This window comes from Mycolicibacterium vaccae NBRC 14118 = CIP 105934 (genome assembly GCF_001552715.1).
Classification (GTDB): Bacteria; Actinomycetota; Actinomycetes; order Mycobacteriales; family Mycobacteriaceae; genus Mycobacterium; species Mycobacterium vaccae.
Genome location: NZ_BCRS01000004.1, coordinates 1 through 57,671 on the forward strand (window position 1 = coordinate 1; position 57,671 = coordinate 57,671).

General features: G+C 65.9%; 50 protein-coding genes. 29 read left to right on the forward strand and 21 right to left on the reverse strand.

Features of this window, described 5'->3' with window-relative positions; all coding sequences use genetic code 11:
- The first annotated feature begins 598 nt into the window (after positions 1–598).
- The 4 genes from MVA01S_RS01420 to MVA01S_RS01430 all read left to right on the forward strand — a co-directional run bounded on the left by MVA01S_RS01420 (position 599) and on the right by MVA01S_RS01430 (position 4,132).
- Positions 599–1,879 (forward strand): MFS transporter, encoded by a 1,281-nt coding sequence (locus MVA01S_RS01420; RefSeq protein ID WP_218006056.1) that lies wholly within the window; start codon positions 599–601, stop codon positions 1,877–1,879.
- 56 nt (positions 1,880–1,935) lie between these two features.
- Positions 1,936–2,118 (forward strand): hypothetical protein, encoded by a 183-nt coding sequence (locus MVA01S_RS31190; RefSeq protein ID WP_144033064.1) that lies wholly within the window; start codon positions 1,936–1,938, stop codon positions 2,116–2,118.
- Positions 2,119–2,130: 12 nt separating this feature from the next.
- Entirely contained in the window at positions 2,131–3,555 is a 1,425-nt protein-coding gene (locus MVA01S_RS01425) for an amidase (protein ID WP_040541796.1), read from the forward strand.
- A 232-nt stretch (positions 3,556–3,787) separates the two neighbouring features.
- Positions 3,788–4,132 (forward strand): cupin domain-containing protein, encoded by a 345-nt coding sequence (locus MVA01S_RS01430; protein ID WP_003931640.1) that lies wholly within the window; start codon positions 3,788–3,790, stop codon positions 4,130–4,132.
- A 187-nt stretch (positions 4,133–4,319) separates the two neighbouring features.
- Here MVA01S_RS01430 and acs read toward each other — a convergent pair whose 3' ends face one another.
- The gene (gene acs / locus MVA01S_RS01435; protein ID WP_040541978.1) at positions 4,320–6,278 is read right to left on the reverse strand and encodes an acetate--CoA ligase; all 1,959 of its coding nucleotides are present in this window, start codon (positions 6,276–6,278) and stop codon (positions 4,320–4,322) included.
- Between the two features lie 263 nt (positions 6,279–6,541).
- Between acs and MVA01S_RS01440 the strand changes: the two genes are divergently transcribed.
- The 4 genes from MVA01S_RS01440 to MVA01S_RS01455 all read left to right on the forward strand — a co-directional run bounded on the left by MVA01S_RS01440 (position 6,542) and on the right by MVA01S_RS01455 (position 13,736).
- Positions 6,542–8,830, forward strand: coding sequence for an oxidoreductase (locus MVA01S_RS01440; RefSeq protein ID WP_218006057.1), 2,289 nt, complete (start codon positions 6,542–6,544; stop codon positions 8,828–8,830).
- Positions 8,831–8,972: 142 nt separating this feature from the next.
- A complete protein-coding gene (locus MVA01S_RS01445) occupies positions 8,973–10,649 on the forward strand; it encodes a flavin-containing monooxygenase (RefSeq protein ID WP_064635265.1) in 1,677 nt (558 codons plus the stop codon).
- Between the two features lie 182 nt (positions 10,650–10,831).
- Positions 10,832–12,175, forward strand: a complete 1,344-nt coding sequence (locus tag MVA01S_RS01450; protein ID WP_060941529.1) for an aminotransferase family protein — start codon at positions 10,832–10,834, stop codon at positions 12,173–12,175.
- Positions 12,176–12,239: 64 nt separating this feature from the next.
- Positions 12,240–13,736, forward strand: a complete 1,497-nt coding sequence (locus tag MVA01S_RS01455) for an aldehyde dehydrogenase family protein (RefSeq protein WP_082762367.1) — start codon at positions 12,240–12,242, stop codon at positions 13,734–13,736.
- 65 nt (positions 13,737–13,801) lie between these two features.
- Here the strand turns inward: MVA01S_RS01455 and MVA01S_RS31195 are convergent, their stop codons facing one another.
- Positions 13,802–15,613 carry a PucR family transcriptional regulator gene (locus MVA01S_RS31195; protein ID WP_081529092.1) on the reverse strand — a complete coding sequence of 604 codons (1,812 nt, stop codon included), beginning with the start codon at positions 15,611–15,613 and terminating at the stop codon, positions 13,802–13,804.
- Between MVA01S_RS31195 and MVA01S_RS01465 the strand changes: the two genes are divergently transcribed.
- Complete coding sequence (locus MVA01S_RS01465) at positions 15,606–17,795, forward strand: N,N-dimethylformamidase beta subunit family domain-containing protein (protein WP_003931631.1); 2,190 nt, start codon at positions 15,606–15,608, stop codon at positions 17,793–17,795. The genes MVA01S_RS31195 and MVA01S_RS01465 overlap by 8 nt on opposite strands.
- Before the next feature lie 96 nt (positions 17,796–17,891).
- A complete protein-coding gene (locus MVA01S_RS01470) occupies positions 17,892–19,301 on the forward strand; it encodes an NAD-dependent succinate-semialdehyde dehydrogenase (protein ID WP_003931630.1) in 1,410 nt (469 codons plus the stop codon).
- 170 nt (positions 19,302–19,471) lie between these two features.
- Here MVA01S_RS01470 and MVA01S_RS01475 read toward each other — a convergent pair whose 3' ends face one another.
- Entirely contained in the window at positions 19,472–19,897 is a 426-nt protein-coding gene (locus MVA01S_RS01475) for a pyridoxamine 5'-phosphate oxidase family protein (RefSeq protein WP_003931629.1), read from the reverse strand.
- A gap of 444 nt (positions 19,898–20,341) precedes the next feature.
- Positions 20,342–21,850: a PucR family transcriptional regulator gene (locus MVA01S_RS30160; RefSeq protein WP_157895644.1), complete on the reverse strand. Its 1,509-nt coding sequence runs from the start codon at positions 21,848–21,850 to the stop codon at positions 20,342–20,344.
- Between the two features lie 91 nt (positions 21,851–21,941).
- Between MVA01S_RS30160 and MVA01S_RS01480 the strand changes: the two genes are divergently transcribed.
- The gene (locus MVA01S_RS01480; protein WP_060941530.1) at positions 21,942–23,183 is read left to right on the forward strand and encodes an NAD(P)/FAD-dependent oxidoreductase; all 1,242 of its coding nucleotides are present in this window, start codon (positions 21,942–21,944) and stop codon (positions 23,181–23,183) included.
- Positions 23,184–23,197: 14 nt separating this feature from the next.
- Entirely contained in the window at positions 23,198–23,584 is a 387-nt protein-coding gene (locus MVA01S_RS01485; RefSeq protein WP_003931625.1) for a RidA family protein, read from the forward strand.
- Positions 23,585–23,912: 328 nt separating this feature from the next.
- On the opposite strand, the gene pdxS is transcribed toward MVA01S_RS01485, so the two are convergent.
- The 3 genes from pdxS to MVA01S_RS31825 all read right to left on the reverse strand — a co-directional run bounded on the left by pdxS (position 23,913) and on the right by MVA01S_RS31825 (position 25,540).
- Positions 23,913–24,815 (reverse strand): pyridoxal 5'-phosphate synthase lyase subunit PdxS, encoded by a 903-nt coding sequence (gene pdxS, locus MVA01S_RS01490; protein WP_003931624.1) that lies wholly within the window; start codon positions 24,813–24,815, stop codon positions 23,913–23,915.
- Between the two features lie 266 nt (positions 24,816–25,081).
- On the reverse strand, positions 25,082–25,222 hold the full coding sequence (locus tag MVA01S_RS31200; protein ID WP_159426295.1) for a hypothetical protein: 141 nt from the start codon (positions 25,220–25,222) through the stop codon (positions 25,082–25,084).
- A gap of 195 nt (positions 25,223–25,417) precedes the next feature.
- The gene (locus tag MVA01S_RS31825) at positions 25,418–25,540 is read right to left on the reverse strand and encodes a hypothetical protein (protein ID WP_255251666.1); all 123 of its coding nucleotides are present in this window, start codon (positions 25,538–25,540) and stop codon (positions 25,418–25,420) included.
- 243 nt (positions 25,541–25,783) lie between these two features.
- On the opposite strand from MVA01S_RS31825, the gene MVA01S_RS01495 reads away from it, so the two are divergent.
- Positions 25,784–26,701 carry an ATP-grasp fold amidoligase family protein gene (locus tag MVA01S_RS01495; protein WP_237024283.1) on the forward strand — a complete coding sequence of 306 codons (918 nt, stop codon included), beginning with the start codon at positions 25,784–25,786 and terminating at the stop codon, positions 26,699–26,701.
- Positions 26,702–26,747: 46 nt separating this feature from the next.
- Entirely contained in the window at positions 26,748–27,578 is an 831-nt protein-coding gene (locus tag MVA01S_RS01500) for an adenylate/guanylate cyclase domain-containing protein (RefSeq protein WP_003931622.1), read from the forward strand.
- Here the strand turns inward: MVA01S_RS01500 and MVA01S_RS01505 are convergent.
- On the reverse strand, positions 27,560–28,753 hold the full coding sequence (locus tag MVA01S_RS01505; protein ID WP_003931621.1) for an FAD binding domain-containing protein: 1,194 nt from the start codon (positions 28,751–28,753) through the stop codon (positions 27,560–27,562). The two genes, MVA01S_RS01500 and MVA01S_RS01505, sit on opposite strands and share 19 nt — an antisense overlap.
- A 179-nt stretch (positions 28,754–28,932) precedes the next feature.
- The gene (locus MVA01S_RS01510; RefSeq protein ID WP_040541787.1) at positions 28,933–29,703 is read right to left on the reverse strand and encodes a DeoR/GlpR family DNA-binding transcription regulator; all 771 of its coding nucleotides are present in this window, start codon (positions 29,701–29,703) and stop codon (positions 28,933–28,935) included.
- Between the two features lie 365 nt (positions 29,704–30,068).
- Here MVA01S_RS01510 and MVA01S_RS01515 point away from each other — a divergent pair, with 365 nt between their 5' ends.
- The 7 genes from MVA01S_RS01515 (at position 30,069) to MVA01S_RS01545 (ending at position 39,259) form a co-directional block, all read left to right on the forward strand.
- Positions 30,069–31,016 (forward strand): sugar ABC transporter substrate-binding protein, encoded by a 948-nt coding sequence (locus tag MVA01S_RS01515; RefSeq protein WP_003931619.1) that lies wholly within the window; start codon positions 30,069–30,071, stop codon positions 31,014–31,016.
- Between the two features lie 13 nt (positions 31,017–31,029).
- Positions 31,030–32,559 carry a sugar ABC transporter ATP-binding protein gene (locus MVA01S_RS01520; protein ID WP_003931618.1) on the forward strand — a complete coding sequence of 510 codons (1,530 nt, stop codon included), beginning with the start codon at positions 31,030–31,032 and terminating at the stop codon, positions 32,557–32,559.
- Entirely contained in the window at positions 32,552–33,568 is a 1,017-nt protein-coding gene (locus tag MVA01S_RS01525; RefSeq protein ID WP_003931617.1) for an ABC transporter permease, read from the forward strand. Before MVA01S_RS01520 ends, MVA01S_RS01525 begins: the two co-directional genes overlap by 8 nt.
- 30 nt (positions 33,569–33,598) lie before the next feature.
- Positions 33,599–35,089, forward strand: a complete 1,491-nt coding sequence (locus MVA01S_RS01530) for a xylulokinase (protein WP_040541785.1) — start codon at positions 33,599–33,601, stop codon at positions 35,087–35,089.
- Between the two features lie 4 nt (positions 35,090–35,093).
- Positions 35,094–36,608, forward strand: a complete 1,515-nt coding sequence (locus MVA01S_RS01535; protein ID WP_003931615.1) for a M81 family metallopeptidase — start codon at positions 35,094–35,096, stop codon at positions 36,606–36,608.
- Between the two features lie 307 nt (positions 36,609–36,915).
- A complete protein-coding gene (locus MVA01S_RS01540; protein ID WP_003931614.1) occupies positions 36,916–37,944 on the forward strand; it encodes a methyltransferase in 1,029 nt (342 codons plus the stop codon).
- Between the two features lie 91 nt (positions 37,945–38,035).
- Entirely contained in the window at positions 38,036–39,259 is a 1,224-nt protein-coding gene (locus MVA01S_RS01545) for an oxygenase MpaB family protein (RefSeq protein WP_003931613.1), read from the forward strand.
- A 38-nt stretch (positions 39,260–39,297) separates the two neighbouring features.
- Here the strand turns inward: MVA01S_RS01545 and MVA01S_RS01550 are convergent, their stop codons facing one another.
- Entirely contained in the window at positions 39,298–40,251 is a 954-nt protein-coding gene (locus MVA01S_RS01550; protein ID WP_003931612.1) for an aldo/keto reductase, read from the reverse strand.
- 42 nt (positions 40,252–40,293) lie between these two features.
- Here MVA01S_RS01550 and MVA01S_RS01555 point away from each other — a divergent pair, with 42 nt between their 5' ends.
- Entirely contained in the window at positions 40,294–40,764 is a 471-nt protein-coding gene (locus MVA01S_RS01555) for a hypothetical protein (protein WP_003931611.1), read from the forward strand.
- Between the two features lie 18 nt (positions 40,765–40,782).
- Here MVA01S_RS01555 and MVA01S_RS01560 read toward each other — a convergent pair whose 3' ends face one another.
- The gene (locus tag MVA01S_RS01560) at positions 40,783–41,679 is read right to left on the reverse strand and encodes an SDR family NAD(P)-dependent oxidoreductase (protein ID WP_040541780.1); all 897 of its coding nucleotides are present in this window, start codon (positions 41,677–41,679) and stop codon (positions 40,783–40,785) included.
- A gap of 3 nt (positions 41,680–41,682) precedes the next feature.
- On the opposite strand from MVA01S_RS01560, the gene MVA01S_RS01565 reads away from it, so the two are divergent.
- The gene (locus MVA01S_RS01565; protein ID WP_237024278.1) at positions 41,683–42,321 is read left to right on the forward strand and encodes a TetR/AcrR family transcriptional regulator; all 639 of its coding nucleotides are present in this window, start codon (positions 41,683–41,685) and stop codon (positions 42,319–42,321) included.
- Between the two features lie 64 nt (positions 42,322–42,385).
- Here MVA01S_RS01565 and surE read toward each other — a convergent pair whose 3' ends face one another.
- The 3 genes from surE to MVA01S_RS01580 all read right to left on the reverse strand — a co-directional run bounded on the left by surE (position 42,386) and on the right by MVA01S_RS01580 (position 44,949).
- The gene (gene surE / locus MVA01S_RS01570) at positions 42,386–43,165 is read right to left on the reverse strand and encodes a 5'/3'-nucleotidase SurE (protein ID WP_003931608.1); all 780 of its coding nucleotides are present in this window, start codon (positions 43,163–43,165) and stop codon (positions 42,386–42,388) included.
- Between the two features lie 25 nt (positions 43,166–43,190).
- A complete protein-coding gene (locus MVA01S_RS01575; RefSeq protein WP_003931607.1) occupies positions 43,191–44,156 on the reverse strand; it encodes a 1-phosphofructokinase family hexose kinase in 966 nt (321 codons plus the stop codon).
- A 124-nt stretch (positions 44,157–44,280) separates the two neighbouring features.
- Positions 44,281–44,949 carry a response regulator transcription factor gene (locus tag MVA01S_RS01580; RefSeq protein WP_003931606.1) on the reverse strand — a complete coding sequence of 223 codons (669 nt, stop codon included), beginning with the start codon at positions 44,947–44,949 and terminating at the stop codon, positions 44,281–44,283.
- 133 nt (positions 44,950–45,082) lie between these two features.
- Between MVA01S_RS01580 and MVA01S_RS01585 the strand changes: the two genes are divergently transcribed.
- From MVA01S_RS01585 to MVA01S_RS01600, 4 genes are all read left to right on the forward strand, one after another.
- Entirely contained in the window at positions 45,083–45,364 is a 282-nt protein-coding gene (locus MVA01S_RS01585) for a GlsB/YeaQ/YmgE family stress response membrane protein (protein ID WP_003931605.1), read from the forward strand.
- 154 nt (positions 45,365–45,518) lie between these two features.
- On the forward strand, positions 45,519–46,043 hold the full coding sequence (locus MVA01S_RS01590; RefSeq protein ID WP_003931604.1) for a hemerythrin domain-containing protein: 525 nt from the start codon (positions 45,519–45,521) through the stop codon (positions 46,041–46,043).
- Positions 46,044–46,145: 102 nt separating this feature from the next.
- On the forward strand, positions 46,146–47,876 hold the full coding sequence (locus MVA01S_RS01595) for an L-lactate permease (RefSeq protein WP_003931603.1): 1,731 nt from the start codon (positions 46,146–46,148) through the stop codon (positions 47,874–47,876).
- Positions 47,873–49,258, forward strand: a complete 1,386-nt coding sequence (locus MVA01S_RS01600) for an FAD-binding oxidoreductase (RefSeq protein ID WP_003931602.1) — start codon at positions 47,873–47,875, stop codon at positions 49,256–49,258. The genes MVA01S_RS01595 and MVA01S_RS01600 overlap by 4 nt, the downstream gene beginning before the upstream one ends.
- 21 nt (positions 49,259–49,279) lie before the next feature.
- Here MVA01S_RS01600 and MVA01S_RS01605 read toward each other — a convergent pair whose 3' ends face one another.
- Together MVA01S_RS01605 and MVA01S_RS01610 are read right to left on the reverse strand one after the other, a co-directional pair.
- Positions 49,280–49,498, reverse strand: a complete 219-nt coding sequence (locus tag MVA01S_RS01605) for a PLD nuclease N-terminal domain-containing protein (protein ID WP_003931601.1) — start codon at positions 49,496–49,498, stop codon at positions 49,280–49,282.
- 33 nt (positions 49,499–49,531) lie between these two features.
- The gene (locus MVA01S_RS01610; protein ID WP_003931600.1) at positions 49,532–50,758 is read right to left on the reverse strand and encodes an FAD-dependent monooxygenase; all 1,227 of its coding nucleotides are present in this window, start codon (positions 50,756–50,758) and stop codon (positions 49,532–49,534) included.
- Positions 50,759–50,902: 144 nt separating this feature from the next.
- Here MVA01S_RS01610 and MVA01S_RS01615 point away from each other — a divergent pair, with 144 nt between their 5' ends.
- On the forward strand, positions 50,903–51,517 hold the full coding sequence (locus MVA01S_RS01615; RefSeq protein WP_003931599.1) for a TetR/AcrR family transcriptional regulator: 615 nt from the start codon (positions 50,903–50,905) through the stop codon (positions 51,515–51,517).
- Between the two features lie 20 nt (positions 51,518–51,537).
- On the opposite strand, the gene MVA01S_RS01620 is transcribed toward MVA01S_RS01615, so the two are convergent.
- Positions 51,538–51,954: a type II toxin-antitoxin system VapC family toxin gene (locus MVA01S_RS01620; RefSeq protein ID WP_003931598.1), complete on the reverse strand. Its 417-nt coding sequence runs from the start codon at positions 51,952–51,954 to the stop codon at positions 51,538–51,540.
- 60 nt (positions 51,955–52,014) lie between these two features.
- Positions 52,015–52,809: an SDR family oxidoreductase gene (locus MVA01S_RS01625; RefSeq protein WP_003931597.1), complete on the reverse strand. Its 795-nt coding sequence runs from the start codon at positions 52,807–52,809 to the stop codon at positions 52,015–52,017.
- Positions 52,810–52,947: 138 nt separating this feature from the next.
- On the opposite strand from MVA01S_RS01625, the gene MVA01S_RS01630 reads away from it, so the two are divergent.
- Complete coding sequence (locus MVA01S_RS01630; RefSeq protein ID WP_003931596.1) at positions 52,948–53,550, forward strand: TetR/AcrR family transcriptional regulator; 603 nt, start codon at positions 52,948–52,950, stop codon at positions 53,548–53,550.
- 4 nt (positions 53,551–53,554) lie between these two features.
- Here the strand turns inward: MVA01S_RS01630 and MVA01S_RS01635 are convergent, their stop codons facing one another.
- Genes MVA01S_RS01635 through MVA01S_RS01645 form a run of 3 tightly spaced genes read right to left on the reverse strand, consistent with a single transcriptional unit; the run spans position 53,555 to position 57,394 of the window.
- Positions 53,555–55,474 (reverse strand): hypothetical protein, encoded by a 1,920-nt coding sequence (locus MVA01S_RS01635; RefSeq protein ID WP_040541776.1) that lies wholly within the window; start codon positions 55,472–55,474, stop codon positions 53,555–53,557.
- Positions 55,474–57,078, reverse strand: coding sequence for a S53 family peptidase (locus tag MVA01S_RS01640; protein ID WP_003931594.1), 1,605 nt, complete (start codon positions 57,076–57,078; stop codon positions 55,474–55,476). Before MVA01S_RS01640 ends, MVA01S_RS01635 begins: the two co-directional genes overlap by 1 nt.
- A gap of 52 nt (positions 57,079–57,130) precedes the next feature.
- Positions 57,131–57,394, reverse strand: coding sequence for a hypothetical protein (locus MVA01S_RS01645; RefSeq protein ID WP_040541954.1), 264 nt, complete (start codon positions 57,392–57,394; stop codon positions 57,131–57,133).
- Between the last annotated feature and the right edge of the window lie 277 nt (positions 57,395–57,671).

A 57,671-nucleotide genomic window follows, 5' to 3' on the forward strand; every position in this document is an offset into this window, starting at 1 on the left:
GGTGTTGATATCGGCCACCGGACCCGCCGGCAATGTCCTAAAGATTCGGCCGCCGCTGGTGTTCAACGGCGACGACGCTGCGCGCTTCCTGGAGACCCTCGACGACACCCTGTCCGCCGTCACTGCGGTCGCGAGCGCCGGCATCGGGTCGGGATCCCGATAACCGCCGCCGCCCCCGCGGATTGCGACCACCGTGGCGACAAGACGACAGAATCGGGGATCAATGGCGTCCACCGAAGGGAGCTGGGGCATACCCGCGGCTGCCTCATGTCCCAACTGCAGCCAGCATCGGGCGGCAGGACCCCTCGCAACCCGGTGTTCATCATCCGCGAATTCGGAAGTGCTTCTGGCGCAGAAGGATCCTGACGCGGTGACTCACCTCCTCGAGGAAGGCGTGGGTGGTCCAGTCGATGGCAGCCGTCTAGCCGAAGGGTTGACAGATCGTAAGGCGCCCCGGGTGAACTGCTGACGGATTGTCATCTCGCGTTGGGTTCGTCACAGGCCCACACTTCAGTGACGTGATCTGCGGTCGAATGTCGGCCGCTCAGACACCTGGTGCGCGTGTATGTAGTTTCTTCGAACCCTTCAAGGAGTGAATGTGCCGCGATCGTCACCGAGCAAATGGGCAATACTCGGGATTGCCTACCTAGTCCTGCTGGCAGCGTATGTTCCATTCCTCGGATGGACGCCGAAGCTCACCAGTGTCATGGAAGACCTGTCCTTGAATTACACGCAGGCAGGTGCGCTTTCGTCAGTGGCAGGGCTTGCAGCTGGTATCGCCCTGCTGTCCGGTGGCGTGATCACATCGAAGTGGGGAGCCAAGAACGTCCTCCTGTGGGGTCTGGCTGGTGGAGTGATCGGTCTACTGTTGTTCGCATACGCGGACAGCTACACGGTGGCGATGATTGCTCGTGTCATCAGCGGCGCCGCAGCCGGATTCCTCTTCGTCGGAACGTATACCGTCGCGGTCAACTGGTTTCAGCAGTCGAAAGAGACCGGTAGGGCACTCGGCATCATGGCGACTGGTGATGGAACAGGGTTGTTGTTCGCGCTGTACATCTTCGCGTCGGTGCTGACACTGTTCGGTTGGCGTAGCGGACTTGTGGCCGGCGCAATCGGCCTGGTCGTGGTGTTTGTAGTCGTTCTCTTTGCCGTCCCAGGGGGCGTGCGGCCGGAAGCCGGCGTGCAGGCCGAAGAGGCCGTGTCGACCGGGACGTCCCCGCGTCCGGGGCTGTTTGCCTCGGTTCTGCGCCGTGGCGTGATCGTCGCAGCAATCTTCGCTATCGGAACGACGGGCCTGTTCACTCTCCTCGCTGCCTGGATGCCTGCCGTACTGGTGGAGGGCGCCGGATGGTCGGAGTCAACCGCGGGTCTGGTTGCATCCTCGTTCGCCGTAGTCGGTATCACCACCGCGCTACTGGGAGGCTTTCTCTCCGACCGTATCGGCCGCAAACCGGTACTGGTCGCGGGCGGGTTCGCAGGAAGTCTGGGAGTGGCAGGTACTGCCGTAGCTCTGGTCGCCGGGAACTACTCGATGGTCGCAGTCTGCATTCCGATCATCGGCCTGGGTATCTATCTCGCTTTCCCGGTGGCCGTGGCGCTCGCTGTCGAGTCTACTGAGCCGGAATACGTCGGCGCCGCCAACGGCCTGGTGCTGGGTTCCGGATACATCGTGGGCGGCTTCATCTACCCGCTGGCGCTGGGCAGTATCAAGGACGCGACCGGTGACTACGCCATCGGGTTCTACACGCTCACTGTCGCGACATTCATCCTTTGTGCAGTAGTTCCCTTGTTCAGCACGAAGAAGGAACAGGCAGAGCAGCCCGGAGCGGGTGACCTGCGCAGTACGGATCGACACGATCTCGAACCGCAGTCGTAATACTCGTGCGTCACGGGGTAGCGCCGGGCGCTACCCCGTGCGCTGGGATCGATCCGGTGGCTTCTGATCCAGAACTGAGCCGGGTCAGAACATCGCATCTGGATCTGGCTACACACCACAGTTTTGATGATGTCGCCGCCGAGACGCATCCTGTGCCGGAGCGGATGATCAACGCGGAGCTATTGTCCGCGTCCGGACGGCTCATCGGGGTCCGCAAGATCCAGCTTTCGATCGAATGACCAGGGAGCAGCATGAGCACCGAACTTCACTACATGTCGGCCGTGGACCTATTGAAGGCGTTCGGAGAGAAGTCGATTTCTCCGCTTGAGGCATTGGAAGCGGTGCAAGTTCGCGCCGCCGAAGTGGAGCCCGGGATCAACGCACTGATCGAACGTGACTGGGAAGATCACACGATTCGTGCGCGCGCGTCGACCGAACGGTATGCGGCGGGTGCGCCGTTGGGGCCGCTCGATGGCTTACCGGTGGTGGTGAAGGAAGAGCATCCCATGGCAGGCCGCGAGCAGTCGTCGGGCTCCATGGTTGTCCGCGACACTGCTGCAGAGACGCATCCTGTGCCGGAGCGGATGATCAACGCTGGAGCTATTGTGCACGCCCGGACAACAACTCCTGAATTTGCGTGTGCAACGACATGTTTCAGCGACAAGTGGGGAGTGACACGCAATCCCTGGAACAGGGACTACACGCCCGGCGGCTCGTCGGGGGGTTCCGCGGCTGCGTTGGCCAGCGGCACTGCTTACCTGGCGAGTGCATCCGACATGGGTGGCTCCATCCGGGTCCCCGCAAGTTTCTCGGGTGTCATCGGGTTCAAAGCCCCTTACGGACGCGTGCCGTCCATGCCGCCCTACGGACTGAGTACGTACTGCCACGAAGGTCCGATGGCGCGGACCGTCGAAGACGTCGTTCTCTTCCAGAACGTCATCCAAGGTCAGCATCACAAGGACCCGATTTCCCTTCCATCGACTGCCGTCCCCGCCGATCTCGGGGACGTTCGCGGTCTCAAAGTGGCCTACGCGCTGACGCTCGGCGATTACGTCGTCGAACCCGAAATAGCCGCGAACACCCAGAGATTCGCTGATGTGCTCGCTGATGCCGGCGCGGATGTCACCGAAGTCACGGTGCCCGTGGTGGCCAAGATGGTCTTCGAAACGTTGCTTGCCCACTTCGATCGCAACCTCACCGAGTACGTCGACACCGCCTGTCGTGACGACGGCGACTACGAGCGTCTCATGCCCTATACCCGGCATATCGTTGAACTCTGCCGAGAGGCCGGTAGTCGAATCTCGCCGTTGCAAGGAATAACCCGAGAGGCTGAGATTCAAGCCGCGGTACTCCAGGTCTTCGAAAGCCACGACGCTCTGATCTGTCCCACCGTGGGAGCCTACGGATACCTGGCCGACGACAGTTATCTCGATGGTATCGAGACCAACGGGCACCGCTTCCACCACTACCTCGAAACCGCGCTCACGCCTGTGTTCAATATCGCCAGCCGCCACCCCGTTCTGAATGTCCCTTCTGGTTTGGCCCCCAACGGTGTCCCGACGGGAGTGCAGGTTGTTGCTCGGCCTTACGACGACGTCACCGCGTTCCGCGTCGGTGCAGCCGCCGAGAGGGCTCTCGGCATCTGGATGAATCCCGAGTGGCGACCCAACATCTAGGGGATTACTTGGATGAGTCGGCGGGGGGCGTTCGGCGTTGCCTCAGCACGCGGGGTAACGACTGTCCGAGCTGTGGGCCGGCACCTGCGCGGCTGTTTGGCCGTGGGTTGCCATCGGTCACACATCGGGAAGTAACGCAATCTCAAAGCCATTCGACCCGGCACGTTCTGAGAAGTGCTGAACCCCTGCAATTTTCATGCAATCTGACCCGAATCTGAAATACAGGTGCAACATGCAGAAGTTCGAACTCAACTGGACGCCCTTCGAGGCCGTGGCGCCCGAACGTGTGACAGAGGGGCAGCCCACTACACGACTGGCTGAAGGTGTTGTCGGGGACGCCCTGAAATCTGGGCTGTGGGAGGTGACGCCGGGCCGATTCACCACGGCTCCCAAGGGATTCGACGAGGTCATTCACATCGTCAGCGGCAAAGGGGTCTTGCGGTCCGTTGATGGCAATTCGATCGATCTGGCGCCGGGAGTTTCGTTCCTGATGGAGGACGGCTTCGTCGGCGAGTGGGAGATCGTTGAGCCGCTTCGGAAGTTCTACGCGAAGGTACCGACGACCACGGTCGCCTAGCTAGGGCTAGGCCACGGGTAGACCGTTGCGCACGAAGTCAGACGTCGGGCGTAAAGAATGGTACGAGCGCTAGCCTGAGTAAGGACCTCCTACGGGTGGATGCCAGACACATCCATTCCGTCAGGAGGTCCTCTCTATAGGCACCGCCGGAGCCAAACGCAGCCAGTGCAGAAGGTCGCGGTTGGTCCTACTTGCTGGCGCGGATCGCTTCGAACACGCTGGGGTCCACCAGCGTCGAGGTGTCACCGAGCTCGCGGCCCTCGGCCACGTCGCGCAGCAACCGTCGCATGATCTTGCCGCTGCGGGTCTTCGGCAGTTCCGGAACCACATGGATCTCACGGGGTTTCGCGATCGGGGAGATTTCCTTGGACACCTCGGCGCGCAACTCGTCGACCATCTGCTCATAGCTCAACTCGGCGGCATGGCTCTTGAGGATGACGAACGCGCAGATGCCTTGGCCGGTGTGCTCGTCGGTGGCGCCCACCACCGCGGCCTCGGCCACCCCGGCATGCCCGACGAGAGCGGATTCGACCTCGGCGGTGGAGATCCGGTGCCCGGACACGTTCATCACGTCGTCGATGCGCCCGAGTACCCAGATCTCGCCGTCGCTGCCGTAGCGGGCGCCGTCACCGGCGAAGTACCACCCCTGTTCGGCGAAGCGCGTCCAGTAGGTCTCCTTGAACCGCTCCTCGTCACCCCAGATGCCGCGCAGCATCGCCGGCCAGGGCTGGTCCAGCACCAGGTAGCCGGTGGTCGGCTCGCTGCCCTCGGTGGCACGGGGGAGTTCGTTGCCGTCGTCGTCGACGATCTTGGCTGAGATGCCGGGAAGCGGTGTCATGGCCGAACCGGGCTTGCAGTGGGTCACCCCGGGCAGCGGGCTGATCATGATGGCGCCGGTTTCGGTCTGCCACCAGGTGTCGACGATCGGGGTCTTGTCGGCGCCGAAGACGGTGCGGTACCAGCGCCACGCCTCGGGGTTGATCGGCTCGCCGACCGAACCGAGCAGGCGGATGCTGGACAGGTCGTGCTCGAAGGACAGCTCGCGGCCCCACTTCATGAAGGTCCGGACCACCGTGGGCGCGGTGTAATAGATGGTGACGCCGTACTTTTCGATGGTCTGGTAGTGGCGGTGTTCGTCGGGTGAGGCCGGGGTGCCCTCGTAGACCACCTGGGTGGCGCCGTTGGCCAGCGGCCCGTACACGATGTAGGTGTGGCCGGTCACCCAGCCGATGTCGGCTGTGCACCAATACACGTCGGTGTCGGGTTTGAGATCGAAAACGTTGTAGTGGGTGTAGGCGGCCTGGGTCAGGTAACCGCCGCTGGTGTGCACGATGCCCTTGGGTTTACCGGTGGTGCCCGAGGTGTACAGCAGGAACAGCGGCTGCTCGGAATCGAACACCTCACAAGCGTGCTCGGTGGAGGCCTTGGGCACAGCCTCGTCCCACCACAGATCGCGGCCGTCCGTCCACGGCACGTCGATTCCGGTGCGGCGCACCACCAGAACATGCTGCACCGGGCTGGCATCGCCCAGTCCGTAGAGGGCCTCGTCGACACCAGCCTTGAGCGGGGCAGCCTTACCGCGTCGGAACTGACCGTCGGAGGTGATCACGATCTTGGCCGAGGCATCCTCGATACGCGCCTTGAGGGCACTGGCCGAGAAGCCGGCGAAGACCACGCTGTGCATGGCGCCCAGCCGCGCGCAGGCAAGCATGGCGACGATCGCCTCGGGCACCATCGGCATGTAGATGGCGACCCGGTCACCGGCCTGAAGCCCGAGTTCGGTGAGTGTGTTGGCGGCCTGGTTCACCTCGTCCTGCAGTTGGGCGTAGGTGATGCTGCGGGCATCCCCGTCCGGTTCGCCCTCCCAGTGGATGGCGACCCGGTCGCCGTTGCCGGCCTCCACGTGCCGGTCCACGCAGTTGTACGCGACATTGAGCTTGCCGCCGGCGAACCACTTCGCGAACGGCGCGTTCGACCAGTCGAGGACCTCGCTGAACGGGGTCTGCCAGGAGAGCCGGGCGGCCTGCTCGGCCCAGAATGCCAACCGGTCGCGCTCGGCCTTGTCGTAGAGGGTGCCGGTGGCGTTGGCCTTGGCCGCGAAGTCGGCCGGAGGGGGATAGCCGTGCTGGGCCTCTGCCGTTGTCACGGGGCTGTCGTCGGGCACCGTTCTACCTCGCTCTGACTGGTCGTGGAATTGGCAGGCATGTGTCACATAGGGGCCGCCGATCGGGCCGAGTATGCCGCATCGACGCCTGGTTCAGGCGGGTGGGACCAGGTACTTTACGTACTGTCGACGGCGACGTCTGCGTACTTGACACTTCGCGTGTGTGGCTGTGAGCGAATGTCTAGCACTGTCTATCAATACGGCAGGTTTGCGTGTGTTTGTCGGCCCACGGTCGCACGCTCGGGGTGCGATCGGACACACCGCCCGGCCCGGCGGAGGTGGCGCCACCGAGTAATCGAGCTCGACGCGTTCGCCCTCAGGATCCTGCCCGATGGACCGGATGGAACGAGGGACAAAATGACGCGTCGCGCCGACACAACAGAAGTTTCCAGAGGAAGGTGATCACGGTGATGGATCCGCGGCACGCGATCTTGTTCGAACCCATCGCAATCGGACCGAAGGTTCTGCCCAACCGCTTCTATCAGGTCCCGCACTGCACGAGTTTCGGCGTCGTCCGGCCGCGTGCACAGGCCGCCTTCCGCGGAATGAAGGCCGAGGGTGGATGGGGCGCCGTATGCACCGAAGAATGCTCGATTCACCCAGAGGCCGACCAGATGCCGATGGTGCTGGCTCGTCTCTGGGACGACGATGATGCGGCCAGCCTGTCGCTCATGTCGGACAGCGTCCATGAGAACGGTGCCTTGGCCGGAATCGAGCTGTGGTACGGCGGCGTCCACGGGCTGAGCATGGAGTCCAGGGCCGTGCAGCGGGCGCCGTCGCAGATCGCCAGCGACATGCTGCCGATGTCGCCGTGCAGGGAGATGGACCTCGACGACATCAAGACGGTGCAGGGGTTCTACGTGGATGCGGCGTTGCGTTCGCGTGATGCCGGCTTCGACATCATTTGCATCTACGGCGGTCACGAGGGCCTGCTGGAGCAGTTCCTGTCGCCCTATTACAACAAGCGCACCGACGGGTACGGCGGTTCGCTGGCCAATCGGACCCGGATGTGGCGTGAGGTAGTCGAGGGTATCTCCGCCGCAGTGGGATCGGATTGCGCGGTATCCGTGCGGTTGTCGGCCGATAGCATGCGCGGTGAAGAGGGTGTGCTCCTCGAACGCGACGTCTTGCCCTTCGTCGAGATGTGCGACGGCGTGGTCGACCTGTGGGACGTGCACATCGGTGGCGTCGACTGGGGAGATGACGCGACGCCGTCGCGATTCTTCAAGAGCGGGCGCGCGATGGACTGGGTGAAATCGGTCAAGGAAGCGACGCGCAAACCGGTTGTGGCCGTGGGGCGTTTCACCGATCCCAACGAGATGGCCCGAGTCATCAATGACGGTGTGCTCGACATCATCGGTGCCGCCCGGCCGTCGATCGCAGATCCGTTCCTGCCCGCGAAGATCAAAGCCGGCCGGCTTGAAGACATCCGTGAGTGCATCGGCTGCAACATCTGTGTCTCACGTTTCGAGCACGGTGGGCCGCCGATCGTGTGCACCCAGAATGCGACGTCCGGCGAAGAGTACCGACGCGGCTGGCATCCCGAACGCTTCTCCAAGGCCGCCAACGCCGAGAACGATGTGTTGATCGTCGGCGCCGGTCCCGCGGGCATGGAATGTGCGCGCGTGCTCGGTGAGCGCGGCATGCGCAACGTGCATCTGGTCGACGCAGACGCCGAACTCGGTGGGCATCTCAAGTGGATGGCCAACCTGCCCGGGCTTCGCGAATGGAGCCGCGTGATCGACTATCGGCTGACCCAGTTCGACAAGCTCGACAACGTCACCGTCATTCCGAACACCCGGATGAGTCCCCAGGACATCGTCGACTACGGCGCCAGTCTGGTCGTTGTCGCCTCCGGATCACATTGGTCCGGCCACGGACTGGGTCCTGTTACCCGCAACGGCATTCCGGGCGCGGACGCCCAGTTGCCTTACGTTCTCACCCCCGAGCAGATCATGGTGGAGAACAAGCCGGTGCCCGGTGAGCGCGTGGTGATCATCGAAGCAGAGGGATACCACGTGGGCGCGGCACTGGCCGACCGGCTTTCGGCTGCGGGCAAGGCGGTGACGGTGCTGACGCACCTCGGCGAGCTTGCCCCCTATACCAACTACACGCTGGAAGCGACCCACCTCCGCAGAAAGCTGTACGCGCAGGGAGTCACCGTGGCGGCATCCATGGTTCCCACCCGCGTCGCCCCGGAGGGTGTGTGGGCGCACTATGCCTACGCCGGCGCGGACGACGCAAAGCTCATCGAGGCGGACGCCGTGGTTCTGGTGACTCAACGGGTCTCGGACACCACGTTGTACCGCGGTATCGTCGACGGCTTCGGCACGGACAAGCTGGCCGCAGAGGGCATTACAGGTGTGTACCGGATCGGGGACTGCGTGGCGCCGCGGATTGTCGCGGAGTCGGTCTTCGACGGCCACCGGCTGGCACGAGAAATCGATTCCGCCGACCCGTCGATGCCGCTGCCGTACTTGCGCGAGCGCCCCATCGCCAGGGAACTGCCGATCCTGAGCGTGCAGCGAGCTTGACGAAACGCCTCGGTCGACGCCGGAAAGGCTGACACGCGGGGGCTGTCGAAATTCGTTCACACGGACTGAGATTGGTGGCGCAAGCAATACAGCGGAGCCGGCCACGATGCGTCCGGTGATCATCATCGAGAGGGTATGCCACATGGATCCGAAGCCTCTGGGGCAGCAATATGGCGACACGGGTGACGTCGACGCAGTCGTCATCGGCGCCGGTATCGGCGGTCTGTACGCGGTGCGCCGGCTGGCCGCCGACGGGCTGAGCGTCATGGGTTTCGACAGCGCCACCGACGTCGGGGGCGTGTGGTTGCACAACGGCTATCCGGGCGCGCGGGTCGACATCGAGGCGTACTACTACTGCTTCTTCGATCCCGAGATCTACGGGGAGTGGCAGTGGTCGCAGCGGTTCCCACCGCAGTCGGAGCTGTTGGCGTACCTGCGGCACTATGCAGAGCACTACGGATTGCGGCGGTACTTCCAGTTTTCCACCCGGGTCGACGAATTGCACTGGCAGCCCGACACCAAGCGCTGGCGGGTGCGCACCGATACCGGCGCGACCGTGTACGCCCGACACGTCGTGCTGGCCACCGGGCAGCTTTCGAAGGGGCGTCAGCTGCCCTTCGAAGGTGTCGAGGACTTCGCCGGTCAGTGGCTGGAGACATCGCAGTGGCCTACCGAACCGGTCGACCTGGCGGGTAAACGGGTCGCAGTGATCGGAACGGGATCCTCAGGTGCACAAGTGATTGCGGCCATCGCCGAACAGGTCGAGAGCCTGCACGTGTTCCAGCGCACCCCCAACTATGTGGTTCCGTCCCAGAACGCTCCGATGGATCAGGACCGTTACCGGCAGTACAGCCAGAATCTCGACGAGCTGTGGCATCAGGTGATGGGAACGGGGGTGGCCTACCTCGCCCCTACCAGCGATGTGCCGGCCTCGTCGATGGATCCCGAACAGCAGCGTCAGCGGATGGAAGATCAGTGGCAGTTCGGCGGCCTAGGGATGACGTTCACGTTTCCCGATCAGCGGACTGACTGGAAGACCGCAGAGCTGGTGTCCGACTTCGTCCGCGCAAAGATTCGGGAATCCATCAAAAACCCAGCGTTGGCTGATGTCCTGGAACCGCGCGACTACCCGATCGGCACCAGGCGTCTGGTGGTGTGCAACGGCTACTACGAAGCGTTCAACCGGGACAACGTCAACCTCGTCGACCTGCGCAAAGAGTCGATCACGCGGATTACACCGCAGGGGATACAGACCGATGAGGGGCTTTACGAAGTAGATGTGATCATCTCGGCGCTGGGGTTCGACGCCTTCAGCGGGGCGATGGACGCGATCGACATCCGTAATGCCGATGGTCGAGGGCCGACCGAGGACTGGGATCGGGGCCCGCACGCGCACCTCGGTCTGATGGTGCACGGATTCCCGAACATGTACGTCCTCACCGGCCCGGGTTCACCGTCGGTGCTGGTGAACTTCAACGTGCACAATGTGTTTCACGTTGACTACGTGGCCGATCTGATCGCCTACATGAGCCGGCACGGCTACGACGCGGTGCAACCGACCGCCGAAGCCCAGCAAAGCTGGCATATCGAGACCCAGCGTGTCGCTGACGGGCTGCTGCGCAAAAAGGTGAAGAACTACATGGTTCATGTCAACGACGACGGGTCCCGTGTCTTCATCCCCTATGCCGGCGGGTGGTCGACCTACGTCGATACGGTTAATCGGGTCGCCAGCGAGGGCTACCCGGGCTTCGCGTTCTCGGAGGTCGGAAAGTCGACGTATCGTGCCGTGGACCATGAGGACACCGTCGTCCCCCTCTGAACGGCATCCGTCGACCACAATGCCCGCCGGCGTCCAGACGCCGGCGGGCATTCCGCTGTCCAGGAGAATCCGCCCGCGTCGATGTGGACATTTGGATGTGGACATTGTGTCGACCCCGGCGTCGGCAATGCCGACGTTTCGCCCTTCGACTCGGCTACCTCGGGTTGACCAGACTGGGGTCTATGAGTTCGTCACTGACAGATGCCACTCTCGCCTCCTCCCGCACACCGGACGCTGCGGACATCATGGCCGCGGATTCGCGGCACGTCATCCACGGCTTCAGTCCGTTCGGTGACCGGACGCCCGGCCCCGTTTTCGCGTCCGGACGCGGGATCACACTGACCGATGTGGACGGTCAGGACTGGATCGACGCCTGCGCCGGCCAGGCCAACGTCAGCCTGGGATACGGCCGCACCGATCTGGCCGATGTGGTTGCCGACGCACTGCGCGAGTTGACCTTCGGCACGCACTTCTACCAGCGGCGCAGCCATGTCGGCGCAGCCCGGCTGGCCGAGCGGCTGGCCGAGGTGACACCGGCCGGACTCGACCAGTTCGTGTTCATGTTGGGCGGGTCCGACGCAGTGGACACCGCGATCAAGATCGCGCGGTTCGCCAACATCGCCGCGGGCCGGCCCGAGAAGATCCACATCATCGGCCGGTGGAACAGCTACCACGGCGTCACCTATGGCGGGGCGAGCCTCACCGGAGATCCGGCCATGTGGCGCAATATCGGCCCCCGCCTGGAAGGGTTCTCCCACATCGATCAGCCGGAGGCCGACTCCGTGGGCGCCGCGCGCCTGCTGGAGGACGAGATTCTGCGCATCGGTGCGGACAAGGTCGCCGCGTTCATGGCCGAGCCGATCTCGACTCCGAACGGTATCGTCGTGCCGCCGGACGACTACTGGCCTCAGATCCGCGAGATCTGTGATCGCTATGACATTCTGCTGATCAGCGACGAGGTGCTGACCGGCTTCGGTCGCACCGGAAAAATGTTCGCGGTGGAGAACTGGGATCTGCGCCCCGACATCCTGACCATGTCCAAGGCGATCACCGCAGGGTTCTTCCCGCTGGCGGTCGTGGCGATCAGCGGAGAACTGCGGGACCGGTTGTCGGCCAGCGACGACGCCTTCGTCCACGGCGTGACCGCCGGTGGGCACCCCGCGGCCTGCGCCGCCGCGCTGGCCACCTTGGACATCTACGAACGCGAGAATGTCCTGGCCCACTGCATCACGGCCGGGCAGTACCTCTCGACGCGGCTGCACGCCCTCGCCGATGCTTACCCGGTACTCGACAAGAGCAGCGTCCGCGGTATCGGGATGATGCACGCAGTCGACCTCGACGCCGGCACCGTCGATCCGGGCTATGGCGCGGCCTTGCACGCCGAGTTCATCAGGCAGCGGGTCTTCGTGCGGACCTACCGCAACAACCAGACCATCGGGCTGCTGCCGTCGTTGACGCTGAGCAACGAGGATGTCGACGCCATCACCGGGCGCATGGCGGCCGCGCTGGACGTCACCAGACCATAGGCCGGCAACGCCAACCGACCACCCCGACTGAGCACGTTTTGCACGGCAAACGGAAAGAAAGAACATGACGGAAACCACCAAAAGCTCACTCATCGAACGCGTTCCGAGCCTGGAACGCCTGACGCGGCCGTTCATCGACGGCGGCTTCGTCGACGCCCGCTCGTCCGGCACGTTCGAGAACATCAGCCCCGTCAACGGCGACCGACTGCCCGATGTGGCCTCGGGTGACACCGCTGATATCGATGCTGCGGTGGCTTCGGCCCGCAAGAGCTTCGAACTGGGTGACTGGCGGCGGCGCACGCCGCGCGAGCGCAAGGTCGTCCTGCAGCAGTTCGGCCGCACCCTCCGGGACAACTCCGAGGAACTCGCCGCCCTGCTGGCTGTCGAGATGGGCAAGCCGATCAAGGACGGCCGGTGGGAGGTCGACTTCAGCGCCACGGTGCTGGAGTGGTTCGGTGAGGCTGTCGACCATCTGTACGACGAGGTCGCGCCCATCGGTGAGGTCGGTCATGCCACGATCACCCGGGTCCCCGTGGGTGTCGCCGGCGCCATCATTCCGTGGAACTACCCGTTGCTGATGGCGGCGGTGAAGCTCGCACCGGCCCTGGCGTCGGGCAACTCCATGGTCCTCAAGCCGGCCGAGCAGACGCCGGCGATCGCGTTGCGGGTGGCAGAACTGGCGTTGGAGGCGGGCGTGCCCGCCGGTGTGCTCAACGTCGTCCCCGGACTGGGCCACACGGCAGGAAAGGCCCTCGCCGAACATCTGGATGTCGATGCGATCGGCTTCACCGGATCGACCAGCGTGGGCCGCCTGGTCATGAAAGCGGCCGCCGAATCCAATCTGAAGAAGGTCTCGCTTGAGCTCGGCGGCAAGTCGCCGGCGCTGGTGCTCGCCGACGCCGCCGACATGCTCGACCTGGTTGCCGCGAAAACCGCGGAGTCCGTCTTCGGAAACGCGGGGCAGATGTGTGACTCCAGTACACGCCTGATCGTCCACGAATCCCTCGCGGACGAGGTCGTCGAACGACTCGGTGCCGTGGCAGCCAATTGGCAGCCCGGTGATCCCTTCGACGATGCCACCACCATGGGGGCGATCATCGAGGCCCGGCAGCTGGAGCGCATCATGGGCTTCATCACCGGCGCTGAGCCCGGTGGGGCGTCAATCGCCCATGGCGGCAAGCAGGTTCGCCAGGAGACCGGCGGGTTCTATGTGGAGCCGACGGTCATCCGGGGAGTCACCAACGATATGGACATCGCCCGCAAGGAGATCTTCGGTCCGGTGCTCTCGGTCATCACGTTCTCCGATGATGAAGAGGGTCTGCGCATCGCCAATGACACCTCCTACGGGCTGGCCGCCAAGATGTGGACCGGCGACTTGAAGAAAGCCCACCGGATTTCCCGGGAGCTGCGCGCGGGCGCGGTGTTGGTCAACGGTGATGAACTCTTCGACGTGACGCTGCCGCACGGGGGCTTCAAGCAGTCCGGTATCGGCCGCGACTACTCGCATCACGCCTTCGACAACTGGACCCAGCTGAAGTCGACCTACATCAACCTGTTGTGAGGATCTGAATCGTCTGCCGCCGTGGGCATCTGCCCGCGGCGGCAGACGTCGTTCGGGGTCTGGCGTCAGACCTGACCGGTGGGGATGTGACTGAGCACACGCAGCGCGAGGTGCAGTCCCAGCCGGACGTCCGGGTCGTCCAGATCGACCCCGAGCAGGGACTGGATCCGCTCCACCCGGTTGTAGAGTGACTGCCGCTCCAGGTGGAGTGCCCGCGCGGTCTCGGTCTTCTGGCCATGCTGCTCCAGCAGGACCTGCAGGGTCTTGACCAGTTGAGTGCGTCGCTGCACGTCGTAGGCGACCAACCGTTCCAGTCGCAGTCGGGCGAAACGTTCCAGGTCGGGGTTGTCACGCAGACTCCAGATCAGACGATCCAGATCGAGGTCGGTGGCGTCGTGCCAGGGGCGCGGTGGGCTGTGCAACGCGCCGTCCAGGGCGTCCACCGCAAGGGCCAGTCCTTCGATTGCGGCCTGCCAGGTGTGCACCGCCGGACCGACCGACAGTACAGCTGACTGCGGCTCGCCGAGGTGGCGCTTGGCGGCGTCCTGGACGACCTGGGCGACTCTGTCGGCGATGCGACCGCGGCTGGCGACATCTTCGACACCGATCATCATCAGCGTCGGGTTGGCCGTGGAGGCTTCATCGATCAGTGCGGGTATGCCGATGCCCTCCAACTCGGCTTTGACGTCGCGCCAGACCTGGCGCCACTGATGGTCCTCGGACGTGATGGTTGCGGCCCGGTGATGGCGCGCGGGCCGGACCGCGAGGGAGATGAGTACCGGGGACGCGAAACCGAGGGCGACCGCACGCGCCTCGGCGGCCAACGGATCGATCGAGCCGGCGAGAAGCGAGGTCAGGACGCCGCCGTGGCGTCCGTGGTCGGCGAACACGGCGTCTCGTCGTTGGTTGCCGATCACGATCAGACTCACCACTTGCGCGGCGCGTTCCAACGCGACGGTCGCCGCCTCGTCGAACTCTCCGCTGATGCCCAGAGCGACGAGCCGGCCGTCCCGGGCCCCGTCAATGGTCAGATGCCTTTCGATCCACGGCGGCGCGGTGTCGACAGCACGTGCCATCAGCTCCCAGCTCGCGGTGACATCGCGGTCGGTCATCCCATTGAGCGCTCGGTAGACGAATCCACCGTCGGCGCGTTCGTAAACGACGGGGTTCCCGACGGCAGCAGCGACGGCATCGAGGACTTCGGCGATACCGCCGCCGCCGAGGACGAGGTCCGTCAGATGTTGCTGAAGTTCTTGCGCCTGATCCAGCAGGGTGATCTTGTGGTTGACGATCTGCGTGTGGATCGCCTCGGTGACGTCGATGAAGGCAACCGGCAAATGCAAGGCGATGAGCGTGAAATCACGCTTGTGGCATTCATCGATGATATGCCGGGGCACGCTGCGAAAGTGGGAGCCCAGCTCGAGCACCATCGCGGCGACACCGCGTTCGGACAGCTCTGCGATGAGACGGCGATCGGCGGATTCCGGGCCGGCAAACATGCGGCCCTCGGTGAGCACCAGCTCACCGCCACGAAGAACCGACGCGATGTCGCGAACCTCGACAACATGTACCCAGCGGACCGGGCGATCGAGGTTGGCGTGGCCCGCCACTACCTCGGGCGCACCTCCCCGAAGCGCAGGCAACGCCAGTGCTTCACGAACGGTGAGAGATTCCGACACAGAGCCATTGTGGCCCACCCGCCAACTGCGGTCGCAGGACCAGCCTGAGCTTCTGACACTCTGTCGTGCGGCGGTGCAAGACGCTTGACAACGCGGGGGTGCGGCCGCGAAGGACCTTGCAGCACCATTCAAGGAGTCATCGTCTGTCCGAACGGTACGCCTGTCGCTGCAACGTGCAAGGAGCCCGCTGATGAGCATGCCGATCGTCGGTTATACAGATCGCCTAACGGTCGGTCCCGGCCAGACAGTCGACTTCAAGATCAGTTGTGACGCGCCGACTTTCACCGCATCGCTGGTGCGGCTGATCCACGGCGACGTCAATCCGGCGGGCCCCGGCTTCAAAGCCCAGCCCATCGCCTCCAGCTTCGACGGCACCCATCCCGGTCAACGCCAGTCGCTGTCTGCAGGTTCGTATGTTCGAGTCCCGTATCGAAGCGGGTTGGCTCCAGACGGTGACTTCACCGTCCATCTCTGGATCTGGCCGACCCTGCCTACCGGTGGTCACCAGACGCTTCTCTCCCAGGGCCGCCTGAGTGACGGCGGCTACGCGTTGCGGATCGAGGAGGGGCAGGTCACCTTTCGTGTGGGCAGCCACGTGCTCACCGTGCCGCACGCGCTCGTTTCCCGCAGGTGGTACTCGGTGGTCGCAGTCGTTGACGTCACAGCAGGTGAGGTACGACTCGATGTGGTGCCGAAGGCGATCAACCACGCAGCCGAGCATCATCGGGTGGTGAGTCCGGTCGACCTGCCGGCACCCGGTGACGCCGACGTGCTCATCGGTGCCGAACAAATCGAGTCCGCGGTGACCGGCAACTATTACAACGGCAAAATAGACGCGCCGCGCATCTATGGCTCCGCGTTGAGCGAGTCCGCGCTGGAGGCAATCAGTCGGGACGCCGCACTGGACGTTCAAGTCTCCCCGTTGGCGGCATGGGACTTCGCCCGGGACATCAGCAATTGGACAGTGACCGACACCGTCGGTGACTTCCATGGGCATACGGTCAACAAGCCGATGCGGGGCGCCACCGGGCATAACTGGGACGGCACGGAGACGGCGTGGCCACACGCGCCGGCGCAGTACGGCGCCATCCACTTTCACGACGACGACCTCGCCGACGCGGGCTGGGCGACGACGTTTCAGTGGACGGTTCCCGAGGATCTGCCGAGTGCGGTCTATGCGGCACATGTGCAGGCCGGCGATGCCGAGGATTACGTTCCGATTTTCGTGCGGCCGCGCCGCGGTGCCCCCACGGCCAAGATCGCCCTGGTCATGCCGACATTCAGCTACCTTGCCTACGCCAACGAGCAACTTCTCAACAACCCGCTGCTGACGGACAAGGGCGACTACCCGTCGCAGGTACAAGATCGCTACATCGTCGAAAATGGGTTGCTCAGCCTCTACGACAAGCACAGCGACGGAACCGGGGTCTGCTACTCATCGCGGCTGCGGCCCGTGGTCAACATGCGCCCCAAGTGCAACATGGCGTGGCTCGACGGCGGCAAGGGATCGCCACACCAGTTCAACGCGGACCTGCACATCGTCGACTGGCTGTACGAACAAGGCTACGACGTCGACATCTATACCGACGAGGATCTGCACGGCGAAGGCAGTGCGCTGCTCGAGCCGTACAACGTGGTGCTGACAGGCACCCACGCCGAGTACTGGTCAGCCGAGATGCTCGATGCCACCCAGCAGTATCTTCGCGGGGGCGGCCGGCTGATGTCGTTGTCCGGCAATGGAATGTATTGGGTGACCCAACTCGATCCCGAGACAGGTACCAGCATCGAGATCCGCCGCCGCGGACCGGCAACCCGTATGTGGGAACCCGAACCCGGCGAGGCACATCTCAGCAGCACCGGTGAGCTCGGAGGTCTCTGGCGATTTCGGGGACGCGGACCGCACACGTGGATCGGGGCCGGCCACACCGCTGAAACATCAGGCACAGGACGGCCTTACCGGCGCACGGAGCAGAGCTACGATCCAGAAGTCTCTTTCGTGTTCGAGGGCGTCGACGGTGACACAATCGGTGACATTCCCTGCCTGGTCAACTCACACGGTGCGGCTGGTTTCGAGTTCGACCGAGCCGACACGGCCGTCGGTAGCCCAGTTGAGACCGTAATCCTGGCCACCGCCGACGGATTCGACGATGACGCGCAGGGCACCATCGAGGATGTGCTGCTGTCCGATTCGATGCAGGGCGGTACACAAAGCCCGCTGGTTCGGGCCGACATGACGCTGTTGAAGTATCCCGCTGGAGGAGCTGTCTTCGCCGTGAGCTCCATCGCATGGAGCGGGTGCCTGTCCTACAACGGATACGACAACGACGTGTCACGCATCACGCGCAATGTGCTTGAGGCATACGTCTCCGACAGGGCCTAGATCGAGCGGCGAATGCCGCGATCGCCCCGTTGTATCGGAGGCTGCCGCGACGCATTCTCGTGCCCCAACCCGCAAGAATTGAGAGGCTCACCACCGATGGTCAATATCGAAACCACAAACCCCGCAACAGAACAGCCACTCGCCAGCTATTCGGCCATGACGGACTCCCAGATCGACGCCGCGGTGAACCGGGCCGAGCTGGCCTACCGGGAATGGGCGACGTGGACCATCGATCGGCGGGCCACCGTCATCGCTGCTGCCGCACAACTTCTGCGCCAGGAGATCGAGGAGCTCGCGCTGCTGATTACCCGGGAGATGGGTAAACCCCTTGCTGAGTCGCGGGCTGAGGTCACCAAATGTGCGCTCGGGCTCGACTACTACGCCGAGAACGCATCGCGACTGCTTGCCGATACCGTCTACGAGACCGCCGCGGACCGTAGTTGGGTTTCCTACGAGCCCCTGGGTGTCGTGCTGGCTGTCATGCCGTGGAACTTCCCGCTGTGGCAGGTGTTCCGTTTTGCCGGCCCGGCATTGATGGCCGGTAACGCCGCTGTGTTGAAGCATTCGCCGAACACCACGGGGGCAGCACTGGCGGCCGAGCGCATCATCGAAGCGGCAGGCGCCCCGGCGGGGCTGCTGACTGCGCTGATCGTGGCCGAGAACGACGTCGCCGACGTCACCGCACGGCTGATCGACGACGACCGTATCGCCGCGGTGACCCTGACCGGCAGCGAGCGTGCAGGCGCCGCAGTCGGTTCCTGTGCCGGCCGGTCCATCAAGAAGTCGGTGCTGGAACTGGGCGGGGCCGACCCGTTCATCGTGCTCGCCGACGCCGATATCGACACCGTCGTGCAACATGCCGTCAAGGCCCGCTTCCTCAATGCTGGTCAAAGTTGCATTTCACCGAAGCGATTCATTGTCGACAAGCGGGTGGCCGACGACTTCCTCGCAGGGATGCAACGGGGGGTGTCGGCGCTCACGGTGGGGGATCCGGAGGACCCCGCAACGGACATCGGGCCGATGGCCCGACGGGATCTGCGTGACCTCGTCGCCGGACAGGTGGCCGAAACTCTAAGTGCAGGTGCGCACCTGATCGCCGGCGGTAAGCCGGTACCCGATCGCAACGGCTGGTTCTTCCAGCCCACCCTCATCGCCGACGTGCGTCCGGGCAGCCCGGCATACGAGGAGGAGATCTTCGGCCCGGTGGCCGCGGTCCTGACCTTCGACAGTGACGTTGAGGCGGTGCGTATCGCGAACGCCACTCGGTTCGGTCTGGGAGCGAGCGTGTGGGGCGCAGACCTCGACAAGGCAACCCATATCGGACGGCAGGTGGTCTCGGGAGCCTGTTTCATCAACGCCCCCGTCGCTTCGGACGTCCGCATACCGTTCGGTGGCGCCAAACGCAGCGGGTTCGGCCGGGAGTTGGCAGATGCGGGGATCCGCGAGTTCGTCAATGCCCGCACGTGGTGGACCAACCAGCAGACGGTCATCGGGACTGGCCGATGAGCTGATTCCTCGGGCTGCTTGGAAGAGCGGTTCACGAAAACCTCCGGCGGGGTGCGACTCTCGAGCGATCCGCACCCCACCGGAGGTTCTCCTCACATCGAGGCAACGCCTGTCACAAACGTCCTGCCTCGGTACTGCCAGGTGTTCCAGACCGGCGCATCCTCGGCGCTCTACTCCTTGCTGTAGTCAGCCGAGTTCCAGACTTCGGGACGCATCGTGATCAACACCGCTTTGTCGGTGTAGTTCTCTGCGAGGTAGTCGTCCATTTCATCGTCGGACACATAGCGCCTGACGATCGGGAGAACATCTGCGGACGTGGCACTTTCACGGATGGACGCAGGTCCGCCGACGGAGACGTAGCGATACGGGGTGGTCTCCTGCTGGACTGCAAGGGAGAATCGACCGCTTGCCCGTATGCACCGCTCCTTCAAGGACCCGAGTTCGGTCCAGATCTCGATGTCGCCGGCCTCATCGAGTCGGTACCAGATGGGGACGGCCAGCGGCGGCTTGTCCGTTCGCTCAATCGCGATGATCGCGACATGGTTGTCGCCCAGGAATTCTGTTCGTTCGGCGGCTGTCATCTTGAGATCTGTCATGGTCACACTCCTGTTCGAAGGGCAGCTCACTGGTGGGATTCGGCGTCGTGAATCCCACCGGTGCACTACGGCTGGATGGTGCTGAACCCGGCTGCGGTTAGAACCTGACGAGGCCGGCATCACGTTGGCGAGAGCACATTCCGGTGTTGAATCGGCAACCCGCAGTAGGAAGTTGAAACTCTCGATACGTCGCCCGCGAGTGGTTGCGTCGTCCTTTGAAAGGGAACCGACAGACCGACCCGCAGGTCCATCAGGATAGCATCGATGACACCACCAGAGCGTCCGGACGGAATGGCCGAAGGTTGGATATCGACTGTGTAGCAGGGCCAGTCGGATGCTTTGGTGATCCCGCCCACCGGGTTAGGCTTCAGGTCGGGTACCGCGTGACTCGCGGCGTCGAGCGTGGTGGACAAGGCGACGCCTGATGTGCGTCATAGGTCCGGATCATGTCGATTGCGTGTCGTCCCAACCGCGCAGCAACACAAGCGCGGCCACGCGTTGCGAGTATGTCTGCACGTCGGCGCCGACGAGCTGATCGATCTTCTTCAGGCGATGTCGAACGGTATTGGGGTGCGTATGCAACGTGGCGGCAGCCTCTTTGAGATCACCGCCGCAGTCGAGCCATGCCCGTAAGGTAGCCGCCAGAGGCGGTTTGCCCCGTGCGTCGGTGCGGAGCAGTTCGCGAAATGGTCTGTGCTGGAGGGGCGCAACGGCAGCAGCGGCACGCCGCAAGACGACTGTGTCCCACACTTCGTCGTAAGTTCCCACCGAACGACCGAGAGCGCACACGGCGTTCAGTGTCTCGGCAGCCTCCAGTCGGGCCGCCGGTAGTGAATCGTTGTCGGATATGGTGCTGCTAGCAGCCATCCGGCCTGGCGCGGATGTGCGTGCGAGATCACGAAGCCACTCCCACCCTCCGGGTCCAGATCGTTCCGGCACGATGGCGAATGTGAACCCATCGACATCCGCGAGCATCGGCTGCGGCCAGGACTTTTTACGGAAGAAGCTTCGCCAAACGGCGACGTCGTCCGCCGGACTTGCCCTCGAGAGGCGCTGCAGTGCGACAACTCGTTTAGCGTGAGAAGGCAGCTCCCACTCACTGGGAGTCCCGAATCTTTCGCCACGTAGCGCAGCACGGATACTGGCGAGCGAGTGGCGTCCGGCCACGTCCCGGCTGGCATTGAGCTGAACCAGACTCAAGGCTGCCGCAGCTCCGGTTGTCGTCAGTTGCGTCTCCAACTGAGCATCAAGCGTGCCATCCCAAATCGCCCAGACGGAACCAACCGCCTGCCCACCCACGCGTAGAGGAACAACGAGACGCTGCAGGAACGTCGGCTCGAGTGCGGGCACGATGAACGGCCGTGCGTCATGCGCCAACCTCTTCAGCACGCCAGTGGCGCGCAATCGCCTCAATACCGTCGGGGGCACCGCGCGACTCATGATCGTAGAGGTGCGTGCGCTGTCGACGTCGTCGGTGGTCGCCGAGTAGGCGACGACTCGACTGTGGGCGTCCTCGATGGTGACCGGTGCACCCAGAATGGCTGCGAAGGCGTCGGCCATCGCGAAAAGTCCCTGATGCACGGTCGATTCCGGATCCACTGTCACTTCATTGCGATCCATCAGGCAGTGTACGAGCCAGGCCAGGTGGGACCACTCTACGTGTGTGGCGAGCTCAGCCAAGCTGACTCCCATTTCACGGCAGAGTGCATCCGTGCCTGCCGAGGCGACCTTGCGAACCACCACGACCCCAGCCCCCGACGACGCGGCAAGGGCTACCACCTCCGCTTGCTGTTCGGCGTTCGTCGCACTCGGTGCTGCAATTAACGAACCCCGTTGAGGTTGAGCCGAATCGCCATGAAAGTGAACTGACGAAACCGAAGCGCTGCGGCCGTACGAGACCACCGAGGCCACGCCCGCGGCCACCAACTCATTGAGGTCTACGCCACCGGTCACATGCTTCATTGTACGAACAGCATCGAGATCAGTTGAGCCGTTGTCCGACTAGAACAGTCATGGACGGGAGGTTGGGCTGCACCATAGATCCATGGATGGTCGACAGTTCGGACACCAGCAGCGGGTGGCTGTTATCGGCGCGGGCATGGTAGGACTCTGCACGGCCTGGTACCTGCAGGAGCGTGGCGTCGACGTGACGGTGATCGATGCCGACGGTGTGGCGGCCGGCTCGAGTTGGGGCAACGCCGGGTGGCTCACGCCCAGTATCGCGACTCCGCTACCTGAGCCCGCCGTTCTCAAGTACGGCGTGCGGGCGTTGGTCAGTCATGCCTCGCCCGTTTATGTTCCGCCATCTGCCAATCCCCGTCTGATCCGATTTCTTCTGCAATTCGTGCGCAACAGCACAGCGCCACGGTGGCACAAGGCGATGCAGGCTCTGATCCCGCTCAACAGGGACGCACTGGCTGCATTCGACGAGATGGAAATCGATTCGGCGGAGAAGTCGGCGCCCGCAGCACCGTTCATCGCGGCGTACCGCACCACCGCGGACCGGAAGACACTTCTCGATGAGTTCGACGAGATCCGATCCGCCGGCCAGCACGTGAACTTCGAGGTCCTCGATGGCGATACTGCCCGGGCGGAGGAGCCCGCATTGTCGTCGGAAGTCAACGCGGCGATCAAGATCCTCGACGAGCGTTTCCTGAACCCCGCGGCGTACGTGCATGCCCTCGCCGATCAGGTCCGTGCGCGCGGAGCACGGATCGTGACCGGACGGAGAGTCGACGAGATCCGTGATACCGGGACGGCCGTTGTGGTCGCGGGCGAGCAGTTCGACGCCGTGGTGGCCGCGACCGGTGCCCGGTTGAACACCTTGCTTCGCCCGTTCGGCGTCAGGCGCTTGGTCCAAGCGGGCCGCGGATACAGTTTTACCGTCAAGGTGGACCATCTCCCGAAGGGGCCGGTGTACTTCCCGACACAACGTGTGGCCTGTACGCCGGTGGGGGACCGGCTGCGTATCGCCGGGATGATGGAGTTCCGCGACGTGGACGCGCCCATGGACCCCCGTCGTATACACGTGTTGCGCAACGCCGCCAGCGAACTTTTGAACGGGGCGCACCTCGACGCTCGTGAGGATGAGTGGGTTGGGGCGCGTCCGTGCACCGCCGACGGGCTGCCTCTCATTGGCGGTACGTCGAGTCCGCGTGTCTTCGCCGCGGGTGGACACGGTATGTGGGGGATCACCCTGGGCCCCATAACCGGCAAGTTGTTGGCCGAGATGATCACCTCAGGCCGGACACCCGACGCGCTTCGCGCAGTCGATCCGCTTCGTTGACCAGAGAGAAGACCATGACCGAACTCACCCGCATCGCCTCCGCAAGTGCTCCGGCCGCGATCGGACCGTATGTACAGGCTGTAGCTCATGCCGGACTGCTCTACTGTTCGGGGGCGCTACCGATCGACCCGAGCACGGGATCGATCGACGTGACCGACGCGGCGGACCAGGCGCGGCAATGTCTGAGGAACCTGACCGCGGTGTGCGCGGAGGCCGGCACCGGGCTGAAGCGTGCCGTGCGGACCACGATCTACACCACCGACCTGAGCGCGTTCGGGGCGATCAACGCCGTCTACGCGGAGTTCTTCGAAGGTGAGGTGCCCGCCCGCACCACGGTCGAGGTCGCTGGACTGCCCCTTGGCGCAACCGTCGAGATTGACGCGATCGTCGCATTGGAATGACCAATCACGTTGTAGGCACGCGGATTCAGCGGGGGCGAAACTTTTGATGCGCGCAAGCCGGGGTGCGATCTCAGGCTCTCGATTGCAGAGCCGGGACCAGATGTGCAGCCGTTCCAGACTGATCACGGGCAGGCGGTGCTGCCTCTGCACAACGATATGCAGGATGCGGTGGACGGACAGGAAGTCGCCGCTGCCGAGGTCCACGAACACCGCGGTGCGCTCTTTGTGACTCAGTTCCTTGCCGACTCGGTAGGCCAACTCCCACGCTAGTTGCTTTCGGCTACGTGGACCATGCTGGGGCTGCCCTCTCGGTGCCGGAAAGCGTTGTTTACCAGCCGCGTTCGGCGAGCCGATGCGGAACGGCGATGTCCTCGACGTTAATACCGACCATGGCCTCACCCAGTCCCCGCGATACCTTGGCCAGGACGTCGGCGTCGTCGTAGAAGGTGGCGGCCTTGACGATCGCCGCGGCGCGCGCGGCGGGGTCTCCGGACTTGAAGATGCCTGACCCGACGAAGACTCCCTCGGCGCCCAGCTGCATCATCATCGCGGCGTCGGCCGGAGTGGCGATGCCGCCAGCCGTGAACATCGTGACGGGCAGCTTGCCTGCGCGGGCAACATCGACCACGAGGTCATACGGCGCCTGAAGTTCCTTTGCGGCGACGAACAACTCGTCCTCCGAAAGGGAGCCGAGCCTGCGAATCTCGCCAAGGATGGTGCGCATGTGCGTGGTCGCGTTGGAGACGTCGCCGGTGCCTGCCTCACCCTTGGAGCGGATCATCGCCGCGCCCTCGGTGATGCGCCGCAGCGCCTCGCCGAGACAGGTCGCGCCACACACGAAGGGGACGGTGAAGCGCCACTTGTCGATGTGGTTGGCGTAGTCGGCCGGGGTCAACACTTCGGACTCGTCGACGTAGTCCACTCCGAGACTCTGCAGGATCTGCGCCTCGACGAAGTGACCGATGCGGGCCTTGGCCATCACCGGAATCGTGACCGCGGCCATGATTCCCTCGATCATGTCGGGATCGCTCATCCGTGAGACGCCACCCTGGGCGCGAATGTCTGCGGGCACGCGTTCGAGCGCCATCACCGCGACGGCGCCGGCGCCTTCGGCGATGCGCGCCTGCTCCGGGGTGACGACGTCCATGATGACGCCGCCCTTGAGCATTTCGGCCATGCCGCGCTTGACGCGGGCCGTGCCGGTCTGACTATCTTCCGAATCTGGCCGCATGCCGCAAGTTTGTCGAACCGCTCAACGAGAATCGAACGGCTTACTGTCGGTCATTTCGCGGACATCTCTGACAAGTTGTCCACTCGCCCGCTTTCGGCGCCATGCGCCTTCAGGAGGCGAACGTGCGCGGTGCTGAGATGAACCGCGAGAAGCACCACGATCCGCGCCGAGAAACCACTCCGGAACGGGCTGCTCAACCTTCGACCGGAACCGACACTACGGAAATGCACCGATCCGGTGCGCTGAGTTTCCGCGAGACGCCGAGGCTAGGGCGTGTCGGGTGCGTCCAGTGGCGGCGAGGAGTAGCCGGTGCTGTCCGGCGGCACTCCGGAATCGTCGGCGCCACTCTCATCTGCCGCGTCGCGCAGCTTCTCCGGAGAGCTCTCGTCCCGTTCGGGTCCCGTCATCATGACCTCCATCGTCGGATCGTCGTTCTGTACCCGGCGGCGACGGTGTGAAACGGTGGGTCCGCCATCGGCCACGGCAAACCGCGGCGGACGGGAGCGCGGCGCGGCGACCGTGGGCCGGGGGCCCGGGGGCCTCGACACGTCGGTATGGGATCGACCGCGCCGGCGATCGGCACGCTGCTATGGCTGCGGCTTTCAGTCCGCGGCCACCACGGTGGGCGCATAGGCCTGATGCCCCAGTTCGGCCTGCCGTGCGAGCACCGTATCGAATGCCGTGCCATCATGGCTGGCACCGTGCACCAGGACGTATGTGGACATGGGCACCCTCTCGGTCGACATGCTTGCGTCAGATGGAACGCAAGGCGCACCAGGAGCATTCATTCACCTGATCGTGCAGCAGACCTGACTCGTGAGCGGCCGGACGGCTCCGCCACCGGAACCCCCTTGGTGCTTCCCCGTGCGCCAGTGAACCATCTTGGCCAGCTCTGTCGCCCAGATCAGCGAGATGAGGCGCAGATCGGTATTGAACCGGTGCCGGTGCCGGGGCCGTAGCCTGGGCTCGTGATCGCATCCCGTCGCGCCTCGGGCCGCGAGGGCGTCCGGTGGCGCGAGCGGAGCCCACTCGTGCGTCGGGTGCGCCTCTGGCGTACGCGGAGACCACGCACGTTCCGCGAGAAGGTCCGCTACAAGATGCTGCGCGACCACCGCCCGCTGGTGGTGACCTTCGCCGACAAGGCGGCAGTACGTGACTACGTCACCACGGTGATTGGTGCACAGTACCTTCCACGGGTGTATGCGATCCTCGATGACCCCGCCGCATTACGCGAGGTGCGCCTGCCCGACTCCTACGTGGTGAAGCCGACCCACGGCAGCGGCGCGGCCATCATCGTTTCCGGCCATGCACCCAAGGACGCGCGCCTGCCCACCGAGCCCCGGAGTTGGGAATACCGGCACGTGCGTCCCGAGTCCGCACCTCGCGAGGACGTCGTCAGCATCGCGCAGGGTTGGGTCGCACAGCTTTACGGCCAGGGGCCGAACCGGGAGTGGGTGTACGGGCAGATGCCACGGCGCATCATCGTCGAGGAGATGCTCACCGGCGCCGACGGCGGAGTTCCCGACGACTACAAGTTCTTCGTCTTCCACGGGCGGTGCGCGTTCATCGAGGTCGACTCCGGACGATTCGGCCCGCGCACTCAGGACTTCTTCCGACCGGATTGGGAGCACCTGCCGCTCAGCGGCGGAGCGCCGTGGGCCGATCCCAGCCCCGTCAGGCCCGCCCGCCTGAGCGAGATGATCGACCTGGCCGAACGGCTCGGCGCTGACACTGATTTCGTTCGCGTTGATCTATACGACGTTGCCGGACGCATCGTGTTCGGCGAGCTGACCAGTTTCCCCGCCGGAGGTGACAGCCCGTTCGACCCCGAGTCGTTCAACGAGGATTTCGGGCGGCCATGGACTGTTCCGCGGCGTTATCGATGACGCCCTGCGCGGTCGGTCGACTGCGACCACCCGTCATAATCGCGACATGACCGTGGCGCTGTCGATCGTGGTCCTGCTCGAGGCGGCCGGGCTGATCACGCTCGCTGTGTTGTTGGTCGTGTCGCGGCGGTCGTTGGCGTCGACGCGCCGCGCACTGGAGCGCGAGCGCCGCCGGGACGAGAAACCCCGCCGCACGCGGAAGCCGAGGGGAGTGGCACCGCTGGCCGTCAAGACGGTGATGCACACCGTGCAGACCGCGGATGCGATCGTCCGCAAGACCCTCGGCGGTTCGGTGCGCAGCTCGATCGACGATCTGGCGGGCTGGGCGCGAATCGAACGACCCGACCTCGCGCGCGTCGTGTCCGCGGACGGTCGGGTCGTTCTGATGTTCTCCGACATCGAGGGCTCCACCGAACGCAATGCGGCGCTGGGTGACCGCGAGTGGGTGCAGCTGCTGGAGCGGCACAACACGCTGATCGGCGATTGCGTGGCCGACCACCACGGCCACGTGGTGAAAACCCAGGGCGACGGCTTCATGGTCGCGTTCGCCGAGCCGGTCGACGCGGTCCGCTGCTGTGTGGCCGTGCAGCGGGCGCTGCGCCAGAACCTCGACCGCTGGGATGGCATCCGGGTGCGGATGGGTGCGCATGTCGGCACATCGGTGCGGCGCGGGGAGGACCTCTTCGGCCTCGACGTCGTCATCGCGTCACGGGTGGCCGACCTCGCCGACGGCGCACAGATCCTCGTCACCGAGGCAGTGCGGGAGTCAGTCGGCGACCAGGACGACATCAGCTTCACCGGGCCAGAAAGCCTGGAGCTCAAGGGCTTACCTGGTACCCAGACAGTCTACGCCGTGAATTACCTGCCCGGAGCGTAGAGACCGGGCAGCAGGTCGGGATCGCCGGGAGTCCAGGTGTTGGTGACCTGCGATCGCGCGCCCATGGCGGCTGCCCTCTCCAGGAGCCGGCCCCCGAGCTCGAGCTGACCCGGCTCCCACGCCTTGAGTGCCTGCACGATCTCCCCGCCGTGCGCCTGCAGGTGGTCGTGGAGCGCCCACGCGTCGGCGGCCGCTTTGGCCGAGCCGGCGGCGGGATGAGGTCGTACCGAGAACGCGGCGTCGCCGATGACTGCGATGCGACCCTGGACCATGCCCGGTGTCCCGGTGTCGGAGATGACCTGCAGGAAGGGCTGTTCGGTCGCGCCGATGACTTCGGCGACGGCGGGGGCCAATTGCTCGGCCGCAGCGGTGCGCATCTCGTTGACGAAGCGCTGCTGCACCGCACCGGGGTGAAGCGATACCGGGTTCTCGAAACCCCGGATGTCGGTGGTCAATTCACGCAGGTCATCGCCGTCAGCGACGTTGCGGTACCAGACGTAGTTCAGCAGGCGCCGGCCATGCTCCAGTTCACCGTCCATGCCGGGGATCGTGTACATCACGGCATGGGTGTGCGGCGCGACGCTGTAGGTGACGGCATCGGCCAGCGCAGCGCGGGTTTCGGCGGTCACCTGGTCTTCACGGACCGTGCCGCGCCAGCCGACGTAGCCCGAATAGCGCGGGCGCACAGCAGGGTAGAGCAGTTGGCGGCCGGTCGAGGTGACCCCGTCGGCGAAGACGACGAGATCGGCTCGCTCGACTCGACCGGTCCCGAAACTGAGCTCGACGCAGTCGGCATCCTGGAGCAGTCCGATGCAGGCCTGGCCGTGGTGATAGTGCGCGTCACCGAAGTCGTCCAGCAGCGCCCGGTACACGGTTCCCCACGAGGTGCTGCGCCAGTCGAACGCACCCTCGTACTGCACTTCGTTGGCCGGGCCGAGGTAGCGCAACCAACAACTTGCGACGCTGAGCTCTTCGATCCTGCGGGCGCTGTGACCGTCGAACCATTTCATCGTGGTCGGCTGCAGGACGATCCCGCCGCCCCGGTTGTCCAGCGGAGTGGGCGTCCGTTCGAAGACGTCGACGTCGAAGCCCAACTGGCGCAGCAACAGTGCGCTCGTGAGCCCGCCGATCGACCCGCCGACGACGATCGCCCGAGCGCCGGAGTAGTCCGTCACCGCCCAAGCGTGACAAAGTTCAGGCGGTCACACCGTGAGTTTCCGCGAAACGCCGAAGCTAGGGCGTGTCGGGTGAGTCCAGAGGCGGCGCGGAGTACCCAGTGCTGTCCGGCGGCACCCCGGAATCGTCAGCGCCCGGCTCGGCGCCGCACGCGGGTCGCCCTGGTGGCAGGCGGGAGTCAGAGACCGGTCAGAATCTCGACACCGCCGGCGACAAAGGAGTCGAGAGTGTCGGAGGGCAGATCCGGATCAGTGATGATCCCGGTCAGCTCGCTGAGGTCGCACACTTTGAAGGGTGCCCGCGTCATGAACTTGCTCGAATCCGCCAGTGCGTAGCTGCGCTGACTGTTCTGTAGCACAGTTCGTTTGATGTCGACTTCCTGAAGTTCGAAGTCGGTGAGGCCGGCGCCGATGTCGATGCCGCCGGTGCCGAGGAAGGCGACGTCAGGATTGACGTCGCGCAGGAACGCCCGTGCGGTGGAACCTGAGATCGACATGTCGCCGCCGCGGACCTTGCCGCCCGGCATGAACACATCGATATCGGATCCGGAGCTGAGCACCTCGGCGACCCACATTGACGGGGTGATCACCGTGCCGGTGAACGATCCGAGCATCGCCCGCGCCACGGCGATGGCGGTCGTGCCGATGTCGACGAAAACCGTGTTGGCGCCGAGAAGCAACTGCGCGGCCGACTCGCCGATCGCATTCTTGGCATCGGCGGCGAGAATCGTGCGATCAGTGAACGAAGGCTCTTTGTTGCTCGTCCGGACCTCGGCGTGAATAGCTCCGCCGCGGACTCGCTGAAGCTGCCGGGTCTCGTCAAGGGTTCTCAGGTCGCGCCGGACGGTCTCGACCGAAACGCCGAGCGCCTCCGCTAGTTCGTCACTGGAGATCGACCGACGGGCGGACACGAGCTCGACAATTCTCTCCCGCCGCGTCGCAGCAAGCATGTAGTCCTCCTTTCCACAGGCAGAAGGAACGGGCTCCAGTATCAAAGCGTGCGGATTTATCTGTCAAGTACGGGCAAAAACAGGCGCAGAAACGGTGTCCGCCGCAGGAGCAGGTCCAGCGTGGCGAGACTTTTCCTGACTGTTACGTCCCGTTAATGAACGATCTTGACCGAAAGAGACTGGTGTTGCACACTGTGTCCTGTCTCACGAGGTCGGCGTGACGCCCACCTCTGGTCGCGGGATGCGTGCCGGGAAGCCGGATGTGTTCAGCAACCCGAAGGCCCGGTGACAGTCCCATCAAGCAATTCGGAAGGACAGCGATGCGAAGGGCAAAAAAGCTCCTGGGGGTGCTGTGCGTAGCGACCGTGAGCTCGGCGTTGGCAGGCTGCGGCGGCGATATCGTCTCCGAGGTCGGCGGTAGCAGCGACTGCACGCCTTCGGAAGAGAAGGTCATCGGCTGGGACTGGCCGCTGTCCAGTCTCGAGATCTACAAGCCCTTCAACGAAAAAGTCAGTCAGATCGCCGAGGAGCGCGGATACCGCACCGTCACCACCACCAACGACGGCGACCTGCAGCAACAGGTGAGTGACCTCGAGGCGTGGGTAGCGCAGGGGCTCTCAGCGGTCGGGACCTACGCCCTCGAACCTTCGGCCATCGAGCCGATCGGACGCCGCGCTCTGGACAACTGCGTCGGCTTCGTCAGTTACGGAACGAATCTGAAGAACCAGGATGCTGCGGTGCAGTTCGCCTGGGATCGCAGTGGCGCCGAGCTCGGCATCAACGCCCGCGAGTGGGCGAGCGCGCACGGTGGTCCCCTCAAGGCGCTGGTGCTCCATGACCGTGACATCACCGCGGGCAAGGAGCGCGACGACGCACTCATGGCGGAGTTCCCCGGTGCCGCGGGCAATGTCGAGGTCGTGAGCCATCAGCGAGCGGTCGACACCGCCTCTGGAGAGTCGGTCACCTCCACAGTGCTGCAAGCCCATCCCGACCTGAACATGGTCCTCGCCTACAACGACGATGTCGCCATCGGTGCACGCCAGGCGTTCATCAACGCCGGCTTCGCCCCGAACGACCCGAACGTCTACATCGGTGGCCAGGACGGTTCCCCGTCCGCTCTTCGGCTTCTCCAGGAGGACGGCATCTTCCGGGCGTCTTCGGCGGTGAACTTCGGTGACCTCACGTCCACCGTGGCGAACACCATCGTCGACGTCGCGGAAGGCATCGAGCCGGAGTACGGCCCGCTGGACTTCTCAGTCCTGACTTCCGCTGATCCGGATCAGGTGTCCGAGTTCCTGGCCGCATACAACTGAGAGTCGCCCCCCGATGGCCCTGTCTCTGACGAACATCCACAAGTCGTACTCCGCAAATCCTGTCCTGAAAGGAGTGGACTTCGAGGTCCGTGCGGGAGAGGTCCACGCTTTGCTCGGACCGAACGGGGCCGGCAAGTCGACTCTGATCAAGTGCATCGGCGGTGCCACCGCCATCACAAGTGGCACCGCCGAGCTTGACGGCGAAGCCCTTGAAGATCTCACGCCGTCAAAGGCTTTCGACGCGGGAATCGTCACGATTCATCAGCACCTCAGCCTGATCGACACGATCAGCGTGGTCGACAACATGTTCTTCGGCGACGAGTTGACGACCTTCGGGATCATCAATCGCGCGAAGCAGAATCGGATCGCACGGGAGTTGTTGGCGCAGCACGGCATCAACGCCACTCCCGGCACGATAGTCGGGGACCTGTCCATCGGGGTGCGCCAACAGATCGAGATCGCGAAGGCCTGGAACAGGACGTCGATCAAGGTGCTGATCCTCGACGAGCCGACCGCGGCGATCTCGGCGAGAGAGACCGAAATCCTCTTCGAGAAGGTCAAATCGCTGCGCGACAGCGGGGTGGCGATCATCTACACCACGCATCGCATGGCGGAGGTGTTCCGGATCGCTGATCGCGTCACCGTGATCAACTCCGGTGTGGTCGCGCTCAGCGGCCGGACCGAGGACCTCGCCGCGTCAGACATCCTGGAAGCCATTTCGGCGGGATCCGGCCAACCGCTCGCCGCCCGCGCCGGGCAGGCGCGAACGTTCGAGCGCACGGCGGTCTCCGTCACCGACGGTGCCGGCCCCCGATTCGGCCCGGTGAGCTTCTCCGTCGGTGTGGGCGAGATCGTCGGGCTGTTCGGCGCAGTCGGCTCCGGACGAACCTCGCTCTTGGAGAGCGTGATCGGAAGCTACGGCGCCGGCGCCATGTCCGGTCGCATCGAGCTCGACGGCAGCGCCTACCGGCCGAAGTCGCCGGAGCACGCGTTCAAGCGGGGGATCAGGTTCGTCGCGTCGGACCGGGCGACCCAAGGACTGTGGTCGACGCTGACCGCCCAGGAGAACGTGCTCATGCCGAGGTACAAGCGACTCTCGAAGCTGGGGATCCGCAGACCTGCGGCGGAGCGGCGCGAATTCCACCAGATTGCCGAGGAACTCGCTCTCCAACCGCCGGATCCGCGGATGACCGCCGAAGAGTTTTCCGGCGGAAATCAGCAGAAGATCGTGGTCGGCCGGACCGGATTGGGATCCGCTCCCATCCGGCTTCTGATACTCGACGAGCCCACCCAGGGCGTGGACATCGGTGCCCGGGCGCGAATCTACGACTACATCAGGGATCTCATGAAGAAGCACGACTGCGGATGTCTCGTGGCGTCATCCGAGCCGGACGAGATCCTGCAGCTCTGCGACCGCGTGCTGGTGATGGATGACGGGCGGATCGAAAGAGAGCTTGCCGGTCAGGAAATGTCCGAACAGAACATGATGCTGGCCGCACACCAGTTCGTGGGCGTGACTGCCCAAGGAGCAGAAAATGAGTAATGACACCACCACGCTGACCAAGACATCGGCAGTAGGTGCCCTGCGGGGTGACCTGGTGCAGCGCGTGATTCGCTACGTGCTCTTCGCAGGCTTCATCGCCATGGTGATCTTCTTCTCCGTGGCCGCGCCCCGGTTCCTCACCTACGGCAACATCATCAACATCGCTCTGTCGAGCGCGATCCTGTTGATCATCTCCGTGCCCTTCGCGCTCGTGGTGATCACCGGGAAGGTCGATCTGTCCGTCGGCTCGACGCTGGGCCTTTCGGGCGTGGTGACGGGCGTACTGATCACCGGCGGAACCGACTGGCTGACAGCGGCGGTCCTCGGCATCGTCGTGGGGGCGCTCGTCGGCGCGGCCAACGGCGCGATGATCTCGGTACTCAACCTTTCGCCCATCGTGGTGACGCTCGGCATGCTGCAGGTGGTCCGCGGTATCGCCGAGCGCGTCACGACCCAGCCCCCGTCCGGTTTCGGGGGCGGCATGGCGTTCCTCGGCCGCGGAACGTTGTTCGGGATCCCTGTCCTGGTCGGCATCGCCCTGCTCGTTCTGGCCGCGGGAATCGTGTTCCTGCACTTCAGTGCCTCGGGCCGGCACGTCTACGGGCTGGGCGTGAACACCGAAGCAACCTTCCTGTCGGGCATCAACACCCGACGGCTGTCGTTTATGACCTTTGTCGCTGTGGGCGCCGCCGCTGGGCTCGGGGGAGTCCTCCTTGCCGCCCGCCTCGATTCGGCACCGCCGACCACCCTCGGTGACGGCCTCGAACTCCAGGTCCTGACTGCCGTGCTCCTCGGTGGCATCGCCTTCAACGGCGGACGCGGAACCATGTTCGGCGTCGTGCTGGGCGTCGCGTTCCTCGGCGTGCTGCAGAACGGACTGCTGCTGCTCAACGTCAGCACGAGCGGCCAGAAGCTGGCCACCGGTGCGGTGCTGCTGATCGCCGCCGGTCTGGAGGAGTTCGGTCTCAAGCGCGGACGCATGCGGGCGCTGATCAAACGTTCAGCATGATGTGGGGCCTCCGGTGAAAAGGCGGCGCCGATGACAACGGCAGTGTCGCTCGACTTCGGCACCTCGTCGCTCAAAGTGGCTGTCACCGATACCAACAGGGGCGTGCTCGGCGAAGCGGATCGCGAGTACGCCATCCGGCAGCCGTTCCCGACCTGGGCGGAACAGGACCCCGCCGAACTGTGGGACCTTGCCGGCGAGGCGTGCCGGGAGGCAGTGGCGGGCAGTGCGATATCGCCCGCTGAGGTCGACGCGGTCGTCATCGTCGCGCCGTGGAAAGCGGTGATCCCGGTGTCGGCCAACGGTGACGTGTTGTGCGACGGCATCATCTGGCTCGACGGGCGTGCATCGGAGGAAGGGGCCGCGGTGTCGCACCGCTATGGCCTCGAATCGATTGGTGGGCAGTCCTACTGGCCCCGGTTGTTGTGGCTGCGGACGCACCGCCCGGACCTCTGGCAGCGGGCGGCGTGGCTCATGGGGCTGCCGACCTACTTCAAGTGGCGTGCCACCGGGGAGGTCGTGACCGACCCCAGCGACGACTTTTTCCGGCACCCGGAACGTCCACTGACCGGTTTCGGTGAACGGCTGGCCCGGGACTTCGGATTCGGCACTGACACAGAGAAATTCGCACCCGTCCGGCCGTGTACGGACGTGATCGGTGAGCTGACGCAGGCGGGCGCGTCCCATCTGGGCCTGAACTCCGGAACCCGGGTCGTCAACGGATTCGGCGATCTTCCCGCAGTCACGCTCGGCACCACCGGATTCTCCAGGAATGCCGCGCACATCTATTTCGGAACGTCGTCGTGGCTCACCGTGGTCACACACGACGGCCAGAGTCTGGACGCGCCGCTGGCATTCACCTTCGACGAGTCCGTCGGTGGCGCAGTGTTTCCCCTGCAGACAGGCATGCGCGCCTACAACTGGATCACCGACCAGGTGTTCAAGGATCTGGCCCCGGCAGGCACGCCTGCCTATTACGCAGAGATCAACCGGCAGGTCGCCGAGATCCCCGCGGGATCGGACAATCTGCTGGCGACCCATTGGCTGGCCGGCGAGCTTGCTCCGCTTGCGAAGAGCGCCAAAGGAGTGTTCCTCAACCTCACCGCGAGCCATGACCGCCGCCACATGGTGCGCGCGGTGATGGAGAGCATCTGTTACACCCACCGCCGGCACGTCGAAGAGCTGTCCAGTCGGCACGGACTCGAGTTGACAGAGGTCGTCGCTGTCGGCGGCGGGGCGCTCAACGAGGTGCTGATGCAGATGCTCGCAGATGTCCTGCAGCGAGACGTCGTGGTCCCGAACGGCGCGCGCCACGCCGGAACGCGCGGTGCCCACATCTGCGCCGAGTCCGCGATTGCGGGTGCTGCCGAACCCGTGCCGTTTCCGGACCCGATCGAAGCGCGCAGGTTCCGGCCCGATCCGTCGAACGCGCCCGAGTACGACCGGATGTACCAGCTTTACCTGAAGATCTTTCCCGCATTGAGAGCGCTCTTCGCTGAGCTCAACCCCACAGAAGGACCGTGACACCATGCGCGTGTTGTTGACCGAATTCCGCCAGGAGAGCAACAGTTTCTCTCCCGTGACTTCCGACCTGGATTTCTGGCGCGCGAACGGCTGGACGCTGACGGCGGCGGAGCTCCCCGCCAAACACGCCGGCGGGCACACCGCACTCGGCGGAATGATGGCTGTGCTGGAGCAGTCGGCGGGTCCGGATCTCGAGATGGTCTTCGGGCCCGGCTTCTACGCCCAGAGCGGAGGGCCGGTAACCCCTGAGGTCGTCGAGGAATACCTGACTCAGCTCGATTCGGCCTTTGACGCGGCGGGCAGTCTGGACGCCGTCCTGATCTCGTTCCACGGGGCGCTGCAGTCGACGGTCTCCGATGACGTCGAGTCCGATGTGCTGCGCCGGGTGCGGGAACGGGTCGGCCCGAGCTGCCTCATCGGAGTGTCGACAGATCTTCATGCCTTCGTCACGCAGGATCTCATCGAGCAGGTCGACGTCCTCTGCGGGTATCAGACCTACCCGCATGTGGACCTGGTCGAGACCGGGGCGCGGGCCGCCTCGCTCCTGCTGGACCTGCACAACGGAGCACCGCTGTACGGCGGCTACGCGGCGATCCCCATGATGGTTCCGGCTGCGGCCTACACGACGGGCGTGGGGCCGTTCGGCGACCTGGTCTCGCACGCGCACAGTCTGGTGGCCGACGGCACGCTCGAAGACTTCAGCGTCTACCAGATTCAGCCGTGGCTGGACGTGGAGCGCCCCAGTTCCGCGGTCGTCGTCTACTCGAAGTCCCAGGAGCACGCCGAGGAGGCGGCCGCCGAGCTGGCGACCCGGTTGTACGCGATGCGCCGTGACCTCAAGGCGGACCTGCACTCGATCGAAGAGATCGCCGCGCGCGCGGCCGCGCCCGAGTCGAGCAAGCCGGTCATCCTCGTCGACTCGGCCGACTCGTCCAATGCCGGCGCCCCCGGCGACAGTGCGGCAGTGCTCGGTGTCCTCAACAGCTCCTTCCCGGGGCTGCGCGCAGCCACGATCATCGCCGATCCAGCCGCGGTGGAAGCGGCGTTCGCCGCCGGTGTCGGTGCCACACAGACGTTTACACTGGGCGGCACCGTGGACCCCCGAGCGGTGCCGGTGACGGTCGAGGGGCGCGTCCGGTCGCTGCACGACGGCGGCTTCGACGTCGAGGGGCAGGGCAGCGCGGGCAGGCACATCGAGCTCGGGCGTACGGCGGTGTTACGCGTCGGCGAGGTCGACGTCCTGGTGTGTCACACCATTTCCGGCAACGGCGACCCGCAGCTGTACCGCGCCTTCGGAATCGACCAGAAGATGTACGACCTGGTGGTGGTGAAGGCCAACACGTCGTTCCGCGCCGGATACGAGCCGTTCGCCGGTGAGATCTACCTGGCGGACACTCCGGGTGCGGCTGCGTCGGACATCCAGACCTTGCCGTTCAAGAAGTCTCATCTCCACGCGTTCCCGTGGGTGGACCGTGCCGAGTTCACACCGGAGGTGTTGGTGCGCAGGCTCGGCGGGTGAGCTGCGCGGCCCGAGGGCAGAGCCACACGAGGTCCAACCAAATGGCGTCGGCACCGCCGCTGCTATCCGGCAATCGGTGCTCGCGCAGAGTATTCGGAGCGCGCCCCTCGACGCCCCGGCTGTGAGTCGGATCCGAACGAAGAGTTTCTTGACGGCGCCGGGCCGCCCGAGCGCAGCGAGGAACCCGATCCGAAGGTGGCCGGGCTGGGACTAGGAAGAGTTCAACCTGGTTGGACGCACACGGGCTCGCCACTCTGGGCAGGTACGTCCCCGACCTGACCGGTGGGCGCGAGACGAAAGGTCTTCCGTGACGACTACCGACCCCGCACCCTCGCTCGAGGACCATCACCGCATGATGGGCATGCTGACCGGGTACTGGGTGAGCCAGATTGTGCGTTCCGCTGCGGTTTTCAACCTTGCCGGCCATCTGGCCGCCGGTGTCGACACGCCTCACGCGATCGCCGAAGCCGAACATCTCGATCCCAGCGCCACGCACCGTCTGCTGCGGACCCTTGCCTCGCTCGGGCTGGTGACCTCCGATGACGGTGTCCACTTTGCGGCCACCTCGCTGTTGCAGACGCTGCGGGCCGATGCTCCGCACTCTCTGCGTGGCATGGTGCTTGCGATGAGCGCGCCAGGCCACTGGTTGCCCTGGGGGCACTTTCCGGACGCGGTCCGCACCGGGGACCGGCAGATCAAGCCCGCGCTGGAGGGGTTCGAGACCGTGTTCGACTATCTCGCGGTTCACCCGGACCAGGCGGGCGCTTTCACCGAGGCCATGTCGAACCTGAGCGCCGCGGCCGCGATCGAGATCGCGAAGGTGGTCGACACCAGCGGTGTTGACTGCGCCCTGGACGTCGGCGGTGCGAACGGCGAAGTCGTCCGGGCCATGATGCGCGCCAATCCCGACTTGCGTGGCGGCGTCTTCGATCTGCCAAATGTGGTGCCCGATGCCGAAGCCGCTGCCCGCAACGACGGGCTGGGGGACCGCTTCAGCGCAATCGGCGGCGACTTCTTCGGGTCCGTGCCGTCGGCGGACCTGTACCTGCTCAAGTACGTTCTGCACGACTGGCCGGACGACAGCTGCGTGCAGATTCTCAAGAACTGCCGCGCGGCGCTGCAGGAAGGCGGTCGCATCGTCATCGTCGACTACCTCGTCGGTGAGGTCGGCGATCCGGGACTTGCTCCGCTGATGGATATGAACATGCTCGTCATGACCGGCGGCCGTGAGCGAGACCTCGCCGAGTTCGACGCGCTCTTCGCAGCGGCTGGGCTGCGCCGCACCGCCGTCAGTCAGGCCGGTCCCCTCGGCATCATCGAAACCGTCGCCGCCTGACGGCCTGCGGCGCGTCGTTGACACCGGCGCAGCCCCACCCCTAGCATTTCTGACTACATACGTTGTCAGAATGAGCTCGAGGAGGAGTCGCGTGAGTGTGTTGATTCCGAAGCGCCACCCTGACCGCCCGCGGCCGATCCCGGCCGGCATCCGGGCCATCGCGACGGCCATGGCGATCCGCGACCCGAATCCGCGCCAGTGGCAGATCCTCGGCGAACGGCTCACCGTCGGCGACGAACCGATGGATCGCCTGGTCGAGTGGATGGCAGCCACCGGCACCGACCAGACGCGGCCGTTGTTCGAGCAGGCACTCAACGGCGGTATCGCCTCTGTGCCGGACGCGCCGGCGCCCCTTCGCGAGTTCTTCGACAGCGTGGAGACGCCACCGGACTGGGTGGACCCGGACCTGCTGCGCACAGGGCAGCGCGCGTTGCGGCGCGGCGGGGCCGACGGCATGTACATCGCCCGCGATGTCTCGTTGCTGGGCGGCTACCAGTTCTCCGGTTTCAACAAGACGCTGCTGCGTACCGGCGCGCTGGAGAAGGGTTCCAACAAGCGGTTCGCCGAAACCATGCAGTGGGCAATGGATGTCATCGCCGAAGGCGGCCTGGAACCCCTCGGCGTGGGCTACCGCTCGACCATTCGGGTCCGGCTGATCCACTCGTTCGTCCGTCGGCACGTGTCAGCGATGCCGGACTGGCGCGCCGACGAATGGGGCATACCGGTCAACCAGACCGACATGGCGGCGACGCTGGTCGGCGCACTCGTCGCACCGGCGGTGGGCTCGATCGCCATGGGCGTCGTGTTGACCCCGTCGGAGTTCCGTGCCGTGGCCCACCTGACCCGGTACGTCGGCTTTCTGATCGGCGTCGAAGACCAGTGGCTGCCAAGGAGTTTCCGGGACAGCGTCCGGGTGCTGTCGCACACGCTGTCGGCACTGGCCGCACCGGACGAATCCAGCAGGCAGCTCGCGGCCCCCATGGTCGAGGACCCGCTGGCGTGGCACTACGACAACCTGCCGGGCCTGCGGCGCCGGCTGGCCCGCGCCCAGCACCTGTCGATCACCAGTGCGTTCCTGGGGCGACGCACGGTGGAGAAGCTGGGCCTGCCGTCGTATGCCCTTCCGTGGTATCCGCTGCTGCGGCTACCGGTGAACCTCGCGCGGAGTGCGACCGCCCTCGGACTGCCGGGCGGTATGGCACGCGCGGATCAGCGCGGGCAGCGCGAACACGCACAGTTGTTGCGCACCATGACCGGTGAGGACGCGCCGGCGACCATCGGCGAGTCCGCCGCACACGTCAGCCGGGTCGCCTGACGGGCACTGCTATCGGAAAGAGTTCGGGGACAGGCGGATCAGACCAGCGGGAGTGGTGGCGAGCCCAGAAGGTCGCGGTCGCCGTCATAGCCGTTGCGTAGGGCGGCCGCGACATCCTCGTACGGAGCACCCAAATCGATTGAGCTGACGCGATCCAGGCGCTGGTAGTGCTCTGCGTCGTAGTCGTGCTCGAAGGCCTTCAGGTACGCCCGGAGGTGGTCCGACGATCGCGGGCCGACGACAGGGATCAAGGCCGTCGGGGTCAGCGCGGCGCGGTGCCGAAGCCAGGCCAAGGACACCTGGACTGCGGTGGTGTCCGTCTCACGCGCGATCGCTAGCACCTCGTCGACCACAGCCCTTTGATGTGCGGTTTCCGCGGCGGCGTTGCTGTCACGGCTCAATCGTCCTGTCTCCCCCCGCCGGTACTTTCCGGTGAGCAACCCGCCGGCCAGCGGTGAATACACCAGCACCCCGAGGCCGTGGGCTTCGGCCATCGGCAGGAGTTCGCGGTCGGCGGAACGTTCGGCCAGGCCGTACTCGGTCTCAATCCCGATGGGCGAAGCGAATCCGCGCAGGTCTGCTTGCACTGCGGCGCCGGCGATGCGCCAGGCTGGGAAGTTGGAGAACCCGCAGTGCAGGACCTTGCCGGACTGGATCAAGTGGTCGAGTCCGGTCAGGATTTCCTCCATGGGAGTGACGCCGTCGGGAAAGTGCGGCATGAAGACGTCCACGTAGTCGGTCTTGAGGCGTGTCAGGCTTGCCTCCAGTGACCGGATCATCGTCTTTCGGCTGTTGCCGGTCGTTCCCGGGCGTCGGTCCTTCTGCTTGGTCCCGCTGTACTTGGTGATCACGACGAAGTCGTCCCGGTCGGGACCGAGGAGTTCACCGAGGACGCTTTCTGCCTGTCCGGCCTGGTAGATGTCGGACGAGTCGAAGGCGGTGCCGCCTGCGCCCAGCCGATTCGCGCTGGCTCCGACCTCAGCCACGTGCATTTGGTGGGCCTCACCCCGTGCCGGTTGCCATAGGCTTCATCGGTGGCAATCCGGGACTGGTCGAAGGCCAAATTCACCCTTCTCATCGGGCTTCCCGTCTTCCTTGTCATCAGCATCCCGATGGTCGTATGGGATTACCGCACAGAGGCTCCGCGCCCCAGCGGCGACTGTCTGCATGTGGACCAGGCGATGCGGCACTGGATGCGTGTGCTGCCCGCAATTCAGAGCGGCCTGGGCGATGCGGACGACACCGCCCTGGTCTCCGATACCGCCGCGGCAGCCACGGCGATCCGAGGGGAAGCCGAGGCGATCCAGGATCCGGCATTGCGGTCCACGGCGATGACACTCGCCGACAACCTCGAACGGGTCAGTCGCGGAAGCCCGAGCAGTCCGCCGAACGGATTTCCGGATCGGAATTACATGGGGGGAATGCAAGATTCGATTTCGACCGGCCACGCCCTGAAGCTCGCGTGCCCGGGCGCCGTCGACGACCGACTGCCTGAGGAGTCGTAGAGGTCGGAGGCTGCGGACTCACCGGCGAGTGGGAGCGGAGTCGAGTTGGTCGTTGTCCTTCGGCAAGTGGGGCCGAAGAGCGGCGGCGAAGATGCGGTCGAGAAGACGGTCGGGCAGTAGAGGCATCACCGGGAGCAGTGCGGCTTCGCGGCCGACGGTGTAGCGCGTGCGTGGCCGGCGTGCCGTGATGGCCTTGGCGATCGCCGCGGCCGCAACCTCGGCGGGTAGTCCCGATTTGGTCGACGCTTCCGCCTGAGCGTTGACCGCGTGCACCAGGGCGCCGTATCGGCGGCGCTGCTGCGGTGTCATCGCGGCGAGCAGATCGTGGGCGCTGGCGATGGCTCTTTCGAGCATCTCCGTACGCACAGCGCCGGGTTCGATCACGATCACCTGGACCCCGTGGGGGGCCACCTCGCGTCGCAGCGCGTCGCTCATCGCTTCGAGCGCGAACTTCGTGCCCGCGTATGGACCATAGGTGGCCATCGCGACCTTGCCTCCCACCGAACTGATATTGACCACGCGGCCCCCGCTGTCGATCAGCGTGGGCAGGAGCGCCTGGATCACCGCGACGTGGCCGAACAGGTTGACCTCGAACATGTCTCGCCACTGATCGATCCCGAAGACCTCGACCGGAACGTTGGCCTGCACCGCGGCGTTGTTCACCAACGCCCGCAGTCGCCGGCGCCGCGGGTCCTCAGATACCCGACGGGCAAGCGCTCGGATCTGATCGGAATCGGTGATATCCAGAATCAACGGCTCGACGTTCGACGCCCGGATGGCGTCGGCGTCGCGTTCTCGCCGAACACCGGCGAGCACGTGGAACCCCCGCCGGGCCATCTCGCGGGCGCTGGCTGCTCCGATACCGGTTGAGGCACCGGTGACCACCACCAGCTCATTTTCAGTTGACACCGTCATCTGGTGAGTCTTGCGGAGTCAGATGACAGTGTCAACTACGATGGTCGGACTATGAGTCGCGAGGAATCAGCGGCCGCCACCCGCCGCGCCCTGCTCGACCAAGCTGCCCTGCTGCTGGACGGCGGAGGTCTCGACGCGGTGACGTTGCGCGAGGTCGGCGCCCGCGCGGGGGTGAGTCGGGGGGCGCCGTATCGGCACTTCGCAGACAAGGAGGGTCTGCTGACTGCGGTGGCTGCGGAGGGTTGGCAGCGCCTCGGTGATCACATGCACAGGGTGCACGCCCACGGTGAACCCGGATCTTTCGGCAAGTTGCGCGCGGCGCTGATCCACGTCATCACGGTCAGCCGGCAACAGCCCCACCTATACCGGCTGATGTTCAGCCCCCCAGCAGGGGACCCGACCGCAGTGGTCCGCGCCGCGCAACGCATGTGCGACGAGTTCCTGGCCATCGTCGCCGACGTCGCCGGCAATGATCGTGCTGAGCGCTACGCCGCCATACTCCTGACTGGCGTGCATGGCGCCGCAGCCCTGGAGATGAGTGGCCTTCTGCACACCGACAAGTGGCAGACCACCCCCGAAGAACTCACCGATAACCTACTCGCGCTCATCAATGACGCCGACCCTCACGCCGACCGAAACTAGCTGGCCAGACACATGTTTCGACGCATATCGCAGCAGGCACTGATCAGATCTACTACCCGGCTCGCTACTCGGAACCGCGCTGCGCGGCCAGCCACTGACGCACGAGGTCGCCGTCGTGTGCCTCCACCGATCGCAGCTCGGTCAGTGTCGGGTGCCCGGCGTCCAGCAGCGCGCTGTCGGTGTCCGGCTCCGGCTCGTCCGACACCTCGACCTCGGTCAGGCGCACGCCGCCGTCGCGGACCTCCTCGACCCGTGTCTGCACCGCTCCGCCGCGGGCCAGCCGCGCATGTCGGAGCGGGCCCACCTCCGCCGCGGGCCGGTCCGGGACGTTGAGGGAGAGCACGGTGCCGTCGGGTGCGTCGAGGAGCAGCTCCAGCACCGGCGCCAGCAGGCCGGCGGCTGTTCCCCAGTACCGCTCTCCGGTGGGGCGCAGGGCGACGTCGAGCGACACGGCCAGCGCGCGGGTGTCGCTGATCTTCGCGGTGAGGGCCGCGCCGACGGTGCCGGAGTGCAGGACCGCGCGACCGACGTTGGCGCCGTGGTTGATTCCGGACAGCACGACGTCCGGTCGGGGATCGAACCAACCGTTGAGCGCGGCGGCGACGATGTGTCCCGGCTGCGCGTGGACCGCCCACGCCTCGACGTCGAGGCCGGGTATCTGTCGCTGCTCGACGACCGTGCGGCCATCCCGGCGGACTGCGCTCAGCGCCGCGCTCGCGCCGCTGGCCTGCTCGGCAGGGGCGGCGACGATCACGTCCAAACCCGCCTCCAGTGCCGCAGAGGCCAGTGCGTGCAGACCGGGGGAGTCGATCCCGTCGTCGTTGGTCACCAGTGCACGTGGCACCCGTCGACCTCCTCCCACTCCGCGGTCATTTCTTCCATGGATGCAGCTCCACCCGCTCGGCGAGCGTCTCGACGGCCCGCGCGCCGCCGGTGCCCAACCCGTGCCGTACCACGTTGAGCGCCCCGCAGGCGGCGCCGATCTGCAAGGCCGTGCGCAACGGGCGACCACTTGCCAGCGCGGAGACGATGCCTGCGGTCATGGAGTCCCCGGCGCCCGCCGAATCGGCCGGCTCCAGTGCGGGCATACAGATTTCGACGACGTCATCGTCATCGAGAAGCGCCAGGGCCGGTGCGGCTCCGCTACGCGACACCACGATCGTGCCCGCGCCGTCCTCCCGCATGGAATGCATGGCCTTGACCAGATCCCCGGCGTCGTCGGACTTCGCGCGGCCGTCGTTGAGCAGTTCTTCGTGGCTGACCTTGATCAGATCCGGCTTGCCTGCGAGCACTGCCTCGAGTCGCTCGCCGGAGAGGTCGGCGGCCACCTTGCAGCCGTTGGCACCCAGGTCGGTGGACAGTCGCCGATAGAGGTCCGCAGGCACCACGTTGTCCTCCTGCGGACCGGACAGCAGTGCCCAGCCGTGGATGAGTCCCTCGGTGAGGGTGAGTTCGTAGAGGGCGTCGAGCTCGTGGCGGTCCAGCGGGCTGCCGTCGGCCTCGGCGACGACCTCTCGGCTCCCCGTGCGGCGGTCGTGCACGTACGAGCCGTTGCGTGCGCTGACCGGCACGGCGCGCACGGTGACGTTGTTCATCGGCAGCAGGTGCCCGAGCACGTCGCCGGTCTCCCCGCCGAGCGCCGAGCACAGCACGACCGGCACACCGAGGGAGGACAACATGCGGGACTGCCAGACACCCTGGCCGCCGGCGTGCACGTGGATGTCGTCCGCTCCCGAGCGGTCCTCGACCGTCACGGTGAGAACGGGTAGGGGAGCGAAGACGACGACGGGACTGGGGTCCTCCGAACTATCGTTGCGGGGTTTGCTGTCTGCCATGGGCTGGGGTGTACCCACCCTGACGGCGACCCACCCCTGCGCATACGGCCGGTTCGAGTGATTCCTCTCTCGGTGGACCGAGAAGAGCTGCATCCCAATGTGTTCGACCGCACAGCGGGTCAGCTCAGGGCCCGCCCTTCCAGTGCTCGATGCGGTGGTGATCGGGGGTGAACCCGTGCTCGACACCCCAGAGCACGGCCTGGGTCCGGCTGGCCACGTTGATCTTGCGGTAGATCGTGCGGATGTAGGACTTGATGGTGTTCGGACTGAGGTAGGTCAGCGTGGCGACCTCGGCGTTGCTCTTACCCTGGGTGATGAGCGCCAGGATCTCCGATTCCCTGTCGCTCAATCCCTCGCCGCGGCCCGGCCAGTCGAGGCCGACAGCGCTGCGTCCCCGTGGCGGGATGTCACTGACGACCGTCTCGCCGGCATGGACCGCCTCCAGTGCGGCGACCAACTCCCGCGCGGGCAGTGTCTTCGACAGATAACCGTCGGCTCCCTTCTGGCGGGCGCTTTCGATGAGCTCGGGGTGAAAGTTCCACGTATAGACCACAACCCGGTGAGCCCGCGGATTCGCGACCAACGCCGCGATCTCGTCGTGATCGGATTCGGGCTGGGCGAAGGAGTCGTAGAGGACGATGTCGACGCTGTCGTCGAGGCTCATGTTCGAGTCGATCTCCGCGACGACGACCCGATCGCGGTATCTGTCGAACATGTTCGCCACGCCCATCAGCACGACGTCGTAGTCGTCGACCAGCGCCACCGTGATCGGAGTGTTCGGCGGCGATGCCATGGCCCCCAGGCTACCTACCTAGGGGTGTACCGCCACCCCCCTTAGGGGTGTTGGACTGACATCAGTGTCGAGCAGCCGCCCGACCAATCCCGATCCAGCGCCGCCCGGCGCTGCACCAGAAAGGCACGCAGCCATGATCGGACTCATCGTCAGCATCATCGTCATCGGACTGATCGCCGGCGCTCTCGCTCGCCTCCTCGTTCCCGGCAAGCAGAACCTGTCGATCCTGATGACCATCGTCCTCGGAATCATCGGCTCCTTCGTCGGCGGATTCCTCGGATACCTGATCTTCCACAAGGACGCCTCGCAGGGATTCCTCCAGCCCGCCGGCATCATCGGCTCGGTCATCGGCGCGGTCCTCGTGCTGGTGATCTGGCTCCGGGTCGGAGGCCGCAGCTCCGTCAGCCACAGGTAGCCCCAATGCCCGACAGGGCCCGGCCCCGAGCTGTCCGGGGCCGGGCCCTGTCGTCCCCGCCGTTCTGATTGAGCAACGCGTTGCTGGGAACCCCTGCACTGCATCGAGGGGATCGATGACGCACGTCCCGACTCAAAGGAATCAGGTCTCACCCATGGCGGACATCATCGAGCTGATCTATGCCGACCACGACTGGCTGCGCCGCATGTTCTTCCGCCTGGACGACGCCACCACCCCGGAAGAGCTCGCCGCGATCTGGGACGTGCTCGGCAAGCGGCTCGACACCCATGCCGACGCGGAGGAGACGGTGTTCTATCCGGCGCTGCTCAAGCAGGGCGGCAAGGACGACCCCGGGAACCCCGAAGGTGATCCCGAGGACGAGACCGAAGACGCCATCACCGACCACAACGCCATTCGCGACGCGGTCCGCCGATCCCGGCAACACGAGCCCGGCACCGACGAATGGTTCGAGGCCGTGATCGCCGCACGCAAGGAGAACGGCGAGCACCTCGACGAGGAAGAGCGCGAAGCCATGCCCGACTTCATCAAGAGTGCGTCCCTGGAACTGCGGCACGAGCTGGGCATGCAGTGGCTGCGCTTCTATGCCGAACATCAGGCAGGCCAGGGCATCAGTGGGCGCGACAAAGACGCGGACGAGTACATCGCGCAGAACTCCTGACGCTCGCTCGCCGCACGCTTGTCCCGCGGGCTGAGGCGTTTACCGCGGCGCGCGTCGTGGTAACCGACGCGTGTTGTGACCCACGCCACATGGGGGTAGGCCGTGTACCAGCAAGTTCTCGATCCCGTCGCCGGATCGCTCGCCTGGAGTGCTGCGGTGGCCGCCGTTCCACTGCTGCTGCTGTTCGTGCTGCTCGGTGCGCTGAAGATGACCGCCTGGAAGGCGGCGCTCATCTCGCTGGCCGTCAGCATCGCGGTCGCCGTCCTGATCTACGGGATGCCGGTCGGGCAGACGCTGCTGGCAGCCAGCGAGGGCGCCGCCTTCGGCTTCTTCCCGATCCTGTGGATCGTGATCAACGCCATCTGGGTCTACCAGATGACCGTCGCGACAGGTCATTTCGACGTGCTGCGGCGATCTTTCAGTTCGGTCAGCGACGATCAGCGCATCCAGGCCATCATCATCGCGTTCTCGTTCGGCGCGTTGATCGAGGCCCTCGCCGGGTTCGGCACACCCGTGGCGGTCACCTCGGTGATGCTGATGGCGCTGGGCTTCCGGCCGCTCAAGGCTGCCGTGCTGGCGCTCGTCGCCAACACCGCCCCGGTCGCCTTCGGCGCGATGGCCACCCCCATCATCACGCTCGGCAAGGTCACCGAACTGGACGTCGACACCCTCGGTGCGATGGTCGGCCGGCAGACACCGATCCTCGCGCTGCTGGTGCCGCTGGCGCTGGTGGCCATCGTCGACGGCCGCCGCGGCATGCGCGCGACGTGGCCCGCGGCGGTGGTCTGCGGCGTGGTGTTCGCCGTCGCGCAGTTCGCCACGTCGAACTTCCTGTCGGTGCCGCTGGCCGACGTTGTCGCGTCGCTGCTGTCGGCGGCCGCAGTGGTCGCGCTGGTGCGGGTGTGGCACCCCGCCAACACCTATACCGAGCCCGTCGAACCCGCTCCGGTCGCCGTGCGTGCGGGAGGCGACGGTGGTCCCACCGAAACCGGCGGTGACACTCCCCGGGGTGGCCTACGCACCGTCGACGGGCCGCCGCCACGAGGAGGCGCCGGGGACCACCCCACGCGAGACGAGCGGGTCGAGGACTCCCGCGCCGACGTCGTCAAGGCGTACGCCCCCTACGGAATCATCATCGGCGTCTTCGTGCTCTGCCAGATCCCGGCGGTCAAGAGCCTGCTGGAGAAGGCGACGTTCGCGGGAAACTGGCCGGGGCTCAACGTGGTCGACGCCGACGGCGATCCGTCGACGCTGACGAAGTTCACCCTGAACCTGCTGACCACCCCGGGCACCCAGATGCTGCTCGCCGGTGTGCTCACGATGGTCGCGTTGCGCCTGTCGGTGCCGCGGGCGGTCAAGGCCTACGGGGTGACGCTGCACCAACTGCGGTGGGCGATCGTCACCGTCATGACCGTCCTCGCGCTGGCCTTCGTGATGAACCTGTCCGGCCAGACGATCACCCTGGGCACGTTCATGGCCGCCGCGGGTGGGGCCTTCGCGCTGCTGTCGCCGATCCTGGGCTGGCTCGGGGTGGCGGTCACCGGTTCCGACACCTCGGCCAACTCGTTGTTCGGTGCGCTGCAGGTGACGGCCGCGAACCAGGCCGGGCTGTCCGAGGTGCTGATGGCCGCGTCCAACAGTTCCGGCGGCGTGCTGGGCAAGATGATCTCGCCGCAGAACCTCGCCATCGCCGCCGCCGCGGTCGGCCTCGACGGGAAGGAGGGCGACATCTTCCGCCGGGTGGTCCTGTGGAGTCTCGGGTTCCTCGTCCTGCTCTGCGCATTGTCGGCGCTGCAGGCCTCGCCCGTGTTGTCGTGGATGGTGCCGGCATGAGCACGGGGAGCATCGCAGTGGTGGACGCGCTGAAGGATCTGATCGCCGAACTGCCCGACGGGGTGGTCGTCACCGATCCCGACATCGTGGCCTCCTACCGGCAGGACCGGGCGGCCGATCCGAGAGCCGGCACCGCGGCGGCCATCGTGCGGCCCACCCGCACCGAGGAGGTGCAGGCGGTGCTGCGCTGGGCGTCGGCGCACAAGGTCGCGGTGGTGCCGCGCGGCATGGGCACCGGATTATCCGGTGGCGCAACAGCTCTCGACGGCGGCATCGTGCTGTCGACGGAGAAGATGCGCGATATCACCGTGGATCCGGTGACCCGCACCGCCGTGGTGCAGCCCGGTCTGCTCAACGCCGAGGTGAAGAAAGCTGTCGCCGAGTACGGGCTCTGGTACCCGCCGGACCCGTCGTCGTTCGAGATCTGCAGCATCGGCGGCAACATCGCCACCAACGCCGGCGGACTGTGCTGCGTGAAATACGGCGTCACCACCGACTACGTGCTGGGCCTGCAGGTCGTGCTCGCCGACGGCACCGCGGTACGACTGGGCGGGCCGCGCTTGAAAGATGTCGCAGGACTGTCGCTGACGAAATTGTTCGTCGGCAGCGAGGGCACCCTCGGCGTCGTCACCGAGGCGACGCTGCGGCTGCTGCCGCCCCAGCCGTCGCCGTGCACGGTGGTGGCGACGTTCGATTCGGTGCAGGCCGCGGCGGACGCCGTCGTGGCCATCACCGGCAAGATCCGGCCGTCGATGCTGGAGTTCATGGATTCGGTGGCCATCAACGCCGTCGAGGACAAACTGAAGATGGGGCTTGATCGCAACGCCGCTGCGATCATGGTCGCCGCCTCCGACGACCGCGGCGCCGTAGGCGCGCAGGACGCCGAGTTCATGGCCCAGGTGTTCACCGAAGCCGCTGCGACAGAGGTGTTTACGACCAACGATCCAGAGGAAGGGGAGGCGTTCGTCGCCGCGCGCCGCTTCGCGATCCCCGCGGTCGAGGCCAAGGGTTCGCTGCTGCTCGAAGACGTCGGCGTGCCGGTGCCCAGACTCGCCGACCTGTGCGCGGGAATCGAGAAGATCGCCGCCGATCGCGACGTGCTGATCTCGGTGATCGCGCACGCCGGCGACGGCAACACCCACCCGCTGATCGTGTTCGACCCGGCCGACGCGGCGATGGAGCAGCGCGCTCAGCAGGCGTTCGGCGAGATCATGGACCTGGCCGTCGGCCTCGGGGGCACGATCACCGGCGAGCACGGCGTCGGGCGGCTGAAACGGCCGTGGCTGGCGGGCCAGATCGGGCCCGAGGCGATGGAACTCAACCACCGGATCAAGCACGCGCTGGATCCCGACGCGATCCTCAATCCGGGGGCCGCGTTCTGACGCACGCTGGCCGCGCGGGACTTACGAGGGACGCCGCCCGAACGCGAAGTAGGCGAGCGGGCCGACCGGCTGTACCACCGACAGCGTCCGCCACAGCGCCTTCGAGCCGCGCACCGTCGACGCCGGACGTCGCGCGAGGTCGACCAGCATGGCGGTGGTTGCCACCACTTCGAGGACGCCCGCTATGGCGGTCACTTTCTGCTGCGTCGGGGACAGGTCACTCCATTTCCGCTTGGCCATGGATGCCACCGTAGTCGGGCCCCAGCGATGCGATCATCGGGGTCGGGCGGAACGGCGGAGATCGTCGGCCGAGAGCGACAGATCCGTTGCCGCGGTGCGTAGTTCGGTCTGTAGGAGCCGGACGAGGCCGAGCCGTTGCAGCAGCGGCACCGCGCACAGCTTGATGTTCCGGCGCAGAAGCCGGCCGCTGGTGCGTGCCAGTACGGTGCCGTCGGTGCGCAACGCCAGGTCCTGGTTCCTCTGCACGTAGGAGTGCATGCGCTGCTGGTAGGCCGCGAACGCAGCCGCCGGCCGGTCGTGCGCGGCGAGTTCACCGGCCAGGACGTAGGCCCCGCTGATCGCGATGCTCGTACCTTGCCCGGACAGGAGTGCCGGTGCGTACGCGGCGTCGCCCACGAGCGCTACGTGACCGCTGTGCCAGCGTTCCATCCGGACCTGGCTGACGGTGTCGAAGTAGACGTCGTCGGCGGTCGGCAGGGTGTCGATGACTTCTTCTGTGCGCCAACGGTCGTCGGCGAACGCCCGATGCAGCGCGTCGCGAATCTGATTCTTGTCGCGGGTGTCGACGCTGCCCGGTTTCGGGTGGACGAAGGTCAGGAAGGCGCGGGCAGCGGCACCGTCGGCGGGTCGCTCGACCAGGACGGTGCGCCCAGGGTGCGAGTAGAGGAAACCGGTCCCCGGCTCGAACATGCCGGTCGGCAGGTCCCAGACCGCTGCGTAGGGACCGAGGTGGTGGAGGTGGCGACTCTCGTCGCCGAAGGTGAGTGCGCGGACGTTGGAGTGGATACCGTCGGCGCCGACCACCACGTCGAATCTTCCGGGGTGACGTCGGCCGAAGGCGACGTCGACCCGGGCCTCGATGCGGGACAGCGTGGTGACCGTGTCGCCGAAGGCGTACTCCACACGCCCGGAGGTGGCCTGGTGGAGGAGGTCACCGAGCGCACCTCGGGTGAGTTCGACGTCGCCGACAGCCGAGGAGCCGAGCAGAGTTCCGTAGTCGAGTGTGGTGAGCCGACGGCCGCCGGGGGCCAGCAGCTGCACGGGCACGTGGCGGTGGCGGCGCGCGGCCATCTCGTCGTACAGACCCATCCGGCGGATGACCTCGACTGCCGTGCCGCGGACGTCGATAGGGTAACCACTGGTGCGGAGTCGGCCGGAGCGTTCGACGACCGTGACGTCCCACCCGGCCTCGGACAGCCAGTAGGCGAGCACCGGTCCGGCGATGCTCGCGCCGGAGATGAGTGCGGTGCGGGTCGGCATGGCGAACCTCCAAATGCGTTCGGCGGCAGCAGCGTCCGCGACTGTGCGACGAGTGTGCAGTGCGCGAGAGGACCCGGCCGAGAGCAGTAAGCTACACAACTGTCGCTTAAGGGAGACGGTAGACCGGCGCGATAAGCTACGCAAGTGTCTTCTCATCGCGGGCCCGGACTGCGCCGTCGCGGGGCCGCGCTGGAGGCGGCGATTCTCGATGCGGGGTGGGACCAGCTGATCGAGGCCGGCTACGCGCGGTTCACCATCGAAGCGGTCGCCGCGAGGTCCGGTAGCGCCCGGTCGGTGCTGTATCGGCGCTGGCCGACGCGCACGGAACTGCTCGAAGCGGTCATCCGCCACCGCGGCGCGGTCGACGCGATTGCGGTCCCCGACACCGGATCCCTGCGCGGTGACGTCGTGGCGGTGCTGACGGACTTCAACGAGCGACGAGCGGGGATCATCGCCGGCTTCGCCGCGCTGTTCGGCGCGTACTTCGACGAGGCCGGCGTGTCTCCGCAGCAACTCCGCGCACTGTTCATGAGCAACGGCCCGAGCGCGATGGAGACGATCGTCGAGCGCGCGGTCCGCCGCGGCGAGTTGCCGACCACGCCACCGGCTCGCGTCGTCGAGCTGCCGGCCGACCTGCTCAGACATGAGTTGTTCATGACCATGGTCGCAGTGCCCCAGGCGACGATCGAAGAAATCGTCGACGAGGTTTTTCTGCCGCTGGCGACCCGCGGATCAGCCGGCCCTCCGCGCGCGTCCTGATTCGAGGGTGCAGCGGCACTTCAACTTTCACTTGGTTGCAGTCGCAGGAGAGCGGCCGGTGAGACGGTGTCGACAAACCTGCGGGCCGCGCCGGCCAGCCTCTCATCGGAGGTGGCCAGCGCGTCCCCCTGCAGCTGAGTCAGTGCGATGTATTCCGCCAGGTAGGTGTCAGGCCAGTTCAGCTCGGCAGCGATACGCCAGGCACGGTCCTGCAGCACCCGGTCGCCGAGGAGTCGGATCCGCAACCCGCGGATGCCGTCGAGAATCTGGCGGCCCCTCCGCTGGTCGAGCTCTCCCCGTTGCACCGATCCGTACACGAGAGCGAGCGCCTGCGACCGCAGCAGGGTGGGAGCCACCAGACTGTGCTCCGGGGGAATCGGCACTGCTCCGGTGGCGAGGTCGATCGCCACCGGAGCATCGATGACGTAGACAGTCATGCCAGTACGGTCGCACGAACTCAGGCGTCGTGCCACTGCCGAGTAGCACTGTCGGGCAGCCTATCCGGCTTGAACCTGCCCGCCGTCGACGACGAGATTGCTGGCGGTGATCCATGCAGCGCGGTCCGAGGCGAGGAAGGCCACCGCCTCGGCGATGTCGGCCCCTTCACCTTTGCGCCCGAGCGGGATCGGAGTGCCACCGGCCTCCGGGCTGTCAGCGCCGATGGCGTCGACAAGCGCCTCACGAATGGCATCGGCACCGGGGGAGGCGACGTTGCCGGGGGTCACGGTATTGACCCGCACGCCATGCGGTCCGGCTTCTCCGGCCAGACCGGTGGTGTAGGTGGTCAGGGCCGCTTTGGCGGCGGCGTAGTGCAACATCGACGCCGGCGGGCTCAGAATCACCGCCGAGGACACATTGACGATGGAGCCTCTACCGCGCGCGTACATCGCGGGGAGCAGTGCGGCATTGAGCCTGACGGCGGCCAGGAAGTTGATCTGAAGATCCTTGACCCATTCGGCGTCCTCGATGTCGAGGACGCCACCGAAATGCGGCGTCGAGGCGCCGGCGTTGTTGACGACGATGTCGACGTCGCCGAGGATCTCCTGCGCCCGGCGGGCCAGTTGCTCGACGCCGTCGGGCGTGGCGACGTCGGCGACCACGTAGTCCACGCCCGGGGGCAGTGACTCCGGTTCCGAACGACCGGAGGTGACGACGCGGGCACCTCCTCGGACGAACCGGTCCACAATGGCCGCGCCGATGCCCTTGCTGCCGCCGGTGATGACCGCTGTCTTGCCGGACAGGTCGAGGATGGGCGTGGTGGGCACTTCTGGTGCCACGACGGAGGTGGGCATGAGGGATCTCCTTTGAGTGATCAAGCAACGGCGAGCGGTCCTCGCGCTCCGTTGTTGACTGTACAGTACATAACTAGCGGCATCGCTGGCCTTGCGGGAGTTATGTACTGAAGTGTCGCGAATGGGTATCATGGCGGCATGGCACGCCCCCGTAAGTTCGACGAAGCAGAGGTTGTCGAGGCCAGTCGCGATCTGTTCTGGGATCAGGGATACGCCGCGACGAGCATCGACGACCTCAGCGCGGCCACCGGTCTGGGGCGCGGCAGCTTCTACAAAGCGTTCGGCGACAAGCACAGTATGTTCCTGCGCGGTCTGGAGTCGTACTGCACCGAGTCCGTTGACCGTCTCCGCGCCGAACTCCGTAACCCGGACATTTCTGCCTATGACCGTCTGGTCGGGCATGTGCGGGGGATTGCCGCGGTGACGGCGTCCGACACCGACCGTCGCGGCTGTCTGCTGGCCAAGAGCGCCGCCGAACTGTCCGCCACGGACCCGGAGGTGGCCAAGCAGGTGAAGCGAACGTTGGATGTGTGGCTGCGCGAACTGACGTCTGTGATCATCGCCGCCCAAACCGACGGTGACATCCCGCCGGACACCGACGCCAAGGCGATGGCCAGCCTGCTGTTGGCCGTGCTGCGCGGGATCGAGGCGCTGCGCAAGGGTGGGGCATCGGCAGCGACGGTCAAGTCGGCTGCAGACCAGGCCATCGCGCTGCTCGCCGCTTCGCCGGCGACTGCCTGAGTACCTACCGGGGTGGGTCGCCGCGCCAGCTGAAACTGTTGACGTACTTGCCCATATCGAGTGCCAACTGAAGATTGGCAGCGGACGGCTTGCCGGATCCGAAGTCGGGCCCGAAGGCGCGGTAGGGCCCCACCGCGCCGGCGATGAGGGCCAGACCATTCTTGACGGCGACCATCACGATGACGCGCATCCGCGCGGAACTGGTCATGGCGCCCTGCGGCCAGAGATCGGCGGCCAACCCGTAGCCGTGTTGGTAGCCGACCATCGTGTTCGGGATCTCGTAGGCGGTCTTGGTGTCGGGGAAAGTTTCGTTCACCAGGTCGGTGGCGATCTGCTGGGCGGTGCGCCCGCCCGCCGGCCGGCTGAACAACTGCATGGTGCCGCCGTCGCCGGCTTGCAGCACGGCAGTGACCCCGTTGTCGTGTTTGGACACCTCGTAGGCTGCGCCTTCGACCGGATAGGACACCGAGAACGCCCCGTCGGTTGAGGTGAACCGGGGATTGATCTCCACGGCGAGGTTGATCGGCGGGCTGCCGCAATCCGGAGGGCAGATGTATTTCGGCGCGGGTTTGGAGATCAGCCCCGACAGGCCGACCAGCGCACCGGCCAGCAGGACGGTGGTGGTCCCCACGGCCAGCGCGACTTTGCGGAAAGACGCCTTCGGCGGCTGGGCGGCCTCGAAACTGCCTGATTGCAGCGAATAGCCGGGCAGCAGTCGGACGGAAATCTCACCGGTCGCCGGCTCGTCGGCGAGCCGGATCGGACGCTCTTCGCGTCGTGTGCGGCGTGACCGGCGTGAGGACGCGTGCATGGCAGCACCGCATCTCGCGCAGAACGCGGCGTCAGGCACCACGTGATTGCATTCGACGCACAGGATGGGCTCGTCGATGCGGATTTCGTCCTGCGCCTCGTACAGCAGAGCCAGGTGCAGACCGACCCGTAGCGCTAACAACGCGATCCCGGTCAACGTCAGATGCAATGCCAACTGCCAGAATTGGGGGAATCGGGCGACGTCCACCACGCCCAGTGACGCGTAGATGGCGATCACCACGACCGCGATGAGCACGAGGGCGCCGCGAATGAAACCGCGGTGCTGGAGGGCTTTTGTCGGTGGTCGGGTGAACCACAGCGCGGTGCCGATCAGCCCACCGACGGCCGCGGCGGTCAGCGGCATGGTGACACCGCGGATTCCGGCCTCGACGAGCAAGCCGTCCAGCGGGCGCGCACGATTGACCATCCCGGTGGTGAACTGGGGGGCCAGCCGGGTCAGGGTGGCCGCGGCGGTGAAGGTGAGCGCGCCCAACGCGCCGATGGCGTAGCCGTCCAACGCTTCCCGGTCGCCCTGCCACGACCATCGGGCCACCAACGCGGGGGCCAGCATGAGCAGCATGCTGCCGACCGGCACCCCGATCCCGTCACGCAGGATCCGTCCACCCGCGATGCCCGCGCCCAGCGGCACACCGTAGGCACGAGCCAGCGCGACCCCGGTCAGCAGCACCCAGCCGATCCCGAGGGCCACCCCGAGGACGGTCGTCAGCACCAGCGTGCCGCGCGGGATGTCCCGGGACACACCGGATTCCCGCAGGTACAGCGCGAACAGCAGCGGAAGGCCGGTGGACGCGACCGCGGTGAGCGCGGCGGGCATCCGCAGCAACGTGGTGACGGCCAGGGCGACCGCGAGCAACCCCAGGGCCATCAGGAACACCCTGCGCGAGCGGGGCGGCAGATGCGGGAAGAGCGAGCTGGTCAGCGCCGGCGAGAGCAGACGCTGTCCGGGCGCGGCACTGAAGGCGCGCGCACGCAGCCAGTGCGGACCTTTCCCGTCGCGGTGCTCGGCCAGCGGCATGCCGCAGTATCCGCAGTACTCGCCTGCGGGCACGTCCATCTGACAGACCTGGCATTCCGTCATGCCGGGGGCGCTCATCAGGCCTGCACCTTCTGCAGGATGAGGAGGTTGCGCACGAGGTTGTCGACATCCGGGGTGCCGAGCCCGGTCACCAGGTCGTAACCGGGACCGGCATTGTCGACGGCGTTGCCGCCCAACGTGACGTCGCGGTAGGCGGGGCGCGGCGCACCCTCGGCGATCCGGTAGAGCAGCGGGTTGATGTCGCCGATCAGGGATCCGTTGTTCTCCAGCAGATACTGGTTCATCACCGCGGTGAGGGCAGCCCAGATCGGCGCCGACTGCGAGGTGCCGCCGCCGACGACCACCTGGTCGTTGAGCACGATCTTCACGCCGGTGAACGGGTCGGCGACCGCGGCGACATCCGGTGTCATGCGCATACCGGTGTTGCGCTCCGGCGGTACCGCGGCCGCGGCCACGCGCTGCCACGGCGGCATGTCGAACAGTGTCGAGACGCCGCCTCCGGTGCCCTGCGACAGCGGGACGTCGAACCACGTCTGTTCGGAGACCCAGGTCCCGTCCGCGTCGGTGGACAGCGTCGTGCCTCCGACACTGGTCATCTCGGGCAGCGAGGCGACCGAGTCCAGGCCGATGTCCTGCTCACTGGGTGGCGACGACCAGTCCTGTCCGCCACGGCATTCCATACCGGCGAGGTCACCGCTGGCGTTGTAGGCGGTGGTGCCGTGCGATTGCGCGGTGCGCAGCGCCGACCGTACCGGCGCCAGGTCCGCAGCGGTGATCAGTTTGTCGCACCCCCAGCCGATCGAGAAACTCCACACCGCGCCGGGGAACCGGCGGTCCGTGTCCTCGAGCATCTGGCCGATCTTGCGGTACCCGCCGCCGCCCTCGACGGTCGGGCGCGCGTTCACCACGACCTTGCGGGCATCCGGCGCAATGGCGTGTGCCACTTGAAGATCCATCGAGAGCTCGCCGCGGGGTTCGCCGGGCGACCCACCGACGACCTCCGGGGTGAACTGCGGCAGGCCGAACATGGTGGTGAATGTGTCCAGGTCGGACTGGCGGAATCCGTCGAAGGCGAAGATCACGATGGTGATCCCCTTGCCGGTGAAGCCGGCACGGGCCAGATCGTCGGCGTTGTAGGTGTTCAACAACGCATCGGGGGCCAATCCCCGGTCGGGGACATCAAGCGGCATGTGGTCGGGCCGCGACATGTGATGCGGCGTGTAACTGAGTATCCGGCCGATCTCGGACACTTCGGTACGCAGGTGCTCAGGCACGGCGGGCTGGTGCGGAGAGGCGTAGAAGTGCTGGCCCTTCCGTCCCCGGTAGTCACGCACGGACACGTCAAACGCGCGCTCGACGGCATCCGGGGCGCCCTCGACGACCACCCAGTCGTCCCCGGGACGCCATCGCACAGTCAGCGCCTGGTCCCTGGCCCAGTCGATCAGGGCCGTGGGCTGTGACCGGTCGGTGAGGCTGGCGGTGAACTCGATGCTCGGTTCACGGGCCGGCCCGAGATCGGTGGACGCCTCGAGCAGAGATGCGTAGGGGCCCCCGATGCGCTTGTCATCGAGGCCCTGCTCGCTGACGGTCAAGCGGATACCCATTACTGCTGCGCCGACGAGCAGCATGGCGGTCAGCAAGCGGACGGTCGCCGTGGTCATGGCTCCGGCACGAACTCAGGACGTGCCCGGACAGTGTCCGGGCACGCCTCGGTCACTGACCGTAGTCGTCGCGGTTCGGGTTGAGCGTCGGCTGAGGCGCCTTGACCGGAGGCGTGAAGAGGCCCGGCGCATTGGGGTCAGGGGCCTTCTCGGTCGGGCTCAGCGAGGGCTCGGTGGTGGTCGTGGTCGTCGTGGTGGGCGACTCTTCGGGGGCTTCGCTTTCGGTGCTGCACGACGCGGTGAACCCGATCATCGCAAGGATGGCGGCACCGCCCACCGCTGCCGAGACCCGACGAACCAGACGGGTAGATGCCATGTTCATTCCTTTGCTCGTTCTTTTCATAGTGAAACTTCAGTCAGCGCGAAAACCCGCGATACGCTGCGTGGCGGTCTCATTCTAGGAGTCAGATGTGAGATCAGGGGGTGTAACGCAGAGCACGTCCCTGCACATTCCCTTGCTCTGCCCCCGCGCCGGCGGTACCGCGCCATCGATGATGACCCGGTTCGGGTCGCTGTGCGCCGCGTCGCGCCAATTCTGTTACATGATCGCCATATTCGACCGATGCTCAGCCCACTCGGGTCGTGACACCCGA

Excerpts from the sequence above, each read along its gene's own strand:
- MVA01S_RS01500 (WP_003931622.1), top strand. The coding sequence starts at position 26,748 with ATGACCGTGGCGCTGTCGATCGTGGTCCTGCTCGAGGCGGCCGGGCTG.
- MVA01S_RS01475 (WP_003931629.1), bottom strand. The coding sequence starts at position 19,897 with ATGACAGATCTCAAGATGACAGCCGCCGAACGAACAGAATTCCTGGGC.
- MVA01S_RS01455 (WP_082762367.1), top strand. The coding sequence starts at position 12,240 with ATGACGGAAACCACCAAAAGCTCACTCATCGAACGCGTTCCGAGCCTG.
- pdxS (WP_003931624.1), bottom strand. The coding sequence starts at position 24,815 with ATGCGGCCAGATTCGGAAGATAGTCAGACCGGCACGGCCCGCGTCAAG.
- MVA01S_RS01645 (WP_040541954.1), bottom strand. The coding sequence starts at position 57,394 with ATGGCATCTACCCGTCTGGTTCGTCGGGTCTCGGCAGCGGTGGGCGGT.
- MVA01S_RS01590 (WP_003931604.1), top strand. The coding sequence starts at position 45,519 with ATGGCGGACATCATCGAGCTGATCTATGCCGACCACGACTGGCTGCGC.
- MVA01S_RS01485 (WP_003931625.1), top strand. The coding sequence starts at position 23,198 with ATGACCGAACTCACCCGCATCGCCTCCGCAAGTGCTCCGGCCGCGATC.
- MVA01S_RS31195 (WP_081529092.1), bottom strand. The coding sequence starts at position 15,613 with ATGCTCATCAGCGGGCTCCTTGCACGTTGCAGCGACAGGCGTACCGTT.
- MVA01S_RS01470 (WP_003931630.1), top strand. The coding sequence starts at position 17,892 with ATGGTCAATATCGAAACCACAAACCCCGCAACAGAACAGCCACTCGCC.
- MVA01S_RS01635 (WP_040541776.1), bottom strand. The coding sequence starts at position 55,474 with ATGAGCGCCCCCGGCATGACGGAATGCCAGGTCTGTCAGATGGACGTG.
- MVA01S_RS01430 (WP_003931640.1), top strand. The coding sequence starts at position 3,788 with ATGCAGAAGTTCGAACTCAACTGGACGCCCTTCGAGGCCGTGGCGCCC.
- MVA01S_RS01465 (WP_003931631.1), top strand. The coding sequence starts at position 15,606 with ATGAGCATGCCGATCGTCGGTTATACAGATCGCCTAACGGTCGGTCCC.
- MVA01S_RS01580 (WP_003931606.1), bottom strand. The coding sequence starts at position 44,949 with ATGGCATCGCCGCCGAACACTCCGATCACGGTGGCGCTGGTCGACGAC.
- MVA01S_RS01575 (WP_003931607.1), bottom strand. The coding sequence starts at position 44,156 with ATGGCAGACAGCAAACCCCGCAACGATAGTTCGGAGGACCCCAGTCCC.
- MVA01S_RS01510 (WP_040541787.1), bottom strand. The coding sequence starts at position 29,703 with ATGCTTGCTGCGACGCGGCGGGAGAGAATTGTCGAGCTCGTGTCCGCC.
- MVA01S_RS01630 (WP_003931596.1), top strand. The coding sequence starts at position 52,948 with ATGGCACGCCCCCGTAAGTTCGACGAAGCAGAGGTTGTCGAGGCCAGT.
- MVA01S_RS01560 (WP_040541780.1), bottom strand. The coding sequence starts at position 41,679 with ATGACGGTGTCAACTGAAAATGAGCTGGTGGTGGTCACCGGTGCCTCA.
- MVA01S_RS01605 (WP_003931601.1), bottom strand. The coding sequence starts at position 49,498 with ATGGCCAAGCGGAAATGGAGTGACCTGTCCCCGACGCAGCAGAAAGTG.
- MVA01S_RS01535 (WP_003931615.1), top strand. The coding sequence starts at position 35,094 with ATGCGCGTGTTGTTGACCGAATTCCGCCAGGAGAGCAACAGTTTCTCT.
- MVA01S_RS01550 (WP_003931612.1), bottom strand. The coding sequence starts at position 40,251 with ATGCACGTGGCTGAGGTCGGAGCCAGCGCGAATCGGCTGGGCGCAGGC.
- MVA01S_RS01480 (WP_060941530.1), top strand. The coding sequence starts at position 21,942 with ATGGATGGTCGACAGTTCGGACACCAGCAGCGGGTGGCTGTTATCGGC.
- MVA01S_RS01610 (WP_003931600.1), bottom strand. The coding sequence starts at position 50,758 with ATGCCGACCCGCACCGCACTCATCTCCGGCGCGAGCATCGCCGGACCG.
- MVA01S_RS31200 (WP_159426295.1), bottom strand. The coding sequence starts at position 25,222 with ATGACGGGACCCGAACGGGACGAGAGCTCTCCGGAGAAGCTGCGCGAC.
- MVA01S_RS01600 (WP_003931602.1), top strand. The coding sequence starts at position 47,873 with ATGAGCACGGGGAGCATCGCAGTGGTGGACGCGCTGAAGGATCTGATC.
- MVA01S_RS31825 (WP_255251666.1), bottom strand. The coding sequence starts at position 25,540 with ATGTCCACATACGTCCTGGTGCACGGTGCCAGCCATGATGGCACGGCA.
- MVA01S_RS01450 (WP_060941529.1), top strand. The coding sequence starts at position 10,832 with ATGAGTTCGTCACTGACAGATGCCACTCTCGCCTCCTCCCGCACACCG.
- MVA01S_RS01625 (WP_003931597.1), bottom strand. The coding sequence starts at position 52,809 with ATGCCCACCTCCGTCGTGGCACCAGAAGTGCCCACCACGCCCATCCTC.
- MVA01S_RS01585 (WP_003931605.1), top strand. The coding sequence starts at position 45,083 with ATGATCGGACTCATCGTCAGCATCATCGTCATCGGACTGATCGCCGGC.
- MVA01S_RS01640 (WP_003931594.1), bottom strand. The coding sequence starts at position 57,078 with ATGACCACGGCGACCGTCCGCTTGCTGACCGCCATGCTGCTCGTCGGC.
- MVA01S_RS01425 (WP_040541796.1), top strand. The coding sequence starts at position 2,131 with ATGAGCACCGAACTTCACTACATGTCGGCCGTGGACCTATTGAAGGCG.
- MVA01S_RS01520 (WP_003931618.1), top strand. The coding sequence starts at position 31,030 with ATGGCCCTGTCTCTGACGAACATCCACAAGTCGTACTCCGCAAATCCT.
- MVA01S_RS01620 (WP_003931598.1), bottom strand. The coding sequence starts at position 51,954 with ATGACTGTCTACGTCATCGATGCTCCGGTGGCGATCGACCTCGCCACC.
- MVA01S_RS01530 (WP_040541785.1), top strand. The coding sequence starts at position 33,599 with ATGACAACGGCAGTGTCGCTCGACTTCGGCACCTCGTCGCTCAAAGTG.
- MVA01S_RS01445 (WP_064635265.1), top strand. The coding sequence starts at position 8,973 with ATGGATCCGAAGCCTCTGGGGCAGCAATATGGCGACACGGGTGACGTC.
- MVA01S_RS01525 (WP_003931617.1), top strand. The coding sequence starts at position 32,552 with ATGAGTAATGACACCACCACGCTGACCAAGACATCGGCAGTAGGTGCC.